The 54905-nt window shown below is 71.1% G+C and carries 56 protein-coding genes and 1 riboswitch (1 of these 57 running past the window's edge); of the genes, 27 read left to right on the forward strand and 29 right to left on the reverse strand.

Annotation, left to right across the window (positions count from 1 at the left end; translation table 11 throughout):
• Positions 1 to 99: 99 nt before the first annotated feature.
• A complete protein-coding gene (locus JKV81_RS30925) occupies positions 100 to 1350 on the reverse strand; it encodes an NAD(P)-dependent malic enzyme (protein WP_124274648.1) in 1251 nt (416 codons plus the stop codon).
• A gap of 522 nt (positions 1351 to 1872) precedes the next feature.
• Between JKV81_RS30925 and JKV81_RS30930 the strand changes: the two genes are divergently transcribed.
• From JKV81_RS30930 to JKV81_RS30940, 3 genes are read left to right on the forward strand one after another with little or no spacing between them, the layout of a single operon-like run.
• Entirely contained in the window at positions 1873 to 2832 is a 960-nt protein-coding gene (locus JKV81_RS30930) for an ABC transporter substrate-binding protein (protein WP_202078940.1), read from the forward strand.
• Positions 2833 to 2859: 27 nt separating this feature from the next.
• Positions 2860 to 3828 (forward strand): amino acid ABC transporter permease, encoded by a 969-nt coding sequence (locus JKV81_RS30935; protein ID WP_202078942.1) that lies wholly within the window; start codon positions 2860 to 2862, stop codon positions 3826 to 3828.
• Positions 3825 to 4586 (forward strand): amino acid ABC transporter ATP-binding protein, encoded by a 762-nt coding sequence (locus JKV81_RS30940; protein WP_099174524.1) that lies wholly within the window; start codon positions 3825 to 3827, stop codon positions 4584 to 4586. The genes JKV81_RS30935 and JKV81_RS30940 overlap by 4 nt, the downstream gene beginning before the upstream one ends.
• 101 nt (positions 4587 to 4687) lie before the next feature.
• On the opposite strand, the gene JKV81_RS30945 is transcribed toward JKV81_RS30940, so the two are convergent.
• Positions 4688 to 5449 (reverse strand): class I SAM-dependent methyltransferase, encoded by a 762-nt coding sequence (locus JKV81_RS30945; RefSeq protein ID WP_202078944.1) that lies wholly within the window; start codon positions 5447 to 5449, stop codon positions 4688 to 4690.
• An 88-nt stretch (positions 5450 to 5537) separates the two neighbouring features.
• Here JKV81_RS30945 and JKV81_RS30950 point away from each other — a divergent pair, with 88 nt between their 5' ends.
• Positions 5538 to 6167, forward strand: coding sequence for a CGNR zinc finger domain-containing protein (locus JKV81_RS30950; protein WP_129265402.1), 630 nt, complete (start codon positions 5538 to 5540; stop codon positions 6165 to 6167).
• On the opposite strand, the gene sodX is transcribed toward JKV81_RS30950, so the two are convergent.
• Complete coding sequence (sodX, locus tag JKV81_RS30955; protein ID WP_129265401.1) at positions 6071 to 6508, reverse strand: nickel-type superoxide dismutase maturation protease; 438 nt, start codon at positions 6506 to 6508, stop codon at positions 6071 to 6073. The two genes, JKV81_RS30950 and sodX, sit on opposite strands and share 97 nt — an antisense overlap.
• A 180-nt stretch (positions 6509 to 6688) precedes the next feature.
• Between sodX and sodN the strand changes: the two genes are divergently transcribed.
• Positions 6689 to 7084, forward strand: a complete 396-nt coding sequence (gene sodN, locus JKV81_RS30960; RefSeq protein WP_033298259.1) for a superoxide dismutase, Ni — start codon at positions 6689 to 6691, stop codon at positions 7082 to 7084.
• Between the two features lie 142 nt (positions 7085 to 7226).
• Here the strand turns inward: sodN and JKV81_RS30965 are convergent, their stop codons facing one another.
• From JKV81_RS30965 to JKV81_RS30980, 4 genes are all read right to left on the reverse strand, one after another.
• Positions 7227 to 8015: a maleylpyruvate isomerase family mycothiol-dependent enzyme gene (locus tag JKV81_RS30965; protein ID WP_129265400.1), complete on the reverse strand. Its 789-nt coding sequence runs from the start codon at positions 8013 to 8015 to the stop codon at positions 7227 to 7229.
• 97 nt (positions 8016 to 8112) lie between these two features.
• The gene (locus JKV81_RS30970; protein ID WP_129265399.1) at positions 8113 to 8997 is read right to left on the reverse strand and encodes an SDR family oxidoreductase; all 885 of its coding nucleotides are present in this window, start codon (positions 8995 to 8997) and stop codon (positions 8113 to 8115) included.
• The gene (locus tag JKV81_RS30975; RefSeq protein WP_124274630.1) at positions 8994 to 9377 is read right to left on the reverse strand and encodes a DUF952 domain-containing protein; all 384 of its coding nucleotides are present in this window, start codon (positions 9375 to 9377) and stop codon (positions 8994 to 8996) included. The genes JKV81_RS30970 and JKV81_RS30975 overlap by 4 nt, the downstream gene beginning before the upstream one ends.
• Before the next feature lie 131 nt (positions 9378 to 9508).
• A complete protein-coding gene (locus JKV81_RS30980; RefSeq protein WP_202078946.1) occupies positions 9509 to 10462 on the reverse strand; it encodes a LysR family transcriptional regulator in 954 nt (317 codons plus the stop codon).
• Between the two features lie 256 nt (positions 10463 to 10718).
• Here JKV81_RS30980 and snpA point away from each other — a divergent pair, with 256 nt between their 5' ends.
• A complete protein-coding gene (gene snpA / locus JKV81_RS30985; protein ID WP_202078948.1) occupies positions 10719 to 11387 on the forward strand; it encodes a snapalysin in 669 nt (222 codons plus the stop codon).
• Positions 11388 to 11477: 90 nt separating this feature from the next.
• On the opposite strand, the gene JKV81_RS30990 is transcribed toward snpA, so the two are convergent.
• The 4 genes from JKV81_RS30990 to JKV81_RS31005 all read right to left on the reverse strand — a co-directional run bounded on the left by JKV81_RS30990 (position 11478) and on the right by JKV81_RS31005 (position 15475).
• Positions 11478 to 12146: a DUF6304 family protein gene (locus tag JKV81_RS30990; RefSeq protein ID WP_129265397.1), complete on the reverse strand. Its 669-nt coding sequence runs from the start codon at positions 12144 to 12146 to the stop codon at positions 11478 to 11480.
• Between the two features lie 81 nt (positions 12147 to 12227).
• Positions 12228 to 12821, reverse strand: coding sequence for a GNAT family N-acetyltransferase (locus JKV81_RS30995; RefSeq protein ID WP_129265396.1), 594 nt, complete (start codon positions 12819 to 12821; stop codon positions 12228 to 12230).
• Positions 12822 to 12929: 108 nt separating this feature from the next.
• On the reverse strand, positions 12930 to 13973 hold the full coding sequence (locus JKV81_RS31000; RefSeq protein ID WP_099174829.1) for a family 2 encapsulin nanocompartment cargo protein polyprenyl transferase: 1044 nt from the start codon (positions 13971 to 13973) through the stop codon (positions 12930 to 12932).
• 98 nt (positions 13974 to 14071) lie between these two features.
• Positions 14072 to 15475, reverse strand: coding sequence for a family 2B encapsulin nanocompartment shell protein (locus JKV81_RS31005; protein ID WP_202078950.1), 1404 nt, complete (start codon positions 15473 to 15475; stop codon positions 14072 to 14074).
• A 322-nt stretch (positions 15476 to 15797) separates the two neighbouring features.
• Between JKV81_RS31005 and JKV81_RS31010 the strand changes: the two genes are divergently transcribed.
• Positions 15798 to 16808, forward strand: a complete 1011-nt coding sequence (locus JKV81_RS31010) for a questin oxidase family protein (protein WP_202078952.1) — start codon at positions 15798 to 15800, stop codon at positions 16806 to 16808.
• Between the two features lie 6 nt (positions 16809 to 16814).
• Here JKV81_RS31010 and JKV81_RS31015 read toward each other — a convergent pair whose 3' ends face one another.
• Positions 16815 to 18242 (reverse strand): FAD-binding oxidoreductase, encoded by a 1428-nt coding sequence (locus JKV81_RS31015; protein WP_202078954.1) that lies wholly within the window; start codon positions 18240 to 18242, stop codon positions 16815 to 16817.
• Positions 18243 to 18340: 98 nt separating this feature from the next.
• On the opposite strand from JKV81_RS31015, the gene JKV81_RS31020 reads away from it, so the two are divergent.
• The 4 genes from JKV81_RS31020 to JKV81_RS31035 all read left to right on the forward strand — a co-directional run bounded on the left by JKV81_RS31020 (position 18341) and on the right by JKV81_RS31035 (position 21821).
• Positions 18341 to 18793: an RrF2 family transcriptional regulator gene (locus JKV81_RS31020; RefSeq protein ID WP_202078956.1), complete on the forward strand. Its 453-nt coding sequence runs from the start codon at positions 18341 to 18343 to the stop codon at positions 18791 to 18793.
• Positions 18794 to 18922: 129 nt separating this feature from the next.
• On the forward strand, positions 18923 to 20128 hold the full coding sequence (locus JKV81_RS31025; RefSeq protein WP_202078958.1) for a globin domain-containing protein: 1206 nt from the start codon (positions 18923 to 18925) through the stop codon (positions 20126 to 20128).
• A gap of 142 nt (positions 20129 to 20270) precedes the next feature.
• Positions 20271 to 20861, forward strand: a complete 591-nt coding sequence (locus JKV81_RS31030) for an N-acetylmuramoyl-L-alanine amidase (RefSeq protein ID WP_161198844.1) — start codon at positions 20271 to 20273, stop codon at positions 20859 to 20861.
• Between the two features lie 51 nt (positions 20862 to 20912).
• Positions 20913 to 21821: a 1-aminocyclopropane-1-carboxylate deaminase/D-cysteine desulfhydrase gene (locus tag JKV81_RS31035; RefSeq protein ID WP_202078960.1), complete on the forward strand. Its 909-nt coding sequence runs from the start codon at positions 20913 to 20915 to the stop codon at positions 21819 to 21821.
• A 33-nt stretch (positions 21822 to 21854) separates the two neighbouring features.
• On the opposite strand, the gene JKV81_RS31040 is transcribed toward JKV81_RS31035, so the two are convergent.
• The gene (locus tag JKV81_RS31040) at positions 21855 to 23456 is read right to left on the reverse strand and encodes a Na+/H+ antiporter (RefSeq protein ID WP_202078962.1); all 1602 of its coding nucleotides are present in this window, start codon (positions 23454 to 23456) and stop codon (positions 21855 to 21857) included.
• 35 nt (positions 23457 to 23491) lie between these two features.
• On the opposite strand from JKV81_RS31040, the gene JKV81_RS31045 reads away from it, so the two are divergent.
• From JKV81_RS31045 to JKV81_RS31055, 3 genes are all read left to right on the forward strand, one after another.
• Positions 23492 to 23752 (forward strand): UBP-type zinc finger domain-containing protein, encoded by a 261-nt coding sequence (locus JKV81_RS31045; protein ID WP_124274619.1) that lies wholly within the window; start codon positions 23492 to 23494, stop codon positions 23750 to 23752.
• Between the two features lie 230 nt (positions 23753 to 23982).
• Complete coding sequence (locus JKV81_RS31050; RefSeq protein ID WP_014154139.1) at positions 23983 to 24396, forward strand: ATP-binding protein; 414 nt, start codon at positions 23983 to 23985, stop codon at positions 24394 to 24396.
• The gene (locus JKV81_RS31055; RefSeq protein WP_241748517.1) at positions 24393 to 25358 is read left to right on the forward strand and encodes an RNA polymerase sigma factor SigF; all 966 of its coding nucleotides are present in this window, start codon (positions 24393 to 24395) and stop codon (positions 25356 to 25358) included. The genes JKV81_RS31050 and JKV81_RS31055 overlap by 4 nt, the downstream gene beginning before the upstream one ends.
• Positions 25359 to 25386: 28 nt before the next feature.
• Here JKV81_RS31055 and JKV81_RS31060 read toward each other — a convergent pair whose 3' ends face one another.
• Positions 25387 to 25839, reverse strand: a complete 453-nt coding sequence (locus tag JKV81_RS31060) for a hypothetical protein (RefSeq protein WP_202078964.1) — start codon at positions 25837 to 25839, stop codon at positions 25387 to 25389.
• Between the two features lie 149 nt (positions 25840 to 25988).
• On the opposite strand from JKV81_RS31060, the gene JKV81_RS31065 reads away from it, so the two are divergent.
• Both JKV81_RS31065 and JKV81_RS31070 read left to right on the forward strand, forming a co-directional pair.
• Positions 25989 to 26957, forward strand: coding sequence for a diacylglycerol/lipid kinase family protein (locus tag JKV81_RS31065; protein WP_129265387.1), 969 nt, complete (start codon positions 25989 to 25991; stop codon positions 26955 to 26957).
• 320 nt (positions 26958 to 27277) lie between these two features.
• The gene (locus JKV81_RS31070; protein WP_003953983.1) at positions 27278 to 27535 is read left to right on the forward strand and encodes a WhiB family transcriptional regulator; all 258 of its coding nucleotides are present in this window, start codon (positions 27278 to 27280) and stop codon (positions 27533 to 27535) included.
• A gap of 193 nt (positions 27536 to 27728) precedes the next feature.
• On the opposite strand, the gene JKV81_RS31075 is transcribed toward JKV81_RS31070, so the two are convergent.
• Positions 27729 to 29195, reverse strand: a complete 1467-nt coding sequence (locus tag JKV81_RS31075) for a sensor histidine kinase (RefSeq protein ID WP_124276013.1) — start codon at positions 29193 to 29195, stop codon at positions 27729 to 27731.
• Between the two features lie 550 nt (positions 29196 to 29745).
• Between JKV81_RS31075 and nagB the strand changes: the two genes are divergently transcribed.
• Positions 29746 to 30531 carry a glucosamine-6-phosphate deaminase gene (gene nagB, locus JKV81_RS31080; RefSeq protein WP_129265386.1) on the forward strand — a complete coding sequence of 262 codons (786 nt, stop codon included), beginning with the start codon at positions 29746 to 29748 and terminating at the stop codon, positions 30529 to 30531.
• 82 nt (positions 30532 to 30613) lie between these two features.
• Here nagB and JKV81_RS31085 read toward each other — a convergent pair whose 3' ends face one another.
• The 4 genes from JKV81_RS31085 to JKV81_RS31100 all read right to left on the reverse strand — a co-directional run bounded on the left by JKV81_RS31085 (position 30614) and on the right by JKV81_RS31100 (position 35337).
• Entirely contained in the window at positions 30614 to 32134 is a 1521-nt protein-coding gene (locus tag JKV81_RS31085; protein WP_202078966.1) for a glycoside hydrolase family 3 protein, read from the reverse strand.
• A gap of 9 nt (positions 32135 to 32143) precedes the next feature.
• Positions 32144 to 32890 (reverse strand): carbohydrate ABC transporter permease, encoded by a 747-nt coding sequence (locus JKV81_RS31090; RefSeq protein ID WP_099174832.1) that lies wholly within the window; start codon positions 32888 to 32890, stop codon positions 32144 to 32146.
• A gap of 89 nt (positions 32891 to 32979) precedes the next feature.
• A complete protein-coding gene (locus JKV81_RS31095) occupies positions 32980 to 33960 on the reverse strand; it encodes a carbohydrate ABC transporter permease (RefSeq protein ID WP_124274617.1) in 981 nt (326 codons plus the stop codon).
• Positions 33961 to 34050: 90 nt separating this feature from the next.
• Positions 34051 to 35337, reverse strand: a complete 1287-nt coding sequence (locus JKV81_RS31100) for an extracellular solute-binding protein (protein WP_124274616.1) — start codon at positions 35335 to 35337, stop codon at positions 34051 to 34053.
• 283 nt (positions 35338 to 35620) lie between these two features.
• Here JKV81_RS31100 and JKV81_RS31105 point away from each other — a divergent pair, with 283 nt between their 5' ends.
• The 6 genes from JKV81_RS31105 to JKV81_RS31130 all read left to right on the forward strand — a co-directional run bounded on the left by JKV81_RS31105 (position 35621) and on the right by JKV81_RS31130 (position 42803).
• A complete protein-coding gene (locus tag JKV81_RS31105; RefSeq protein ID WP_099174551.1) occupies positions 35621 to 36385 on the forward strand; it encodes a GntR family transcriptional regulator in 765 nt (254 codons plus the stop codon).
• A 230-nt stretch (positions 36386 to 36615) separates the two neighbouring features.
• Positions 36616 to 36828 (forward strand): DUF3311 domain-containing protein, encoded by a 213-nt coding sequence (locus JKV81_RS31110; RefSeq protein WP_161198845.1) that lies wholly within the window; start codon positions 36616 to 36618, stop codon positions 36826 to 36828.
• Positions 36825 to 38459, forward strand: coding sequence for a monocarboxylate uptake permease MctP (gene mctP, locus JKV81_RS31115; protein WP_202078968.1), 1635 nt, complete (start codon positions 36825 to 36827; stop codon positions 38457 to 38459). The genes JKV81_RS31110 and mctP overlap by 4 nt, the downstream gene beginning before the upstream one ends.
• Positions 38460 to 38579: 120 nt before the next feature.
• Positions 38580 to 39080: a GNAT family N-acetyltransferase gene (locus JKV81_RS31120; protein WP_129265383.1), complete on the forward strand. Its 501-nt coding sequence runs from the start codon at positions 38580 to 38582 to the stop codon at positions 39078 to 39080.
• 52 nt (positions 39081 to 39132) lie between these two features.
• Positions 39133 to 39254: riboswitch (cobalamin riboswitch) on the forward strand.
• Positions 39255 to 39390: 136 nt separating this feature from the next.
• Positions 39391 to 41787 carry a ribonucleoside-diphosphate reductase subunit alpha gene (locus JKV81_RS31125; protein ID WP_202078970.1) on the forward strand — a complete coding sequence of 799 codons (2397 nt, stop codon included), beginning with the start codon at positions 39391 to 39393 and terminating at the stop codon, positions 41785 to 41787.
• Positions 41787 to 42803 carry a ribonucleotide-diphosphate reductase subunit beta gene (locus JKV81_RS31130; RefSeq protein ID WP_099174556.1) on the forward strand — a complete coding sequence of 339 codons (1017 nt, stop codon included), beginning with the start codon at positions 41787 to 41789 and terminating at the stop codon, positions 42801 to 42803. Before JKV81_RS31125 ends, JKV81_RS31130 begins: the two co-directional genes overlap by 1 nt.
• Here JKV81_RS31130 and JKV81_RS31135 read toward each other — a convergent pair.
• Entirely contained in the window at positions 42800 to 43024 is a 225-nt protein-coding gene (locus JKV81_RS31135) for a hypothetical protein (RefSeq protein ID WP_202078972.1), read from the reverse strand. The genes JKV81_RS31130 and JKV81_RS31135 overlap by 4 nt on opposite strands.
• Before the next feature lie 81 nt (positions 43025 to 43105).
• Between JKV81_RS31135 and JKV81_RS31140 the strand changes: the two genes are divergently transcribed.
• On the forward strand, positions 43106 to 44080 hold the full coding sequence (locus JKV81_RS31140; protein WP_129265380.1) for a GlxA family transcriptional regulator: 975 nt from the start codon (positions 43106 to 43108) through the stop codon (positions 44078 to 44080).
• A 50-nt stretch (positions 44081 to 44130) separates the two neighbouring features.
• Here the strand turns inward: JKV81_RS31140 and JKV81_RS31145 are convergent, their stop codons facing one another.
• The 9 genes from JKV81_RS31145 to JKV81_RS31185 all read right to left on the reverse strand — a co-directional run bounded on the left by JKV81_RS31145 (position 44131) and on the right by JKV81_RS31185 (position 52461).
• Positions 44131 to 44868 carry a D-Ala-D-Ala carboxypeptidase family metallohydrolase gene (locus JKV81_RS31145; RefSeq protein ID WP_099174559.1) on the reverse strand — a complete coding sequence of 246 codons (738 nt, stop codon included), beginning with the start codon at positions 44866 to 44868 and terminating at the stop codon, positions 44131 to 44133.
• A gap of 203 nt (positions 44869 to 45071) precedes the next feature.
• A complete protein-coding gene (def, locus tag JKV81_RS31150) occupies positions 45072 to 45710 on the reverse strand; it encodes a peptide deformylase (protein WP_124274610.1) in 639 nt (212 codons plus the stop codon).
• Positions 45711 to 45792: 82 nt separating this feature from the next.
• Complete coding sequence (locus JKV81_RS31155; RefSeq protein ID WP_129265378.1) at positions 45793 to 46785, reverse strand: tetratricopeptide repeat protein; 993 nt, start codon at positions 46783 to 46785, stop codon at positions 45793 to 45795.
• Between the two features lie 91 nt (positions 46786 to 46876).
• Positions 46877 to 48130, reverse strand: coding sequence for an HD-GYP domain-containing protein (locus JKV81_RS31160; protein WP_202078974.1), 1254 nt, complete (start codon positions 48128 to 48130; stop codon positions 46877 to 46879).
• On the reverse strand, positions 48127 to 49515 hold the full coding sequence (locus tag JKV81_RS31165; RefSeq protein ID WP_202078976.1) for an HD-GYP domain-containing protein: 1389 nt from the start codon (positions 49513 to 49515) through the stop codon (positions 48127 to 48129). Before JKV81_RS31165 ends, JKV81_RS31160 begins: the two co-directional genes overlap by 4 nt.
• A 161-nt stretch (positions 49516 to 49676) precedes the next feature.
• Positions 49677 to 49997: a mycothiol system anti-sigma-R factor gene (rsrA, locus tag JKV81_RS31170; RefSeq protein WP_099174563.1), complete on the reverse strand. Its 321-nt coding sequence runs from the start codon at positions 49995 to 49997 to the stop codon at positions 49677 to 49679.
• Positions 49994 to 50650 (reverse strand): sigma-70 family RNA polymerase sigma factor, encoded by a 657-nt coding sequence (locus JKV81_RS31175; RefSeq protein ID WP_187281824.1) that lies wholly within the window; start codon positions 50648 to 50650, stop codon positions 49994 to 49996. The genes rsrA and JKV81_RS31175 overlap by 4 nt, the downstream gene beginning before the upstream one ends.
• A 323-nt stretch (positions 50651 to 50973) precedes the next feature.
• Positions 50974 to 51627 carry an alpha/beta hydrolase family protein gene (locus JKV81_RS31180; protein WP_307820636.1) on the reverse strand — a complete coding sequence of 218 codons (654 nt, stop codon included), beginning with the start codon at positions 51625 to 51627 and terminating at the stop codon, positions 50974 to 50976.
• 18 nt (positions 51628 to 51645) lie between these two features.
• A complete protein-coding gene (locus JKV81_RS31185) occupies positions 51646 to 52461 on the reverse strand; it encodes an SOS response-associated peptidase (RefSeq protein WP_124274605.1) in 816 nt (271 codons plus the stop codon).
• Positions 52462 to 52536: 75 nt separating this feature from the next.
• Between JKV81_RS31185 and JKV81_RS31190 the strand changes: the two genes are divergently transcribed.
• The 3 genes from JKV81_RS31190 to rsgA all read left to right on the forward strand — a co-directional run.
• Positions 52537 to 53250 carry a M50 family metallopeptidase gene (locus JKV81_RS31190; RefSeq protein WP_202078978.1) on the forward strand — a complete coding sequence of 238 codons (714 nt, stop codon included), beginning with the start codon at positions 52537 to 52539 and terminating at the stop codon, positions 53248 to 53250.
• Positions 53251 to 53364: 114 nt separating this feature from the next.
• Entirely contained in the window at positions 53365 to 54744 is a 1380-nt protein-coding gene (gene aroA, locus JKV81_RS31195; RefSeq protein ID WP_202078980.1) for a 3-phosphoshikimate 1-carboxyvinyltransferase, read from the forward strand.
• 4 nt (positions 54745 to 54748) lie between these two features.
• Positions 54749 to 54905 carry the beginning of a ribosome small subunit-dependent GTPase A gene (gene rsgA, locus JKV81_RS31200; RefSeq protein WP_124274603.1) on the forward strand. It continues 860 nt past the right edge of the window, so the window shows 157 of its 1017 coding nt (coding positions 1-157); its start codon is at positions 54749 to 54751; the stop codon falls past the right edge of the window.

Consider the following 54905-nt stretch of genomic DNA (forward strand, 5'->3'; position numbering starts at 1 on the left):
CGGGGTCCGGGGCGGAGCCCCGGTTTCGGGAAGGGGCGGGGTGGGGGAACAGGCCCCGCGCAGCGGACCCCGCACCCCCACACCCGCCCCCGCCCGGCGTCAGCGCCGCGCGACACCCTCCGCACGAGCGGCCGCGGCCACCGCGGCCGTCACGGCCGGGGCGACCCGCTCGTCGAACGGCGAGGGGATCACGTAGTCCGCGGCCAGCTCGTCGCCGACGACATCGGCCAGCGCGTTCGCCGCCGCGATCTTCATGCCCTCGGTGATCCGGGAGGCACGCACCTGGAGCGCACCCGCGAAGATCCCGGGGAACGCCAGCACGTTGTTGATCTGGTTCGGGTAGTCCGAACGCCCGGTCGCCACGACGGCCGCGTACTTGTGCGCGATGTCGGGGTGGACCTCGGGGTTCGGGTTGGCCATGGCGAACACGAACGCGCCGGGCGCCATCGACGCCACGGCAGGCTCGGGGACCGTACCGCCGGAGACCCCGATGAAGACGTCGGCGCCGGCCAGCGCCGTCTCCAGGGAGCCGGTGATGCCGGCCCGGTTGGTGAGCTCCGCCAGCTCGCGCTTGACCTCGGTGAGGTCGTCGCGGTCGGCGCTCACGATGCCCTTGCGGTCGGCCACGGCGACATCGCCGATGCCCGCCTCCAGCAGGAACTTCGCGATGGCCACGCCCGCCGCGCCCGCGCCCGAGATCACGGCGCGCAGATCGCCGAGCGTCCGCCCGGAGAGCTTCGTCGCGTTGCGCAGGGCCGCGAGGGTGACCACGGCCGTGCCGTGCTGGTCGTCGTGGAAGACCGGGATGTCGAGACGCTCCTGGAGCTTGCGCTCGATCTCGAAGCACCGGGGTGCCGAGATGTCCTCCAGGTTCACGCCGCCGAAGGACGGCGCGAGGCGCACGACGGTGTCGACGATCTCGTCCGCGTCGGTCGTGGCGAGCGCGATCGGCACCGCGTCGACCCCGCCGAACTGCTTGAAGAGAATCGCTTTGCCCTCCATCACCGGGAGGGAGGCCTCGGGACCGATGTCCCCCAGGCCGAGGACGGCCGTACCGTCCGTCACGACGGCCACGACCTGCGACTTCCAGGTGTAGTCGTGGACGAGCTCCGGATGCTCGGCGATGGCGCTGCACACCTTCGCCACACCGGGCGTGTACGCGAGGGACAGGTCGTCCTTGTCGCGGATCGGAACGGTGGCCTGCACGGCCATCTTCCCGCCGCGGTGGAGGGCGAACGCCGGATCGAAGGGCTCGTCCGCACTGCTGAGCCCTGCCGCACCGGCCGCGCCGGGCGTCCGGCCGTCGCTCGTCTTGCTGTCGCTGCGAGGATTGACGATCTCCGCTGCCATTGTGTTGACCCCTTAAGTCTTCATCAGTTGAGGGTGGCCACTCCTGGTTGAGGAGGGGTGGGCGGGCACCGCGTACGTTCCCGGCACTGAGCGGTTGGACCGCTCCGGCAGGGGAGGCACATACGCGCGGGCGCGCCGCACACGCGCCCTGAGCCCCGGATGAGGGGTGTAAAGGTCTTTCTTACCGGACGGACCGGGCCTCTTACGAGTCGGTATCGACTCGGTGACATGACTCATAGCCGAATATCTGGACAAGTCCACTAAGGGCTACAAAGGCCGTCCGTAGGTCGAGACGCACCGGAGATTCTCCGGAAGGGCACGCACTTTCCAGCAGATGGTCCGGCCTTGCGGTACCGGCCCATTGAGGTTCGGGGGTCGCCCGTTACCCGATTTTGACATGACCGGCCCCCTGATTGGGTGAGTCCGAATGGCAAGATGCCCTAATCACACAAGGTGGCGTCACTCGAAGGTGCGTGCGTGCCCACCTGACCAGCATTCCCTCACCGCCGGAGGATTCCGATCATGACCGCAAGCACCCTCTGTCGTACGGCCGCGAAGTCCCGGATTGCCGCGGTCTGCGCAGTCGCGGTCGCCGGCACCCTGCTGCTGACCGCCTGTGGCGACCAGACCGACGGCGGTTCGACGAAGGCCGGCGGAGACACCGCGGGGAACACCGCCCCGCTCTTCGACAAGCTTCCGGAGAAGTACCAGAAGTCCGGTGTCATCAAGGTCGGCACGAATGCCGAGTACGCCCCGATGGAGTCCGTCGAGAACGGCAAGATCGTCGGTGTCGACCCGGACCTCGCGGAAGCCCTCGGCAAGCAGCTGGGTGTGAAGTTCGAGTTCACCTCCGGTTCCTTCGACGGCCTGATCACCGCGCTCAACACCGGCCGCCACGACATCGCCATGTCGTCGATCACGGACAACAAGCAGCGCCAGGAAGGCCTGGACGACAAGGGCAAGAAGCTCGGCAAGGGCGTCGACTTCGTCGACTACTTCCTGGCCGGCACCGCCGTCTACACCAAGAAGGGCAACCCCGAGGGCATCAAGTCCATCGAGGACCTGTGCGGCAAGGTGGCGGCGGTCCAGCGCGGCACCACGTACGAGGAGGCCCTGAAGAAGCAGTCGGCGGCCTGCACGGACGGTGGCAAGAAGGCCGTCAAGATCGAGTCCTTCGAGAACGACACCGAGGCCCAGACCCGTGTGAAGTCGGGCGGCGCCGTCGCCGGTGTCAACGACTACCCGGTCGCGGTCGACCTGGCCCGCAAGGCCGGCGGCGGCAACGACTTCGAGGTCGTCGGCGAGCAGGTCGACGCCGGCCCGTTCGGTATCGCCGTGAACAAGGACAACACCGAGCTGCGTGACGTGCTCAAGGAGGCCGTGGACGCGATCATCGCGGACGGCTCCTACAAGAAGGTGCTCGACAAGTGGGGTGCCGGCACCGGCGCGATCGACAAGGCCGCCGTCAACGGCGGCAAGTGACCGGCGCACCACCGAAGGGCAGTCACCATGACTGACAAGCTCGACAAGGTGCCCGGCGGCCCATCGGCCGCCGCCGCACCCGTCTCCAAGCCCACCACCGTCGCACCGGAGACCATCAAGGCCATCCCCGTACGGCACTACGGCCGCTGGATCAGCGGCGTGGTCGTCCTCGCGCTGCTCGTCGCCCTGGTGTACGCCTTCTCGCAGGGCAACATCCAGTGGCAGGCGGTCCAGGACAAGCTGTTCGACGACACCGTCCTGGCCGGGGCGGGCCGTACGCTGATGATCAGTGTGCTCGCCATGGTCCTCGGCGTGATCCTGGGTGTGGTGCTCGCCGTCATGCGGCTCTCCAGGAACCCGGTGACCAGCTGGGTCGCCTGGCTGTACATCTGGTTCTTCCGCGGCACCCCGGTCTACGTGCAGCTGCTGCTCTGGTTCAACCTGGCGCTCATCTTCCCGGTCCTCAACATCCCGTTCATCTACAAGGACGAGATGACCGATGTGATGACCCCGTTCATGTGCGCCCTGCTGGGGCTGGCCCTCAACGAGGCCGCGTACATGGCGGAGATCGTCCGGGCCGGCATCCAGTCGGTGGACGAGGGCCAGACCGAGGCCTCGCACGCCCTCGGCATGACCCAGGCCAAGACCATGCGCCGCGTGGTGCTCCCGCAGGCGCTGCGGGTGATCATCCCGCCGACCGGCAACGAGTTCATCAACATGCTGAAGACCTCGTCCCTGGTCTACGCGGTCACCTACAACGAGCTGCTGCGCTCCACCTCGCAGATCGGCTCGACCAGTTACGCGGTGATGGAGATGCTCTTCGTCGCGTCGATCTGGTACATCGTGATGACCAGCGTGTTCAGCGTCGGCCAGTACTACCTGGAGCGCCGTTACGCCCGGGGCAGCCTGCGGAGCCTGCCGCTCACACCGTTCCAGCGGATCAAGGTCAACCTCGCCTCCTTCAGCAACCGTCCCTCGGGAGGTGTCTCCGCATGACCGCCATGGTGAAGGCCGAGGGCGTACACAAGTCCTTCGGCCCCGCACACATCCTCAAGGGCATCGACCTGGAGGTCGCCCCGCGGGAGGTCTTCTGCCTGATCGGCCCGTCGGGCTCCGGCAAGTCGACGTTCCTGCGGTGCATCAACCACCTGGAGCAGATCAACGCCGGGCGGCTGTACGTCGACGGGGACCTGGTCGGATACCGGCAGAAGGGTGACAAGCTCTACGAGCTCAAGGACAGCGAAGTCGCCCTGCAGCGCCGTGACATCGGCATGGTCTTCCAGCGCTTCAACCTGTTCCCGCACATGACGGCCCTGGAGAACGTCATGGAGGCGCCGATCCAGGTCAAGGGCGAGGCCAAGGCCGTCGCCCGGGCCCGCGCGGAGCGGCTCCTGGACCGGGTGGGCCTGTCCGACAAGGCGAAGAACTACCCGTCGCAGCTCTCCGGCGGTCAGCAGCAGCGTGTGGCGATCGCCCGCGCCCTGGCCATGGAGCCGAAGCTGATGCTCTTCGACGAGCCGACGTCGGCCCTCGACCCCGAGCTGGTCGGTGACGTCCTGGACGTCATGCGCGGCCTCGCGGAGGACGGCATGACGATGATCGTCGTCACCCACGAGATGGGCTTCGCCCGCGAGGTCGGTGACGCGCTGGTCTTCATGGACGACGGTGTCGTGGTCGAGTCCGGCCACCCGCGCGACGTCCTGACCAACCCGCAGCAGGACCGGACGAAGTCCTTCCTGTCGAAGGTGCTGTAGCGCCGGCGCGACGCGAAGGAGGGCGGTACGGGACCGAGTCGTCCCGTACCGCCCTCTGCGCTTTCCCCGGCACGGCCCGATGCCCGGCCGTGCGCCGGGGCCTACTTCAGGGCGAGGACCATGGTGTCCGACGGGGAGGCCCAGACCGCGCGGGCCTCGCCGAAGCCGGCCTCGCGGAGGGTGCGGGCGTGCCAGTCGGCGGAGGGCATGTCGCCGTCCGCGTGCTCGCCGTAGATCGCGAACCGTTCGGCGGTGGGCTCCGCGAGCACCGGGTCCTTCGCCATCAGGTCCCACCACTCACGCCAGTCCACGGCCCCGGCGGCCTTGGCCCGGTCCATGGCCGCGTGCCGGCGGGCGCGTTCAGCGGCGTTGATGCGCGGGGTGGCGGTGTCGATCATGTGGTCCGCGTTCATGAAGACCCCGCCGTCCCTGACCACCCCGGCGACCTGCCCGTACAGGGTGGCGAGCGGCTCGCTGTGCAGCCAGTGCAGGGCGGTGGCGGTGAGCACAGCGTCGTACGACGTGTGCGGGAGCCGCTCGGTCCAGGCCGGGTCCTTCAGGTCGGCGGTCACGAAGGTGGCCTGGCCGTCCCCCTCGAAGGTGCCCCGCGCGATGGTGAGCAGCGCGGGGTCGAGGTCGACGCCCGTACTGGTGGCGCCGGGGAACCGTGCGAGGAGCCGGTCCGTGATACTGCCCGTACCGCACGCCAGGTCCAGGACCCTCGGCTCGGGCCCCACGACGGCCTCGACCATGTCCAGCATCACCCGGAACCGCTCCTCGCGGTCCGGCATGTACCACTCCTGCTGCCGGTCCCAGCTCTGCTGCCAGGACTGCCAGTCGGTGCCCGTAGCCGCCTCCGCCATCTCACCCTCCACGTAATGCCCAGTGTTCGTCACCGACCATTACACTGGTCGACACAGCGACCATAGACCGACGCCGTAAGGACTACAAGTGGAACTGGCCTATTACTCGGATTACGCCGTACGTCTGGTCAACACCGAGGAGCCGGCCCGCAACAAGGACTCCCTCACGACCGTGGAGTGCGTCCGTGAGCTGTTCGGCACCAGCACCCAGATGGCCCGGCGTGCCACGGACGCCGACGTGACGCGCTTCCGCTCCGTACGAGCCCGGCTGCGCGCGGTCTTCGAGGCGGCCGACGGCGGCGACGCGACGCTCGCGGTCGACCTGCTCAACTCGCTGCTGCTGGAGTTCCCGGTCAGCCCGCAGATCTCCGGGCACGACACCCGTGACGAGGACGGCACACCGGACTGGCACATGCATCTGGCCGACCATCCGTCGAACGCGACGGCCGGCTTCGCCGCCATCGCGGCGATGGGTCTCGCCTTCCACCTCACCACGCACGGGGTGGACCGGCTCGGCCTGTGCGAGGCGGCTCCGTGCCGCAACGCTTACCTCGACACCTCGACCAACCGCTCACGGCGCTACTGCTCGGACCGCTGCGCGACCCGGGCCAACGTGGCGGCCTACCGGGCCCGCAAGCGCCTGGAGGCCGACCGCTCCGCCGAGACGCGGCGCACCGCGGACACCGCCCAGCCCAGCAGCCCGAACACCGAGCGCTGATCCTTCCTCAGCGGCCGGTAGCGGGCCCGCACACGGGCCAGCACGAGCTCCTCGGGCACCGTCCCGTAGTCCGTGCTGTCCCCGCCGGCGTACGCGTTGTCACCCAGCACCCACCAGCCGCCGTCGCGTCGCTCTGCGGCCCGCTTCACCACCAGCAGATCCTGCTGGAAAGGGTGACGCAGGATCACCACGTCACCGGGGCGCACCGGCGCCCCTCGCTGCACGAGCAGCAGGTCCCCGTGGTAGAGGGTGGGCACCATCGAGGGCCCCGTCACCTCCACCACCTGGAACGGTTTACGTCCCGCCCGCCCGCTCCACGGCTCCTGTGCCGGTTCCGGCATCTGTGGCACCTCCCGGTCCGTCCTCCGGTACACGGCTGCGCGCACCGCTCCGTATTTTCCGCCACCGGTCTCATCCTCACCCCGGACTTTTGGCCTAAGCCCTAGGGGGCAGCAGCAAAAAGCGGCTTCCCACGGAGTAATGTCCCACCTGAGAAGACGATCACGAGGAAGGACAGCTCCATGCTTTCCCGCCTGTTTGCCCCCAAGGTGAAGGTCAGCGCCCACTGCGACCTGCCCTGCGGTGTGTACGACCCGGCCCAGGCCCGCATCGAGGCGGAGTCCGTCAAGGCCGTCCAGGAGAAGTACCAGGCCAATGAGGACGCGGACTTCCGCACGCGCGCCGTTCTGATCAAGGAACAGCGTGCCGAGCTCGCGAAGCACCACGTCTCGGTGCTCTGGAGCGACTACTTCAAGCCCCCGCACTTCGAGAAGTACCCGGAGCTGCACCAGCTGGTCAACGACACCCTGAAGGCGCTCTCCGCGGCCAAGGGCTCGAACGACCCGGCCACGGGCCAGAAGGCTCTGGACCTGATCGCCCAGATCGACAAGATCTTCTGGGAGACCAAGAAGGCCTGACCGAGCGGCCTGACCCGCGATTCCGCGAGTCGCATCGCTCACCCGACCGCACCCGGCCCGCAGGCCGCCGACAACGGCGTCCATGGCGGACCGGGTGCGGTCTTCTTTTCGCCCCGCGCACGAGGTGGCGCGTCGTCAGGTCCTACTGCTCCGGCTCCCAGGCGATGAGCTGGTCGAAGAGGCGTCGGTCGCCGTCGAGCTTCAGGGAGTCCACCGGGATTCGGCCGTAGAAGGCGAGGACCAGCTCACCGGCCGTGCCCTGCGCGGAGGCACCGGCAGTGGTGGCGGGCGTCGTGCCCGGCACGGGGATGCGGGTGGGGCGTGCGCCGTCGCCGTCGACCGTCAGGCGCCAGGAGCGGCCCTCGGTGGCGTGGTAGTCGAAGGCAGTGGGCTCGTGCGGCCAGGCGCCGGTCGTTGCGTTGCAGGTGAACAGGAACTCCTCGACGCCGTCGAGTGCCACCTCGACCGGCAGCGGCTGCGGGGCGCCCAGGACGAGCTGGGCGTCGTAGGTGTGCACCGCGGTTTCCTGGACCCGGTGCCGGGCGACGCCACCGGAGTTCTGCGGTGACTGCGACGTACCCCACCAGGTCCAGCAGCCGCGGTCCGGGCCCGCCTCCCGCAGCGCGCTCAGCAGTTGCTGCGTCGACTCCGCCAACCAGGCCAGCAGGGCCTCGCGCTCACGCGGGGCAGCCACGGTGGCGCGCAAGGCGGTGGCCTCGGCCGGGGGAGCTTCGGAGGGCCCGGCGCCGACGATGAGGGCCCAGAAGCGGTCCCCGCCACCCAGGTGCTGGACCAGATCGAACAGCGTCCACCCGGGGCAGGTCGGCACCTGCGCGTCGAGGCTGGGCGCGGCGGCGACCGCGGCACGGAAGGCCGCCGACCGCTCGTCGATCAACTGCAGCAGAACGGGGAACTCCAGAGTCTTCTCCACGCCGGATGTCTAGCACCGTGCCCCGGCAACAGGACAGCGCTTTTCCTGGGCAGGGCCCCGGCGGGCAAGGTGCGGTCGTTGTCGTTGCGGTTGGCGGTCAGGAGGAGCCCGGCAGGAGGTGGCTGTAGCTGTCCGGGTTCTCCTGGAGGAAGGTCGCCAGGTCCTGGGCCGGGCGGCCCGTGAGGGTGGGGACGGCGTCCGAGACGGTTGCCAGCTCCCCGGCCGCGATCGCCTCGTACGACGTGACCCAGCCCGCCACTTCCCAGTCCGGGGCGCCGTAGCCGGCGCGGGAGGCGTAGGCCTCCTCCACGGTCTCGGCCACGTACCGGATCGCCCGGCCGGTGCGCCGGCTCAGCTCGCCGGCCGCCTCCGCCAGGGTGAAGGCCACGGGCCCCGTGAGGTCGTACGTCGCGCCGTCGTGGGTGGTTCCCTCGTCCAGCAGGACGGCCGACGCCGAGTCCGCGATGTCGTCGTGCGAGACGGCGGAGACCCGTCCCTCGCCGCCGGGGCCGCGCAGGACGCCGTCGGCTCCGGTCATGGCGGGGATCCCCGCGAGGTACCAGCCATCCCGCAGGAAGGTGTGGCGTACGCCGGTCATCCGGATGTGCGCCTCGGTGTACCAGTGGTCCCGCGCGAAGGTGAATGTGGCGTCCGGTGCCGCGCCGAGGAACGACACGTACACGACGCGCTCGACGCCCGCCGCCAGGGCGGCGTCCACCGCGATGGTGTGCTCGGTGACCCGGTCCGGGCTCTCGTGCGCCGAGACGAGGAACAGGGTGTGCGCGCCGTCGAGCGCGCGGCGCATGGCCTCGGCGTCGCCGTACGTGGCCGGGGGCGCCGCGGCCGTGCCGGGAAGCCGGGGCAGCCGGGACGGGTCGCGGCCGAGAAGGCGTACGGGGACCCCGGTCCTGGCCAGCCGCGCGGCCACCCGGCCGCCGACCGCGCCGCTCGCACCGGTCACCGCGACGAGTGGACTGATCACCTGGGCTCCCCTCCCTCGTCCACCGAGCGTGCGGTGTGCTCGGACTGTCCGGCGTACTCCGCCCAGGGGCGTACCTCGACCACCGCGCTCGTCGGCAGCGGCCCGTAGATGTGGGGGAACTCCTCGCCGCCGGGCGCCATTGCCTCGTACCGGACGGGCGCGGGGAGCCGGCCGGTGTCGATGACCAGGACCACCAGGCCCTCGCCACCCCCGGGCCCGTACAACGCCCGGGCCACAGCGGGGAGCTGATGGGGCAGGGAGCAGTGGATGAACCCCTCCTCCCGCAGGGTGCGGCCCCTGGTGGACATCTCGTACGCCCCCGCTCGGCGGGCGGCCTCCCACAGAGGCTCCTCGGTGAGGTGCAGCAGTTGTTCGGTCATCGGGCCACGCTAAGGGCTTCCGGGTGCCGTACGGAGCTACGCCGCCCGCGCGTCGAGGCCGGGCGGCGTGCACAGCTGCCCGGGCCCGGTCGAGGCGCGGGCCCGTCACCGCGGCCCCGCCTCCCCGCCGTTCAGGAGGTGAGCGCCAGGGGGCTGTGGTGGCGCAGCAGCCACCGGTGGTACTCCTCGGCCCGCCTCGCCGCGTCGCGGTAGGCCCTCTCCAGCTCCTCGTACACGGGGTCCATGTCGGCGCCCGGCCGGGAGACCAGCAGCAGCCGCACCGCCAGCGGGTCGCCCCGCAGGGGGCGGATCGCCATGTCGTCGCGTGGGCCCGAGGTCGGCTGGCAGGGGGCGACCGCCTCGCCGAGGACGACGAGGGAGGCCGCCGTGAGGTAGTCGCCGTGCAGGACGGGCGGGTCGAGGCCGGCCGCGCCCAGGACCCGGCGTACGCCGTCCCACTCGCCGTCCACGGAGGGGTCGACCATCCACCGGTCGCCCGCCAGGTCGTCGAGGTCCACCACCGGCAGTCCGGCCGCCGGGTGGTCCCGGGCCAGGGAGATGAACTGCGGTTCGCGGTCCAGGAGTACGCGCTGCTCCAGCCCGTCCGGGACGGTGAGCGGGAAGCCCTCCACCTCGTGCACGAAGGCCACGTCGAGCCGGCCCTCCGCCACCGCTCCCAGCAGCGACCGCGCCGACACGTCGACCCGGAGCGAGATGTCCGTACCGGGCAGCCTCACCCGCAGTCCGCGCAGCCAGCCGCCGATGACGCGGCTCGCGGTGGAGCCGATCCGCAGGCCGGGACCGCCGGCCCGGGCGGCCGCGGCCTCCGCCGTCGCGGCGCCGATCAGGGCGGACATGCCGTCCACCAGGGGGCGGGCGCGGCTGAGGACGGACCGGCCGAGGAGGGTCGGCCGGCAGCCCGTCCGCTCGCGGCGGAACAGCTCCGCGCCCAAGGTCCGCTCGATCCGCTGGAGCTGGGTGGTCAGTGAGGGCTGGCTGACGCCCAGCCGCCGTGCGGCCTGGTGCAGGCTGCCCGTGTCGGCGATGGCGCAGAGCGCCCTGAGGTGCCTCACCTCGAGCTCCATGACGGCGAGCGTATGGCTGTTCGTACGCCGAGCACCAGATGCCCCAACCCCCACCAACCGGGCCGATTCAGGGGGTGTCGGGGCGACCGGCACGTGCTGATTCTGTGTGCTCCCCGTGCGGGCGATAAGGCGGTGCTATCGGCTGTTGACATCATCCGCTCCGGGCCCGGCTGCCCCGACACTCTGTCCGTACCCCCCACCCGTTCCCCGCCCGGCCTCCGGACGGGGTTCTTCGGACAGGTAGGAGACACCCCCCATGCGTCACCCCAGGACAGCTGTCATGTCAGCCGTGGCCGGCCTCGGCCTCGTCGCCGCGCTCGGCGCCACCCCCGCGGTCGCCGCCGCCCCGTCCCACGCGTCCACCTCCCCGGTGACCGCGTCGCAGTCCAGCTATGCCGCGTACGCCGGTTCGAGCGAGAACGCCGCGGCGAACAAGGCCTTCTTCGAGGCCGTCATGAAGTCGGTCGCCGAGAAGCGGGCCGCGAATCCGGGCGCCCAGGCCGTCACCGTGGTCTACAACGCGGCCAACGCCCCCACCTTCCGCAGCCAGATAGCGAGCAGCGCCAGCATCTGGAACAGCTCGGTCAGCAACGTCAAGCTGCAGGAGGGTTCGAACGCGGACTTCGACTACCGCGAGGGCAACGACTCCCGGGGCTCGTACGCGAGCACGGACGGCCACGGCAGCGGCTACGTCTTCCTCGACTACGCCCAGAACCAGCAGTACGACTCGACCCGGGTCACCGCCCATGAGACCGGGCATGTGCTGGGGCTCCCGGACCACTACACGGGGCCGTGCAGCGAGCTCATGTCGGGCGGCGGTCCCGGCACGTCCTGCACGAACGCCTACCCGGACGCCACGGAGCGCTCGAAGGTGAACTCCCTCTGGCAGAACGGTCTCGCGGCGGCACTCGCCCGCGTCTCCTGACACCGGGGCCGGGCCACCCACCGGCCCGGCACGCGGTACCGGGGCCGTTCCGCTGAAGCGGGGCGGCCCCACGCGCATGTCCCGGCCGGGTCAGGCGAGTTCGAGCGGGAAGGCTCCCCGGTGCCCCGTGCCGGCGCCGTGCGCGGGACGCGGCTCGAACTCCCGGCAGCTCCATATCTCCTGGACGAACCCGGTACGCCGGTCCCAGAGCCCGGCGACGTCGTCCCCGCCCGCCGCGTCGCGGTAGGCGTCCTTGGCGCCGCGGAAGCAGGCGAGACCCCCGGACAGGCCGCGGACCGGGGCGGGGAAGTAGTCGGAGAATGCGCAGGCTATGCAGGTCTGCAGATGGATGCCCGGCGGCAGGATCCGCTGGACGGTGGCCAGCGCCGCGGCGAAGTCACCCTCGGCGCGGTTCGACTCGTAGACCGCCCCGTCCAGGTGGAGGGCGAGATACAGGTCGGGGTCCGCCCTGCGCAGGGACAGCAGGCAGCTGAGCGTGGCCTGCCGGACCGTGCCGGAGACGAGGACCGGGAGCGGGAGGTCCCACTCCAGGACACAGTCGTCGAGCACGCCGTCCACCAGGCCGAACCGCCCCTCCGGAACCGGCACACCGGCCACGGGCGCCAGAGCGTCGAAGCTCTCGCCCTCGAAGTCCGTGCCCCGGACGCGGATACGGAGCTGCTGTCCGTCCGTGGTGAGAATGACCGCCTCGGAACCATGGCGGTCCCGGTACCAGCCTGCCCACGACTCATCTGTCATGAGCAGGGACTGTAGTCCGTGCCCCGGCGCCCGCCCGTGGCCCCCTCCCCTTCCGTGCCCCCGGCGGCCGGGGCCCGGCCGTCAGGCCCGGGGCTCACGCCACATGGGCCACATCGGCGGGCCCTGGGGAAGGTCGACGGTCCGTCCCATGAAGGCGAAACCGAGGCGTTCGTAGAGGCCGCGGCTGCGCTCGCTGCTCGCTTCCAGATAGGCGGGGGTGCCCTCCCGGTCGCACCGCTCCAGGACGCCCCTCATCAGCGCTTCACCGATGCCCTCCCCCTGGCGCTCCGGGGAGACACCGATCATCAGCAGGTACTCGTGGGCGCGGTCGTGGGGGTGGACGGCGCCGGTCAGCCGGCCCACCAGCTCGGCCCGTTCGTTGTCCGGGTCCGCGGTCTCCCGCATGAGCGCCGGGGTGTCGTCCTCCTCGTCCGGCACACCCGCCGGTACGGAGAGCCAGAGGGCTGCCGCCGTACCGTCCTCCAGCAGGTCGATACGGCCTTCTTCCAGCGTCACGTCGGCGAAGACACCGAGGAACTTCCCGTGCACCGCGCGCCGGTGATCCTCGTCGGGGAAGACCCAGCTGCTCACCGGATCGTGGTGGAACGCCTCCTCCAGGATCCGTACGACCTGGTCCCTGTCCCGCTGCTCCGCCCGCCGTATCCGTACGCCCATGACCGGCCCCGCCCTCTTCGTCCCGTGGTGTCGGATCCCCTGGTGTTGATCCAACCGACGGACGGAATCCTAGAGTTGGGTGTCGGTGCCGGTCACGGGCGGCCCGGCTCAGTGCGTTCTGCGGGTGACGAATTCGGCCAGGGCGAGCAGGTCCCCGGCGCCGTCCGACGCGGGCACCGCTCGGGACAGGTGGTGGACGGCCCGGGCCATCCGGTCCGCCGCCGCGGCCTGCGCCCAGTCGCGCCCGCCGGCCCGCTCGACCGCGTCGGCGGCGCTTCTCACCTCCCCCGGTGTGTCCATGGCGCCCCGGTAGAGCGCGGCGAGCTCGGCGGCGGCCGGAGTGTCGGAGGTGAGGGCCGCGACCACCGGCAGGGACTTCTTGTGGGCGGTCAGGTCCGCCCCGACCGGTTTGCCCGTGCGGGCCGTGTCCCCCCAGATGCCGATCAGGTCGTCGATGAGCTGGAAGGCGAGGCCCGCCTCCCGGCCGAAGCCGTCCATGGCGCGGACGGCCCGCTCCCCCGCACCGGCGTAGAGCGCGCCGAGGGCGCAGGCGCAGCCGAGCAGGGCGCCCGTCTTGGCCATGGCCATGGCCAGGCACTCGTCGAGCGTGACGTCGTCGGGGCCGCGGTCCTCCAGGGCGCAGTCGGCCTGCTGTCCCGCGCAGAGCTCGATGACGCAGGTGGAGAGCCGCACGGCGGCGTGTGCGGACGCCGGGTGCGGGTCGTCCGCCAGCAGTCTCAGGGCGAGGGAGAGCATGGCGTCACCCGCGATGACGGCGTCCGGCACTCCGAACACCGCCCAGGCCGTGGGCCGGTGGCGCCGGGTGGTGTCCTCGTCGATGACGTCGTCGTGGAGGAGGGTGAAGTTGTGCGCGAGTTCGACCGCGACGGCCGCCCGCATCGCCGCGTCCGGGTCCCCTCCCAGCGCACGGGCGGCGGCCAGGACGAGCGCCGGTCTGATGGCCTTGCCCGACTGCCCGGACGCGGGCGTACCGTCGGCGTCCTGCCAGCCGAAGTGGTACATGGCGACCCGGCGGATCGCCCCGGGCAGCGTCTCGACGGCCGCCCGGAGGTGCGGGTCCACGGCGTCACGGGTGTGTTCCAGGAGCGCGGCGGCCTTGTGCCCCTCCATCGCGGCATCCGTACTGATCATGGTCACGGTCACTCCTTCCTGGCGCCGCGGGGCGCCGTGGTCGCGGCCTCGGCCTGCCGGGGCCCGGGCGGTGTCGCCCGCCCGGGCCCCGGGGAGCGTCACCGCCAGCGGCTGACCTCCACGTTCTCCAGGACCCCGAGGGCGTCCGGCACCAGGACGGCCGCGGAGTAGTACGCCGTCACGAGGTACGAGATGATCGCCTGCTCGTCGATGCCCATGAAGCGGACCGAGAGGCTCGGCTCGATCTCGTCGGGGATGCCGCTCTGCTGGAGCCCCACGACCCCTTGGTCCGCCTCGCCGGTCCTCATGCAGATGATCGATGTGGTGCGGGCGTCGGTGACCGGGATCTTGTTGCACGGGAAGATGGGCACCCCGCGCCAGGCGGGCACATGGTGTCCGCCGACCTCGATGCTCTCCGGCACCAGGCCCCGCTTGTTGCACTCGCGGCCGAAGGCGGCGATGGCGCGCGGATGCGCGAGGAACAGCTTCGATCCGCGCCGCCGCGACAGGAGTTCGTCCATGTCGTCGGGGCCGGGCGCTCCGTCGTGCGGCTGGAGCCGCTGCCCGTAGTCGCAGTTGTTGAGCAGGCCGAACTCCCTGTTGTTGATGAGCTCGTGCTCCTGGCGCTCACGCAGCGCCTCGACCGTGAGCCGCAACTGCTGCTCGGTCTGGTTCATCGGCTGGTTGTAGAGGTCGGCCACCCGGCTGTGGACCTTCAGCACGGTCTGGGCGACGCTCAGTTCGTATTCACGCGGCGACGACTCGTAGTCGACGAACGTGTGCGGGACGACGCTCTCCCCCACATGGCCGGCGGACAGGTCGATCTCCGCCTCGCCGTAGCGGTTGGTCCGCTGGTGCGGGATGGCGAGCAGCCCGGCGAGGTGGTCGCGGAGCGAGTCCGCGCGGGCCGCCAGGTTGAGCACGTCCGACCTGCGCAGCGTGAGCAGCGTGCAGGCGGTCACCGCACGGGCCGTGTACTCCCAGGTGGCGTCGCCGTCGAGCAGGACGTGGTCCCCGAAGTAGGCGCCGTCGGCGAGGACTCCGAGCACCGTCTCGTCGCCGTACGGACCGGCCCCGATCTTCTCGATCTTGCCGTGGGCCAGCAGATGGACACGGTCCGCCGCCTCGCCGGACGCGGCGAGCACCTCTCCTGCCGCGACGTCGCGCTGCTCGCACCGGCGCGCCAGCTCCGCCAGGACCTCCTCGTCACCGAAGTCGCGGAGGGCGGGAAGTTCGCCGAGTTCCGCGGGGATGACCGTGACCCGGTCGCCTGTCTGGACGAAGGTGACCCTGCCGTCCCCGACCGAGTAGCTCAGCCGCCGGTTCACCCGGTATGTGCCGCCCTGCACCTGCACCCACGGCAGCATGCGGAGCAGCCACCGCGAGGTGATCTCCTGCATCTGCGGGGCGGACTTGGTCGTCGTCGCGAGGTTCCGCGCAGCCGCTGTGCCGAGACTCTGCTGCGGCGGCTGCGTGTCGCGAACCTCTTCACCAACGGACATCCGACATCCTCTCGATCATGGGCTGACCTGCGAGAAGAACACTTGCAGCCGGAGGACACGGCGCGCTATTACACAAAAGAGTGTGACTATTCGGGCTTGGGACGGGAACGTTGCCCGCACCAGGGCGCCCGCACACCGCGTGGACCGGCCGGAGTCAGAACACCGCGTGAACCGGCCGGAGCCAGGACACCCGGTGGGCCGGTCGGAGCCAGGCGCCGAGGACGCAGGGCGACCGGGACCCCGGACCTAGGACTTCAGCCCGCTCCACGCACGGGACTTCCGCCCGTTACGGCGCCGGGCACCGGCCCCTAGCGTTCTCGCCATGGATACGACAGGCACTCTCGACGAGGCCCTCCAGCGGCTGCACATCTCCGGCCCCGAGCGGCTCGGCAGGCTCACCAACCACGCGCCGATGGCCGTCGAGGCCCTCGCCGCCAACGGCCAGGCGGCGGCCGTGCACCGCTGGCTCGACCTGTACGCCGTCAAGCTGGAGGAGTTCCCGGCCGGCGTCGAGCCGGTCACGGACACCAACTGGCGCTCCGCGCTGGGCGATCCGCGCCGCGCCGCCGACTGGATCGGCTACTTCGGCCGGGAGCTCGCGGAGCATCCGTGGCGCGAGGTGCTCACCCTGTGGTGGCCCCGCCTCCTGCCCGGCATGTACGGCGGATCGACTCACCCGGTCATCCGCGTGGGCCACGCCGTACGCACACTGCTGGCGGGTGAGGAGACCGGGCCGCGCCTGACCGAACTCGCCCACGGCCTCGGGTACTGGGCGGCCCGCCACCACCCGATGACGGAGCTGGTGCCCGTGCCCGGTGCCGACAGCGCCGCGGCGGCCCTCGACGCGGTGGCGCCCGTCGGCGAACGGGAGGGCGGCTTCCCCGCCAGGCTCGGCCGGGTCAGGAGCCTGCCGGTGTGGGCCGCCGCGGTCACCGACCCGGCCGAGGCGCGCAGCCGGCTCACCGAGCTGGTCCGGGCGGCCACCCACCGCTACGCCACCCACGGCCACGGCGAGGAGACGATGCTGGTCCACGCGGCCACCGCCCCCAACGCGGTCCTGCGGACCCTCCCCGCGCTCCCGGCGGCCCTGTGGGTGCCGAGCCTCCACGCCGCCTGGACGGCGTCGGCCGCGGTGACCGCCATGTACGCGCCGGACGCCCCGGTGGCCTACGTACCGCCGGGCCGGATCACGCCCGAGGAGGTCGTGGAACGGGCCTTGGCGCACGGCGACGAGCACGTCATCAAGCTGACCGACACGGCCATGGACTTCGGCGACGAGCGGGCCCTCGCGGCGGCCCTGCGGGCCATCGAGCTCAGCGAACCGCTGCGGTAGGGCCCGTCAGAGCGCCAGCGGCGCTCCCGATACGACGACCTTGCCAGGGTTGAGGATGCCGTGGGGGTCCAGGGCCGCCTTGACCGCACGCTGCATGGCGAGGTTGACGGGGCCCACCTCGCGGTCCATGCCGCCCATCTTCAGCAGCCCCACGCCGTGTTCACCGGTGACCGTGCCGCCGAAGGAGATCGCCGCGTCGAGGATGTCCTCGAAGGCGAGCTGGGCGCGCGCCCTGGCCGCCTCGTCGCCCGGCTCGGTGATGATCAGGGGGTGGAGGTTGCCGTCGCCGGCGTGGGCGATGTTGGCGATGAGGACGTCGTGCGCACCCGCGATCTCCTCGACGCGCGCCAGCATCTGCGGCACCCGGGACCGCGGCACGACCACGTCCTCGGTGAGCACCGGCCCCAGCCGCTCCAGCGCCGGGTAGGCGAGCCGGCGGGCCTGGAACAGGGCGTCCGCCTCCGCCTGGTCGGTGGAGACCTCCGCCCAGGCGGCACCGGCCTCCGCGAAGCAGGCCCGTATCGCCTCGGCCTCTGCGTCGCCCGCCGCTCCCGGGGTGTCCACCCGGCCGAGCAGGATGGCGTCCGCGTCCGACGACAGCCCCATGTTCTTCCACTCGTCGACGGCCTTCAGGCAGTGCCGGTCGAGGAGTTCGAGTGCCGAGGGCACGATGCCGGCCGCCGTCACCCGGCTCACCGCGTCGCCGGCCGCGACGACGGAGTCGAAGAAGCCCGCCACCGTGCGCTCGGCGGGCCGGGCGCCGCGCAGCTTCACGGTGATCTCGGTGATCACCCCGAGGGTGCCCTCGGAGCCGACGAACAGGCCGCACAGGTCGTATCCGGCGACGCCCTTCGCGGTCTGCCGGCCCACCCGCACGGTCTCGCCGAGGCCGTTGACGACCTCCAGCCCGAGCACGTAGTCGCGGGTCACGCCGTACTTGACGCAGCACATGCCTCCCGCGTTGGTGGCCGTGTTCCCGCCGATCGTGGACCAGGGCGAGCTCGCGGGGTCCGGCGGGTACCAGAGCCCCTGTTCGGCGCAGGCGGCGCGCAGATCGTCGTTGACGACGCCGGGCTGCACGACCGCCAGACGCTCCACGGGGTCGATGCGCAGGATCCGGTTCATGTCCTCGAAGGAGAGGACGACGGCCCCGTCCACCGCGTTGGCACCGCCCGACAGACCCGTACCGGCGCCGCGCGGGATCACCGGGATCCGGTGTTCGACGCAGTACGCGACGACGGCCCGCACCTCGTCGGTGTCCTGGGGGCGCACGACGGCCAGGGGCACCCCCGCGGGGGCCCACTCCGCCTCGTCGTGCGCGTAACGGCCCAGACTGTCCGGGTCGGTGATGACCTTGACCGCCGGTATCCCGTCGGCTGCGTTCGGCTTCGGCACGGCCGCTGACCACCTCTCTCGCCCACGCGCACCCCGCATCCGTCACGGGGCCGCGCCCTCCATCATGACGCGGCGCCTCACGCGCGGAACGGGCACCCTAAGTTGCACCGGAGATGCAACTTATCTACGCTGCCGCCATGCGGCTGACGCGATTCACCGATGTGGCGCTCCGGGTGCTCATGCGCCTGACCGTCACGACGGACGACGAGGACCCGCCGACCACCCGCGAGGTGGCGGCCACCATGCAGGTGCCGTACACCCACGCGGCGAAGGTCGTCGCCCGCCTCCAGCACCTCGGCCTGGTCGACGCACGGCGCGGCCGGGGCGGGGGCCTCTCCCTCACCACCGCCGGACGGGCGGCCTCGGTCGGCGCCCTGGTCAGGCAGCTGGAAGGGCCGGGCGAGGTCGTCGAGTGCGAGGGCGCCACCCCGTGCCCCCTGCGCTCCGCCTGCCTGCTCCGCTCCGCCCTGCGCCGGGCCGAGGAGGCGTTCTACGCCTCGCTCGACCCGCTCACCGTCGGCGATCTCGTCTCCTCCCCCACCGGCCCGCTGCTGCTCGGCATCAGCAGCGGCCGCCCCGCATCCGGCTGACCCCCGCGCCCGTCCGCCGCGCCTCCACCGCGCGCTCCGGGCGGGTCACGCCGGCCTGAAAATACGTCTCACATACCACTTAAGCGGCGGTCCGTCACAGCGGCCGCTCACCACCCGAGGAGTCACCCGATGCTCTCCGAGCCGTCGACCGCCACCGTCCGCGCCACGCTGCCCGCCGTGGGGGCGGCCATCGGTGACATCGCGGACCTCTTCTACCGGAAGCTGTTCGCCGCGCACCCGGAGCTCCTCCGCGACCTGTTCAACCGGGGCAACCAGGCTTCGGGCACCCAGCGCCAGGCGCTCGCCGGGTCGATCGCCGCCTTCGCCACCCAGCTCGTCGAACACCCGGACACCCGGCCCGACGTGATGCTGGGCCGCATCGCCAACAAACACGCCTCTCTGGGCATCACCGCACCGCAGTACGAGATCGTGCACACCCACCTCTTCGCCGCGATCGCCGAGGTGCTCGGCGACGCCGTCACCCCCGAGGTCGCCGCGGCCTGGGACGAGGTCTACTGGCTGATGGCCAACGCCCTGATCGCGATCGAGGAGCGGCTCTACGCGCAGCAGGGTGTGGCGGCGGGCGACGTGTGGCGCGAGTGGACGGTGGTCTCCCGCGTCGAGGACACCCCCGAGGTGGCCACCTTCCGCATCGCCCCCTCCGACGGCACGCCCGCCCCCGCCTTCCGGGCGGGCCAGTACGTCTCCGTCCAGGTGGAACTGCCCGACGGCGCCCGTCAGATACGCCAGTACAGCCTCACGGGCGCGCCCGGCTCCGCCCTGCGCTCCTTCTCGGTCAAGCGGGTACGGGGCGAGGCGGGCCCGGAGGGCGAGGTCTCCGGGCACCTGCACGCACGGCTGCGCACGGGCGACCGGCTGCGGGTCTCGGCGCCGTACGGCGATCTGGTGCTCGACGGCTCCGACGCCCCGCTGCTCCTCGCCTCGGCGGGCATCGGCTGCACCCCCATCCTGTCGATGCTGGAGCACCTGGCGCAGGAGGGGCACCGCTCCCCCGTCACCGTGGTGCACGGCGACCGGTCGCCGGCCGACCACGCCCTGCGCGCGGACCACGCGGCGCTGGCCGGGAAGCTCTCCGACGCCTCCGCCCACTTCTGGTACGAGAGGCCGGAGCCCGGCCGGGCCGGCGCGGGCACGGTGCACAGCGGTACGGTCGACCTGAGCGGCGTCCCGGTCGCCCCGGGCACCCGCGCGTACCTCTGCGGACCGCTGCCCTTCATGCGCGCCGTACGCACCCAGCTCCTGGCGAAGGGTGTGCCGTCCGCAGACATCCACTACGAGGTGTTCGGCCCCGATCTGTGGCTCGCCCAGGACTGAGCACGACCGCCCCGGGGCACGCGCGGACTGTCCGGATCGAATCGCACACGACGCGAACAGTGGCCGAACAGGTTTGCCGGAGCCCCGTGTTCCGGTACAAGCGCTGTACGGACACGCTCCCCCGCTAACGAAGGAGTCGGCCATGTCCTCACCCATGTCCGCCAGCAACTTCCTCAAGGCCCTGAAGAACGAGGGACTCACCGTCGTCCAGGTCGGCGACTGGCGCACGCACAACCGCAACCACAAGGGCCCCTGGGGGCCGGTGCACGGCGTGATGCTCCACCACACCGTCACGAAGGGCACCGCCAGGACCGTCGAGATCTGCCGTGACGGCTACGCGGGGCTGCCGGGTCCGCTCTGCCACGGGGTGATCGCCAAGGACGGCCGGGTCCACCTGGTCGGCTACGGCCGCGCCAACCACGCCGGGCTCGGCGACGACGACGTCCTGCGCGCCGTCATCGCCGAGAAGCGCCTGCCGGCGGACAACGAGTCCAACACCGACGGGAACCGCCACTTCTACGGCTTCGAGTGCGAGAACCTCGGCGACGGGAAGGACCCCTGGCCGGCCGTCCAGCTGGAGGCCATCGAGAAGGCGGCGGCCGCGGTCTGCCGCTTCCACGGCTGGGACGGTCCGTCGGTCATCGGGCACCTGGAGTGGCAGCCCGGGAAGGTCGACCCGCGCGGCTTCTCGATGAACGGCATGCGCAACCGGGTCCACGACCGGCTGAAGTAGCGGGGCACCCGGCCGGGCACCCCCGGCGGGCGGGCGGCACACAATGTGGGCATGACCGACGAAGCACTCGACCTCTCCCGGCTGCAGCCGGCGCTCCCCTCGCCCCTGCAGCCGGCCGAGGACGAGCGCTTCGCCCGGCACGGTGTGACGCTGCTGCTCAAGCGCGACGACCTGATCCACCCGGACCTGCCGGGCAACAAGTGGCGCAAACTCGCGCCCAATCTCAGGGCCGCCGCCGGCCGGACCGTCCTGACCTTCGGCGGCGCCTACTCGAACCACCTCCGGGCCACCGCCGCCGCTGGACGCCTCCTGGGCTTCCCCACGGTCGGCGTCGTACGGGGCGACGAGCTGGCGGGCCGCCCGCTCAACCCCTCCCTCGCGCGCTGCGCGGCGGACGGCATGCGTCTGCACTTCGTGGACCGGCCGACCTACCGCGCGAAGGCCTCTCCCGACGTCCTGGACGGCCTGCTGAGCCTCTTCGGGGAGTGCGTGGTCATCCCGGAGGGGGGCAGCAACGCGCTCGCCGCACAGGGCTGCACAGAGCTCGGCCGCGAGCTGCGCGGCCGGACCGGCACGGTGGCGGTCGCCTGCGGCACCGGTGGCACCCTCGCCGGCCTGGCCGCCGGGCTCGGCGCCGGGCAGCGCGCCCTGGGCGTCCCCGTCCTGCGCGGCGGCTTCCTGGGAGCCACCGTGGAGGACCTGCAGCGTGAGGCCTTCGGCGCACCCGCCGGACGGTGGTCCCTGGACGAGCGCTTCCACTTCGGGGGGTATGCCCGTACGACCCCGGAGCTGCACGCCTTCGCCGACGACTTCGAGGACCGCCACGGCCTGGCGGTCGAACGGCTCTACGTGGCCAAGCTCCTGTACGGGCTGACCGTGCTCGCCGGGGAGGGCGCCTTCGCCCCGGGCTCCACGGTCACCGCCGTCGTCACCGGACGGCCCGAGCCGGAGCCCTCTTGACGCGGTACGGCCGCGGCCCGCCCCGGAGCGTACTCACGCGTCGTCCGACTCCCGGTACGCGGCGGCCTCCTCCAGGTCGAGACGCCGCAGCAGCGCACGCAGCATCTCGTCGTCGATCCGCCGCTCGTCCCTGAGGCGTACGAAGACCTCCCGCTCGGTGGCGATCATGTCCCTCGCCAGCCGCCGGTAGGTGTCGTCCGCCGACTCCCCGGTGACCGGATTGGTGGCGCCGAGCCGCTCCCACACCGCGTTGCGCCGCCGCTCCATCACGGCGCGCAGCCGCTCCACGAGAGGGTCGGGCAGCGCGTTGCGCGGATCGGCCAGCAGCTCGTCCAGCGCGGCGTCGGCGGCCGTGGACGCCTCGTTCTGCGCCTGCGCCTCGGCCAGCGTCTCGGCGCGCGCGGTGCGCCTGGGCAGCTTCAGGACACGCACCAGGAGCGGCAGGCTCAGCCCCTGGACGACCAGCGTCCCGATGACGGTCGTGAAGGTCAGGAACAGCACCAGGTTCCGCGCGGGGAAGCCCTCCCCGTCATGCGTGACCATGGGGATGGAGAACGCGATGGCGAGCGAGACGACACCCCGCATCCCGGCCCAGCCGACGATCAGCGCCGAGCGCCAGGAGGGCGGCCCCTCGCGCTCCCTGATGCGGCTGGAGAGCCAGGGCGGCAGATAGCTCGCCGGGTACACCCAGACGAAGCGCACCACGACGACGGCCACGAACACGAGGACCGCGTAGCCGAAGGCCTCGGCCAGGCTGTACGAGCCCAGCCCCCGCAGCACGAAGGGCAGCTGGAGCCCGATGAGCGCGAAGACCGCCGACTCCAGGACGAACGCGACCATCTTCCAGACCGCCGCCTCCTGGAGCCGCGTCGCGAAGTCGACCTGCCAGGAGCGGTGCCCCAGGTAGAGCGCGACGACGACCACGGCGAGCACCCCGGAGGCGTGCACACGCTCCGCCGCCGCGTAGGCGACGAAGGGGATCAGCAGCGAGAGGGTGTTCTGGAGCAGCGCCTCCTTGAGGTGGGTGCGCAGCCAGTGCAGGGGCACCATCAGCAGCAGGCCGACGACGATGCCGCCGACCGACGCCAGCGCGAACTCGGCGATCCCCGCGCCCCAGCTCATGCCCTCGCCGACGGCCGCGGCGACGGCCACCTTGAAGGCGGTGATCGCGGTGGCGTCGTTCACCAGGGACTCACCCTGGAGGATCGTCGTGACCCGGGCCGGCAGTCCCACCCGGCGGGCGATCGCCGCGGCGGTGACGGCGTCCGGCGGCGCGACCACCGCGCCGAGCACCAGCGCGGCGGTGAGCGGCAGGTCCGGCACGAGGAGATAGGCCAGCCACCCCACGGCGACCGTCGCGAACAGGACGTACCCCACGGACAGCAGGGCGACCGGGCGCAGGTTGGCCCGCAGGTCGAGGTACGAGCTGTCGACCGCCGCCGTGTACAGCAGCGGCGGCAGCAGCAGGGGCAGCACGATGTGCGCGTCCAGGGTGTAGCCGGGCACCCCCGGCAGGTACGAGGCCAGCAGACCCGCGGCGACCAGCAGCAGCGGCGGGGGCACCGGTGTCCGGCGGGCGGCCCCCGCGACCGCCGCGCTTGCCGCGACGAGCGCCACCAGCGGCAATGCGTCCATCTCGCTGTCCTCACATCCGACGTAACGTGGCCATCATGAGTGAGTGCCTCCACGTATCCGAACTGCCGCGCCCCGAACCCGCCCCGCTCAGCGACACCTGCCGGGAGTGTGTGGCGGCCGGCACCCATCCGGTGCAGCTGCGGCTCTGCCTCGCCTGCGGTCACGTCGGGTGCTGCGACTCCTCGCAGCTGAAGCACGCCACGGCGCACTTCGAGGAGACCGGCCATCCGGTGATGCGCAGCTTCGAATGCGCCGAGAGCTGGCGCTGGTGCTTCGTGGACGGTTCGATCGTCTGACGTCTGGGTACGTCAAACCGGCGCCGGTTCTTCGCAATTGACCGCCGCAGACCTCTAGCCACTGTGTGTACTCATATGCCTACCATGAGTAATCAGCGGGTTGCGGTCTCGGCGACACGGCATCATGGGTCGCGACAGCGTCGCCGAACCACAGAACCGACGACGGACCGCACGGCCCCGGGCACTCGTCCCGGAGCCTCGAACGAGTTTGTGCCACCTTGGAGGTGAGGGTGTCCCAGATCGCAGGCGAGCCCGGGAACCAGGACTTCGTAGAGGTCCGGCTGCCCGCTGCGGGTGCCTACCTGTCGGTGCTGCGTACGGCCACGGCCGGCCTCGCAGCGCGCTTGGACTTCACTCTCGACGAGATCGAGGATCTTCGCATCGCGGTCGACGAGGCCTGCGCGATCCTGCTCCAGCAGGCCGTGCCCGGCTCCGTCCTCAGCTGCGTGTTCCGTCTCGTCGGCGATTCCCTCGAGGTGACCGTCTCGGCCCCCACGACGGACGGACGCGCCCCTGAGCGCGACACCTTCGCCTGGACGGTGCTCTCCGCGCTGGCCGGCAAGGTCGACTCCACGGTCGCCGACGACCGTACGGTCAGCATCAGCCTCTACAAACAGCGCGGCGCGGGACCCGGGCCGGCGTGAGCGACGGGAACGGGGACGGTCCTGTGCGGGACGAGACGATCCGGTCGGGGCCGGTGCGACCGGCAGCCCTCCCGGAGCAGCAGGCCCGGCCGCATCCGGAAGGCGGCACGGAGGGCGCACAGAGCGGCGCTCCGGCCGCGGCCGGGCAGGCGCAGCAGCCGCAGGCGGAGCGGACGGGCCGGATGAGCGAGCACGGGCACCACGATCCACACGACCGCAGTGGGGCACGGGCGCTCTTCATCGAGCTCCGGGAGCTCCCCGACGGCTCGGTGGAGAAGGCCGAGCTGCGCAACCGGCTGGTGCGGATGCATCTGCCGCTCGTGGAGCACCTGGCCCGCAGGTTCCGCAACCGCGGCGAGCCGCTGGACGACCTGACGCAGGTCGCCACGATCGGGCTGATCAAGTCGGTCGACCGGTTCGACCCGGACCGCGGCGTCGAGTTCTCGACGTACGCCACCCCCACGGTCGTCGGCGAGATCAAGCGCCACTTCCGGGACAAGGGCTGGGCGGTGCGGGTCCCCCGGCGCCTCCAGGAGCTGCGGCTGTCGCTGACCACGGCCACCGCGGAGCTCTCCCAGCAGCACGGCCGCTCCCCCACCGTGCACGAGCTGGCGGAGCGCCTGGGCATCTCCGAGGAGGAGGTCCTGGAGGGGCTGGAATCGGCCAACGCCTACAGCACCCTCTCGCTCGACGTGCCGGACACGGACGACGAGTCGCCCGCGGTCGCGGACACCCTCGGCTCCGAGGACGAGGCGCTGGAGGGCGTCGAGTACCGCGAGTCGCTCAAGCCGCTGCTGGAGGACCTCCCGCCGCGCGAGAAGCGGATCCTGCTGCTGCGCTTCTTCGGCAACATGACCCAGTCGCAGATCGCGCAGGAGGTCGGCATCTCCCAGATGCACGTCTCCCGCCTCCTGGCCCGCACGCTCGCGCAGCTGCGTGAGCGGCTGCTCGTCGAGGAGTAGCGGACCGCCCGGGGGTGGGCGCGACGGGTCAGGCGTCGGGGGTCGTGCGCGGCCCCCGGCGGATGCCCAGCGCATCCGTCGTGGCGGGGTTCAGCAGCAGGACGAGCGCCGTCACGGCGACCGCCGCGAGGACGATGCCCGCCGGGATCAGGGCGCCCTGCGCCCGCAGCAGCGTCCAGGCCACCGGCAGCGCCATGAGCTGGGTGATGAGCGCGGGGCCACGGCTCCAGCTGCGCCGCCGCAGCAGTCCACGGGCGGCGAACAGCGGGATCAGGCCGAGCGCCACCAGCGTGAGCCCGCCCATCTCCGCCTGCTGCATGCTGTCGGGCCGGCCGAACAGTCCGACGGCCAGCATGTAGATCCCGCCGACGGCGAGCGCCGCGCCTTCGAGCGCGTTGAGTGCGGCCAGTGCGGCGATCCGGCCCGGCTTCTCCTCGCCAGCCGCGGGCGAAGGAGAGGGCGCGTTCTGCTGAGTGCTCACGCCTTTCAGATTCGCATCCCGGCGACCGGAACGTGAAGCCGGGGCCGCGGCGGACCCGCCGCGGCAGCCCGGTGACGCTCCGTGACCAGGCGTGGACCGGGTGGATCAGGACTTCAGGGCGGTACCGCGCGGTAGGTACTCTGGCGGACATGCGCGCACTTCTCGTGGTCAACCCAGCTGCCACCACTACCAGCGCGCGTACGCGTGACGTGCTGATCCACGCCCTGGCGAGCGAGATGAAGATCGAGGTCGTGACCACGGAGCACCGCGGTCACGCGCGTGACCTGGGGCGCAGGGCCGCCGACTCCGACGACATCGACCTGGTGGTGGCGCTCGGCGGCGACGGCACGGTCAACGAGGTGGTCAACGGGCTGCTGCACGAGGGCCCCGATCCCGAGGGCCTGCCGAGCCTCGCCGTGGTCCCCGGGGGCTCCACCAATGTCTTCGCCCGCGCGCTGGGCATCCCCAACGACGCCGTGGAGGCGACGGGCGCCATCCTGGACGCCCTCGCGTCCCGCAGCGAGCGCACGGTGGGCCTCGGCCTGGCGGCCGGCACCCCGGGTACGGCGGACGAGGCCGTCCCGGGACGGTGGTTCACCTTCTGCGCCGGGCTCGGTTTCGACGCGGGCGTCATCGGCCGGGTCGAACAGAAACGCGAGCGGGGCAAGCGGTCGACCCATGCGCTGTACGTGCGCCAGGTGCTGCGGCAGTTCATGGACGACCCGCACCGGCGCAACGGGATGATCACCCTGGAGGTCCCCGGCCAGGACCCGGTCACCGACCTCGCGCTGTCGATAATCTGCAACACCGCACCCTGGACCTACCTGGGGAACCGTCCGATATACGCCTCCCCGAAGGCGTCCTTCGACACCGCCCTGGACGTGCTCGGACTCAAGCGTCTCTCCACCCCCGCCGTGACCCGGTACGCCACCCAGCTGCTCACTTCGAGCCCGGAGAAGGGCCCGCACGGCAAGCACGCCGTGTCCCGGCACGACCTCACGGACTTCACCTTGCATTCAAAGGCTCCACTGCCCTTCCAGATGGACGGCGACCACCTGGGACTGCGTACGAGCGTGACGTTCACAGGCGTACGCCGTGCACTGCGTGTGATTGTGTGAGTGGAAGGGGCCAAAGTCCTTTAACTCGAACGTTTGGGCTGGCCCCCACCCCTTAGAAGTACGGCTGTGACCTAGTCGACACCGAGGAATCAAAAAAAACTTTCCAGAAGGGGTTGTATCCGCCGCCGAGGTTTGCGAATCTCTACATGGCGATCGGGACGGCCCGCAACATCGGCCTCCACTGAGAGCCAGAACCCCTCCTCACCACAACAGGACCACATCCAGTTCATCTGGGCGTCGGACCTTCGTCCGCGGGGGGATTCGTGAAAGCGTTCACATTCACAAGCACCAGCATGTAATACCAAGGAGAGGTAGCAGCCATGGACTGGCGTCACAACGCCGTTTGTCGTGAGGAAGACCCCGAGCTGTTCTTCCCCATCGGCAACACCGGTCCTGCGCTGCTGCAGATCGAGGAAGCCAAGGCCGTCTGCCGTCGCTGCCCCGTCATGGAGCAGTGCCTGCAGTGGGCGCTCGAGTCCGGCCAGGACTCCGGCGTCTGGGGTGGCCTCAGCGAGGACGAGCGCCGCGCAATGAAGCGCCGCGCCGCTCGCAACCGGGCGCGTAACGCCAGCGCCTGACCGACGCCCCCCGCACGACGAGCCTCAGCCCGGCGGCGCGTACAGAGCGTACGCACAGCCCCGCCTTCGAGTCGCAGCGCGCAGTACCCCCGAAGCGCATCGCACCGTGAGCACCACGCAGTGGGCCCGGACCGTCACCACGGTCCGGGCCCACTGCTGTGCGGTGACCGGGCGAATCGCCGCCCGCCGTTCGCTACTTGTCGCTCTGTACGGGGATGTCGAGCACCACCTGTGTACCGCGCACCGGGGCCGGGACCATGCCGAAGGTGCCGCCCAGCTCGCCCTCGACCAGGGTCCGCACGATCTGCAGTCCGAGATTGCCGGCCCGCTGGGGGTCGAACCCCTCGGGCAGTCCGCGCCCGTCGTCCGTCACGGTGATGCGCAGCCGGCCCTCGGCCGGTGAGCCGCCGCGCACCGCGGACACCTCCACCGTGCCGCGCTCGGCGACGGTGAACGCGTGCTCCAGGGCGTTCTGCAGCACCTCGGTGAGCACCATCGAGAGCGGAGTGGCCACTTCCGCGTCGAGGATCCCGAAGCGGCCCGTGCGGCGGCAGGTGACCTTCCCGGGCGAGATCTCGGCGACCATCGCGATCACCCGGTCGGCGATCTCGTCGAACTCGACCCGCTCGTCCAGATTCTGGGACAGCGTCTCATGGACGATGGCGATCGAACCGACGCGCCGGACCGCCTCGTTGAGCGCCTCACGTCCGCGCTCGGAGTCCATCCGCCGCGCCTGGAGGCGCAACAGGGCCGCCACGGTCTGGAGGTTGTTCTTCACCCGGTGGTGGATCTCCCGGATGGTGGCGTCCTTGGTGATCAGTTCCCGCTCGCGGCGCCGCAGTTCCGTGACGTCACGGAGCAGGACCAGCGAACCGATGCGTACGCCCTTGGGCTTGAGCGGAATGGCGCGCAGCTGGATGACCCCGCCGGCGCCCTCGACCTCGAACTCCCGGGGCGCGTACCCGCTCGCGACCTTGACCAGCGCCTCGTCCACCGGACCGCGCGACGGGGCGAGTTCGGCGGTCGTCGCTCCGAGGTGGTGGCCGACGAGGTCCGAGGCCAGGCCGAGCCGGTGGTAGGCGGAGAGGCCGTTGGGGCTGGCGTACTGCACGACACCGTCGGCGTCGAGCCTGATCAGCCCGTCGCCGACGCGGGGCGAGGCGTCCATGTCGACCTGCTGGCCGGGGAACGGGAAGGACCCGGCGGCGATCATCTGGGCGAGGTCCGAGGCGGACTGGAGGTAGGTGAGCTCCAGCCTGGACGGCGTGCGCACGGTGAGCAGGTTGGTGTTACGGGCGATGACCCCGAGGATCCGCCCCTCCCGCCGTACGGGGATCGACTCGACCCGGACGGGCACCTCCTCCCGCCACTCCGGGTCCCCCTCGCGCACGATGCGGCCCTCGTCCAGGGCCGCGTCCAGCAGCGGCCGGCGGCCGCGCGGCACGAGGTGGCCGACCATGTCGTCCTGGTAGGAGGTGGGGCCGGTGTTGGGCCGCATCTGCGCGACGGACACATAGCGGGTCCCGTCGCGGGTGGGCACCCACAGCACGAGGTCGGCGAAGGAGAGGTCGGAGAGCAGCTGCCACTCCGAGACCAGCAGGTGGAGCCACTCGAGGTCGGTGTCACTCAGGGCTGTGTGCTGGCGGACGAGGTCGTTCATGGAGGGCACAGGTGCGAGCGTACCTGTGGAGACGAAGTGGATCCGAACCGAACGGGCCGTGGATACGTGACACTGTGGGAGGGCGGGCTCCCGGCGGGAGATTGTCCGCGCACATGGATGGACAGGGCCTATTGGTCTAGTCCACAATGCACCACGTAGGGGCGGTAGCGGAACACACCCCCTGCGCGACAGATCTCCGCTCTCCCCGCACAGGAGAGCGGACCGAGGTACCCGGCGCTCTCTGCCCTGACTGCGCCGGTGCCTCCAGTGGCCGGAGGCACCGCACACCGCCGGCCAGGCCGGCCTGTTCCGAAAAGGCAGGCCCGCAGCTCCGGGCTGCGGTGCCGGACGGGCTGAGGGTCCCGTCCCGGCGCCGCGGCCCGCGGGTGTTTCAGGGGCCTTCCCCCCGCGGACGTGACCGTCCGCCGACAGGGCGACAACCAGTGACGCAGACGTGGACGGTTCACCTCCGGGCCGCCTCGTTCTGCTAGATTGGCCCCTATATTGGTCTATACCACATGACGCCACTCTCCAGATCGGCAGGCACAGCGTGGAAGTTGTCATCGTCCCGGACGCCACGGCAGGCGGCGAACTGATCGCGGAGGCCATCGCGGCCCTGCTGAGCCGCAAGCCCGACGCCCTGCTCGGCGTGGCCACCGGCTCGACCCCGCTGCCCATCTACCAGGCACTCACCGCGAAGGTCCGCTCCGGCGCCGTGGACGCCTCGCGCGCCCGCATCTGCCAGCTCGACGAGTACGTCGGGCTGCCCGCCGGCCACCCCGAGTCCTACCGCTCGGTCGTCCTGCGCGAGGTCATCGAGCCGCTCGGTCTGTCCGAGAAGTCCTTCATGGGTCCGGACGGCTCCGCCGAGGACGTCCAGGCGGCCTGCGAGGCGTACGACAAGGCGCTCACCGAGGCGGGCGGCGTGGACCTCCAGCTGCTCGGCATCGGCACGGACGGGCACATCGGCTTCAACGAGCCGTGCTCGTCGCTGGCCTCCCGCACCCGCATCAAGACGCTGACCGAGCAGACGCGGATCGACAACGCGCGCTTCTTCGACGACGACATCGCCCAGGTGCCGCGCCACGTCATCACCCAGGGCATCGGCACCATCCTGGAGTCCCGCCACCCGGTCCTGCTGGCCACCGGCGAGGGCAAGGCCGACGCGGTCGCGCGGACCGTGGAGGGCCCGGTCGCCTCGGTCGTGCCGGCCTCGGCGCTGCAGCTGCACCCGCACGCCACCGTGGTGGTCGACGAGGCGGCGGCCTCGAAGCTGAAGCTGGCGGACTACTTCCGCGCCACGTACGCGGCGAAGCCGCAGTGGCAGGGTCTGTAGGACCCAGCACCCCGTACGCGGGAGGGCCGGGCACCTGTGACGGTGCCCGGCCCTCCCGCGTTCCCCCCGGATCCGGCGGCGTTCAGCGCGTTCCCGTGAGGGCCTCCGCGGCCGCTACCCCGCACACCCGCGCCGCGCCGTGGGTGGCGACGTGCAGGGCGCCCCGGGGCGGCGCGTAGGGCAGGCCCATCTCGACCACCACGGTGTCGGGGCGCGCCGCCAGCACGGTGTCCAGCGCCTCGCTCATCCACGCGTGCCGGTGGGCGTCGCGGACGACGGCGACGATGCGCCGCTCCCCTGCCGCCCTGAGCACCTCGGCCGCCGGTGAGGCGCCCCCGGTGCCGTAGGTGCCGGTCTCCGTGCCGGGCAGGATGCGGGCCAGCTCGGCCGCGACGCCCCACGGGGTCTCGTCGCCGACCGCGATGTTGGCGACCGGGGTGAACGCGGCGACGTACGCCGGCTGCCGCAGCGGCTCGCCGCTGCCCGTGACCGTCACGGCCCTGCGGGCCGCGGTCAGTCCGATGTCGGCTCCGGGGCCGGGCGCGGTCCCCTCCTGCATGTCCGCGCCCGGCTCCGAGGCAGCCCCCCTGGCCCCCTGCGTCCAGGACGCGAGGGCCCGTACACGTGCGGCCGCGTCGGCCAGCCGCTCCTCGGGCAGTTCTCCGGTCCGTACCGCCGCCACCAGCGCGTCGCGCAGCCGCAGCACGGTGTCCTCGTCGGCCAGCCCGCCGCCGACACAGATGGCGTCGGCGCCCGCGGCGATCGCGAGGACGGATCCGCGCTCGATGCCGTACGTGCCGGCGATGGCGTCCATCTCCATGCCGTCGGTGACGATCAGCCCGTCGTAGCCCAGCTCCTGGCGCAGCAGACCGGTGAGGATCTGGGGGCTCAGGGTCGCGGGCCGGGTCGGGTCGAGTGCGGGAAGCAGGATATGTGCACTCATCACTGATTTGGAACCCGCGGCGATGGCCGCCCGGAAAGGCACCAGCTCACGGGCGTGCAGGGTGTCCAGATCCACATCGATGCGGGGCAGCGAGTGGTGCGAGTCGACCGCGGTGTCGCCGTGCCCCGGGAAGTGCTTGGTGCAGGCGGCGACGCCGGCGGCCTGGAGCCCCTCGACGTAGGCGGCGGTGTGACGGGCGACGAGCGCGGTGTCGGCGCCGAAGGAGCGTACGCCGATGACCGGATTGCCCGGATCGGAGTTGACGTCGGCGGACGGCGCCCAGTTGAGGTTGACCCCGCACTCGGCCAGCCGGCGGCCGAGCTCCCGGGCGACGGCTCTGGTCAGGCCGGTGTCGTCGACTGAGCCCAGAGCGAGGTTGCCCGGGAAGGACGATCCGCTGCGGACCTCCAGCCGGGTGACGTCGCCGCCCTCCTCGTCGATCGCGACGAGTACGTCGTCGCGCTCGGCGCGCAGCCGGGCGGTGAGCGCGGCGAGCTGCTCGGGCGAGTGGATGTTCCGGCCGAACAGTCCGACGGAGGCCAGGCCTTCGCCGACCCTGCGCAGGAGCCAGTCCGGGGCGGTCGTGCCGGTGAAGCCCGGCTGGAGGACCGCGAGCGCGTCGCGGGTGACGGTGTCCGTGGTGGATACAAGGGTGGTCATGACAGCCTGTTATCCCTTCACTGCGCCATCGGTCAGACCGCTGACGGCCTTGCGCTGCAGGAAGACGAAGAGGACGAGGATCGGGATGGCGAAGACGGAGGACGCCGCCATGGTGGCGCCCCAGTCGTCGCCGAACTGGGTCTGGAACTGCGACAGCCACAGCGGCAGGGTCTGGGACTCCGCGTTCTTGTTCAGGACCAGCACCAGCGGGAACTCGTTCCACGCGGTGATGAAGCCGAACATCGAGGTGGACATCAGACCGGGTGCGAGCAGCGGCAGGATCACCTTGACGAACGCCTGGGGGCGGGTGCAGCCGTCCACCATGGCGGACTCCTCCAGCTCCTTGGGCACGGCGGCGACGAAGCCGCGGAGCGTCAGGAGGGTGAAGGGCAGCACCATCACCATGTAGAAGAGCGTCAGCGGGATCAGGCTGTTGAGCATGTCCGAGTCGCGCACGATGAAGTAGATCGCGATGACCATGACTTCCCAGGGCGCCATCTGGGCGACCATGAAGCCCACGATGAAGCCCTTGCGCCCCTTGAACCGCATCCGGGCCAGGGCGAACGAGCCCGCCAGCGCCAGGATGAGGGAGAGGGTCACCGCGAGGACGGTGACCGTGAGCGAGTTCCGGACCATCGTCCAGAAGTTCTCGGCCGCGAAGGCGGTCCTGAAGTGCTCGAACGTGAAGTTCGTGGGGAACCAGACCGGGTCCTCCGCGATGATGTCCGGCGTCGGCTTGAAGGCCGTGGCGAACATCCAGTACACGGGGAAGACGAGACCGATGATCAGCAGGACCGCGGTGCCGTTCCGCCAGACGCCGCTGATTCGTGACGAAGCCGAGCGCTTCACAGCTCGTCCTCCTCTTGCTTGAGAACGATCCGGAGGTAGTAGGAGGTCAGCAGGAGCAGGATCACGATGGTGAGCATCGCGATCGCCGAACCCATGCCGTAGTGCTGGTTCCCGACACCTTCGACGTAGGCGTACACCGGAAGGATCTCGGTGAGCCGGTCGGGGCCGCCCTGGTTGATCGCGAAGACCTGGACGAAGGCCTTGAAGATCCAGATGATCTCCAGGAAGGTCGTCGCGAAGAGGAAGGGCCGCAGGAACGGCATGGTGACCGAGGTGAAGCTCTTCCACGGGCCGGCGCCGTCGAGCGCTGCGGCCTCGTAGAGCTCCTTGGGGATGGTCGTCGTGGCCGCGTACAGGTTGATCGCGACGAACGGGATCGACATCCAGACGATGAGCACCGTGACGACGAAGAAGGTGGAGAACTGGCCGCCGGTCCAGTTGTACTCCGCCATCGAGTGGAAGCCGATCTTGTCCAGCACCCAGTTGACGACACCGAACCGGGAGGCGAAGAGCCACTGGTAGACGGTGGTCGCGGCGACGACGGGCATGGCCCAGGCCAGGACCAGGGCGGTGAGGAGCGCGACGCGCATCCGCTTGCCGAGACGGGCCACCAGCAGTCCGACCAGGGTGCCGAGAAGCATGGTCAGGAAGACGTTGACGGCGGTGAAGGCGATCGACCGGACGGTGACGTTCCAGAAGTCCTCGCTGCCGAGGATCTGCTGGTAGTTCTCGATGCCGTTCCACTCGGTGAGGTGCTGGATCAGCTGCCTCATGTTGAGGTCCTGGAACGACAGCAGGGTGTTCTTGACCAGGGGCCAGCCGAGGAACACCAGGGTCACGGCCACCGGGGGGACCAGCAGCAGATACGGCGCCGCGGCACGGGATCTGCGGCGGGCCGCGGGGTCGCCCGGGGTCGCGCCGGTCTCCTTCACCACGTCCGCCGGACCTGAAGGCGGCCGTTCGGTCTGCACGGTCATGCTCGCCATCTCTTTCTTGGCACCATGGGACACAAATCGACTGCCGGGGGCCGGGCTCCGTGTCGGAACCCGTCCCCCGGCAGTTCGGCCTTACTGCTTCTGTGCGAGACGCTTGTTGAACTCCGCCTCGACCTGCTTGGCGGCTTCGTCGTTCGACTTGCCGTTCAGGACCGCCGTCATGAAGGTCTTGATCGGGTTGGGCGCGTTCTCGACCGCGGCCCACTCCGGGATCAGCGGGGTGGTGCCACCGACCTTGGCGCCCGGGGCGGCCGCCTCGGCGACGACGTTGCCGGCCAGGTTGGAGTTGAGGGACTCCTTGTTCGGGATGACGCCGTTGAGCTTGGCGAGCTGGCCCTCGAACTTGTCGGAGAGCGCGAGCTTCAGGAACTCCTTGGCGAGGTCCTGCTTGGCGCTGCCCTCGGCGACGGCGAGGTTGGAGCCACCGAGGAAGACGCCCTCGGCCTTGTCGGCGGTCTCACCCGGGATGGTGAAGTAGCCGATCTCCTTCTCGATGGCCGGGTTGGCCTTGATGGCCGTGCCGGCCTCCCAGCCCATGCCGATGAAGGCGCCGGTCTTGCCCTTGGCGAAGACGTCCGCCTGCTGCGGGGTGGCCTCGTCCTTGTCCTTGGGGGCCTTGGAGTAGGACTGGTACTTCTTGTACAGGTCCATCGCCGCGCCGATCTTCGGGTCGGCGAGGTTGGAGACCCACTTGTCCCCGTCCTTCTTCACGAGGTCCGCACCCTGACCGATGGTCAGACCGTCGAAGAAGTACCAGTTCTGGCCCGGCAGGTAGATCGGCTCGGCCTTGCCCTTGGCCTTGATCTTGTCCAGCGCGGCGAAGAACTCGTCACGGGTCTTGGGGGTCTCGGTGACACCGGCCTCCTTGAAGACCGACTTGTTGTAGATCACCACGCGGTTGGTGAAGTACCACGGGGCGCCGTACTGCTTGCCGTCCACGACGGCGGCCTCGTTGAGGTTGGCGGTCCAGTCCCCGCCGATCTCCGACTTGAGGTCGCCGAGGTCCGCGAGGCCGCCGGTCTTGGCGTAGGCCGCGGTCTGGGTGTTGCCGATCTCGAAGACGTCCGGCGGGTTCTCCTCGGAGAGGGCGGTCGTCAGCTTCTGCTGAATCCCGTTCCACTGCTGGACCTCGAACTTGACCTTCGCGCCGGTCTTCTTCTCGAATTCGGCGGTAAGGTCCTTCTGCCACTGATCCGGCGTCGAACCGTCCATGGCCCAGACGGTGAGGGTCTGTCCCTTGTAGCTGTCGGGACCGGACTTCTTGCCGCTGCTGTCGCTGCCGCCGTCGTCGGAGCCACACGCTGCCATGCTGACCATCATGCCCGCGACGCCGATCGCCGCGATGAGCTTGCGCTTCACGCCAAACCCTCCTCAGGGTGCTGCAACCCCCCGCCCACCGCGAAGACACCGACGAGTAGTACTGCTGGGGCTGGGACCTGGTCTTTAATGGTTTAGACCAGTACCGGGAGCTTGGCCTAGACCTTTAGGGGTGTCAAGGGTGTATAAGAAGTGCACTCGCGTCCGTTATAGGACCGACACCTGAGGGAGGGCGACGACCCGTGACCGGACCGTGCCACCATGTGAGCCGCGACAGACGGAGGAGCCGGTGACGGCAGCAACGCAGCAGTCGGGAAGGCGGGCCATGGGTGCCGACGGGGGCAGCAGTACGAGCGAGACCGGTGCGGGCGCGCGTACGGCGCGCGTCCCGAAGTACTACCGGCTCAAGCGCCATCTCCTCGACATGACGGACACCATGCCGCCGGGCACCCCGGTTCCGCCCGAACGGACCCTGGCCGCCGAGTTCGACACCTCGCGCACCACGGTGCGTCAGGCCCTCCAGGAACTGGTGGTCGAGGGCCGGCTGGAGCGGATCCAGGGCAAGGGCACCTTCGTGGCCAAGCCGAAGGTCTCGCAGGCCCTGCAACTCACCTCGTACACCGAGGACATGCGTGCCCAGGGTCTCGAACCCACCTCCCAGCTGCTGGACATCGGCTACGTCACGGCGGACGACACGCTCGCCGGACTGCTGGACATCACGGCGGGCGGCCGGGTGCTGCGCATCGAGCGTCTCCGGCTCGCCAGCGGCGAACCGATGGCCATCGAGACCACCCATCTCTCGGCCAAGCGCTTTCCCGCGCTGCGCCGTTCACTGGTGAAGTACACCTCTCTCTACACCGCGCTGGCCGAGGTGTACGACGTCCGGCTCGCCGAGGCCGAGGAGACCATCGAGACCTCGCTCGCCACCCCGCGCGAGGCGGGGCTGCTCGGCACGGACGTCGGCCTGCCGATGCTCATGCTCTCCCGTCACTCGATCGACGGGGAGGGCGAACCGGTGGAGTGGGTGCGCTCGGTGTACCGCGGCGACCGGTACAAGTTCGTGGCGCGGCTGAAGCGTCCCACCGACTGAGACGCTCCCGCTTACCACCGACGGGTGATCCCCCTGCACGCGCAGGGGGATCACTCATTTCGGGCGACACCGGACCGTTGCAGGACCGCAATGCGGACGGGGGGTGACGATGGCCGGAACTACCGCTTAGATTTCCTGCGCGTTGCACCAGGTGATCAGCGAGGGGACGGAGTCGCCACATGCCGGAAGAAACCGAAGCGAACCCACCGACAGGACCCACAGTGACACCCATGAGGGTGGTCATCGGGCTCTGTCTGATCGCCCCGTTCGTGGCGATGCTCTGGGTCGGCTCGTACGCGAAGGTCGACCCGACCTTCATCGGCATCCCGTTCTTCTACTGGTACCAGATGCTCTGGGTGCTCATCTCGACCGCCCTCACCATGATCGCGTACAAGCTGTGGCAGCGTGACCAGCGCGCCCGCAAGGGGGGTGCGTCAGCATGAAGGACGGCGTGAACGGCGTCGCACTCGCCGTATTCATCTTCTTCTTCGTGGCCGTCACGGTCATCGGCTTCATGGCCGCGCGCTGGCGCAAGGCCGAGAACGAGGCCAGCCTCGACGAATGGGGCCTGGGCGGACGTTCGTTCGGCACCTGGGTCACCTGGTTCCTGCTCGGCGGCGACCTCTACACGGCGTACACCTTCGTGGCGGTGCCCGCGGCGATCTACGCGGCGGGCGCGGCCGGCTTCTTCGCCGTCCCGTACACGATCCTCGTCTACCCGCTGATCTTCACCTTCCTGCCGCGCCTGTGGTCGGTGTCGCACAAGCACGGCTACGTCACCACCTCGGACTTCGTCCGCGGCCGGTTCGGCTCGAAGGGGCTCTCGCTGGCGGTCGCCGTCACCGGCATCCTCGCCACGATGCCGTACATCGCGCTCCAGCTGGTCGGCATCCAGGCCGTGCTGGACGTCATGGGCGTCGGCGGCGGCGAGAACACGCACTGGTTCATCAAGGACCTGCCGCTGCTCATCGCGTTCGCCGTCCTCGCCGCGTACACCTACTCCTCGGGGCTGCGCGCGCCCGCGCTCATCGCGTTCGTCAAGGACGGCCTGATCTACCTGGTCATCGCCGTGGCGATCATCTACATCCCGATCAAGCTCGGCGGGTTCGACGACATCTTCGCGAAGGCGGGCGACGCCTTCGCCCAGAAGAACGAGGCGGCCGGCAAGCCGGTGGCGGGGCTCGCACCCGGTGTCTCCGGCCAGTGGGGTTACGCCACCCTCGCGCTGGGCTCGGCGCTGGCCCTGTTCATGTATCCCCACTCGATCACGGCGACGCTCTCCAGCCGCAGCCGTGACGTGATCCGGCGCAACACCACGATCCTGCCGCTGTACTCGCTGATGCTGGGTCTGCTGGCGCTGCTCGGCTTCATGGCGATCGCCGCCGGGATCAAGGTGGACAACGGCCAGCTCGCCATCCCGCAGCTGTTCGAGAACATGTTCCCGGACTGGTTCGCCGGTGTGGCCTTCGCCGCGATCGGGATCGGCGCCCTGGTGCCGGCCGCGATCATGTCGATCGCCGCGGCGAACCTCTTCACCCGCAACATCTACAAGGACTTCCTGAAGCCGGACGCGACCCCCGCCCAGGAGACCAAGGTCTCCAAGCTGGTCTCGCTGCTGGTGAAGGTCGGCGCGCTCGCCTTCGTCCTGACCATGGACAAGACGGTCGCGATCAACTTCCAGCTGCTGGGCGGTATCTGGATCCTCCAGACGATGCCGGCCCTGGTGGGCGGCCTGTTCACCCGCTGGTTCCACCGCTGGGCCCTCATCGCGGGCTGGGCGGTCGGCATGATCTACGGCACGGTGGCCGCCTACGGCGTCGCCAGCCCCACCCAGAAGCACTTCGGCGGCTCCTCGAAGGAGATCCCGGGCATCGGCGAGATCGGCTACATCGGCCTCACCGCGTTCGTGCTCAACGTCGTCGTCGTGGTCGTGCTGACGTTCGTCCTCAACGCGGTCAAGGCACCGGCCGGCGTGGACGAGACCTCGCCGTCCGACTACACGGCGGACGCGGGCGACCCCGGCGTCCAGGTCGAGCTCCCGCCGGCCACGGCGGGCGCCCCGGGCGGCCACTGACCGCCCCGGAAGTGACATGTGACGCCGTCCCGGCAGGGTCCGCCCCTGCCGGGACGGCGTCGTCACGGCCACCGGAAACGGGGGCGCGCCGGGGCGGCCCCCTGCGGCACACTGCCCTCCATGGACATATCGATCAGGCCGGCCCGGCCCGCCCAGTTCGAGGACCTGGGTGAGATCACCGCCCAGGCGTACCTCGGTGACGGGCTCCTGGACTTCGGTGCCGAGGACCCCTATCTGGAACAGCTCCGCGCCGTCGGGCGGCGGGCCGCCGAGGCCGAGGTGCTGGTCGCGCTGGACGCCGACGGCCGGCTGCTGGGCGGCGTCACGTACGTCGCGCCCGGCAGCCCGTGGGCGGACATCGCCGGGGACGACGAGGCCGAGTTCCGCATGCTGGCCGTCTCGGCGGAGGCCCGGGGCCGAGGCGTGGGCGAGGCGCTCGTACGGACCTGTATCGAGCGGGCACGGGCCGCCGAGGGGGTCTCGGGGATCGTCCTGTCGACGGCCCCGGCCATGCTGGGCGCCCACCGGATCTACCGCCGGCTCGGCTTCGTACGGACTCCCGAGCGGGACTGGTGCCCTCTGCCGGGCCTCTCACTCCTGACATTCCGCCTGGAGCTCTGACCCATCACGACACAACATGTGGGGGCTTCTTCATTCAGCAGCCCCCACATGTATGCTCGACCTCGCTGTCGTCGCAGGGGAATCCGGTGAGAATCCGGAACTGTCCCGCAACGGTGTGATCGGTGTGCTTTTCGCACCCGAAGTCCGAAGACCTGTCGACAGTGCGCCCGGCTCGACCGATCCGGGCGCCGAGACGTCCGGGCCCCGCGGAGGGCCGGTGGACGCCGTGCGCCGTGCTGCCCTTCCAGGGCGCCGCCGTGTCCGGCTGCCCCGCTCCCGCAGGCCCCGAGCCGAGCGAGGGATAGCCCCAGTGACCATCGCGCCAGCCGACCCGGTTTCAGTCACGGATTCCGAAGGCCGCACGACCGACGCGCCCGGGACCGCACTGCTGCGGACCCTGACCGGCCTCACCGCCGATCTGCCCGACACCGATCCCGGACGGGTGGCCGCCGCCGCACTGCGCGGCCGCAACGCCCGGTCGGACGAGGCCGAGCTGCGCTCGCTGGCCACCGAGGCCGCCGCCGGCCTGATCTCCGAGGACCCCGCCTACTCCCGGCTCGCCGCCCGGCTCCTCACCCGGGCCATCGCGGACGAGGCCGCGGGCCAGGGCGCCGTCTCCTTCTCGGCTTCGGTCGCCGTCGGACACCGTGAGGGCCTGATCGCGGACCGCACCGCCGAGTTCGTCACGCTGCACGCCGCCGCGCTCGACGCGCTGGTCGACCAGGCGCTCGCCGACGGCGCCGACGACCGCTTCGGCTACTTCGGGCTGCGGACGCTGCACAGCCGGTACCTGCTGCGCCACCCGCTCACCCGCGATGTCGTGGAGACCCCGCAGCACTTCATGCTGCGCGTCGCCGCCGGGCTCGCCGAGGACACCTCCGAGCGCGCGCTGGAGGAAGTGGCCGCGCTGTACGGCCTGATGAACCGGCTGGACTACCTGCCCTCCTCCCCCACCCTCTTCAACTCCGGCACCCGGCACCCGCAGATGTCCTCCTGCTACCTGCTGGACTCCCCCAAGGACGAGCTGGACTCGATCTACGACCGCTACCACCAGGTGGCGCGGCTCTCCAAGCACGCGGGCGGCATCGGGCTCTCGTACTCCCGTATCCGCGCCCGGGGTTCGCTCATCCGCGGCACCAACGGGCACTCCAACGGCATCGTGCCATTCCTCAAGACGCTGGACGCCTCGGTCGCCGCGGTGAACCAGGGAGGCCGCCGCAAGGGTGCCGCCGCCGTGTACCTGGAGACCTGGCACGCGGACATCGAGGAGTTCCTGGAGCTCCGTGACAACACGGGTGAGGACCAGCGGCGTACGCACAACCTCAACCTGGCGCACTGGATCCCCGACGAGTTCATGCGCCGCGTCGACGCGGACACCGACTGGTCGCTGTTCTCCCCCGCCGAGGTCCCCGAGCTGGTCGACCTGTGGGGCGACGAGTTCGACGCCGCCTACCGCGCGGCCGAGGCCAAGGGCCTGGCCCGCAGGACGATCCCGGCGCGTGAGCTGTACGGCCGGATGATGCGGACGCTCGCGCAGACCGGCCAGGGGTGGATGACGTTCAAGGACGCCTCCAACCGGACCGCGAACCAGACCGCCGAGCCGGGCCGCGTCGTTCACTCCTCGAACCTGTGCACGGAGATCCTCGAAGTCACCGACGACGGCGAGACGGCCGTCTGCAACCTCGGGTCGGTCAACCTGGGCGCGTTCGTCGCCGACGGCACCATCGACTGGGCGCGCCTGGACGCCACCGTCCGTACGGCCGTGACCTTCCTCGACCGCGTGGTGGACATCAACTTCTACCCGACCGAGCAGGCCGGCCGCTCCAACGCCCGCTGGCGTCCGGTGGGCCTGGGCGCGATGGGCCTCCAGGACGTCTTCTTCCAGCTGCGCCTGCCCTTCGACTCCCCCGAGGCCCGCGCGCTCTCCACGAAGATCTCCGAGCGGATCATGCTCGCCGCGTACGAGGCCTCCTGCGACCTCGCCGAGCGCTCGGGTCCGCTGCCCGCCTGGGCCGAGACCCGCGCCGCCCGCGGTGTGCTGCACCCCGACCACTACGACACCGAGCTGAACTGGCCGGAGCGCTGGGACGCCCTGCGCGCCCGCGTCGCGAAGACCGGCATGCGCAACTCCCTGCTCCTGGCCATCGCGCCGACGGCGACGATCGCATCCATCGCGGGCGTGTACGAGTGCATCGAGCCGCAGGTCTCCAACCTCTTCAAGCGCGAGACGCTCAGCGGGGAGTTCCTCCAGGTCAACGCCTATCTGGTCGACGAGCTGAAGCGGCTCGGCGTCTGGGACGCGCGCACCCGTGAGGCGCTGCGCGAGGCGAGCGGCTCCGTCCAGGGCTTCGCCTGGATCCCCGAGGACGTGCGGGCCCTGTACCGCACGGCGTGGGAGATCCCGCAGCGCGGTCTGATCGACATGGCGGCGGCCCGTACGCCGTTCCTCGACCAGAGCCAGTCGCTCAACCTGTTCCTGGAGACGCCGACGATCGGCAAGCTCTCCTCGATGTACGCGTACGCCTGGAAGCAGGGGCTGAAGACGACGTACTACCTGCGCTCCCGCCCGGCGACCCGCATCGCGCGTGCCGCGTCCGGCCGGACGGCGGAGGCCGCCCCCATTCCCGTACAGCAGGCCACGGCTCCCGACGCGGACGCCATCGCCTGCTCCCTCGAAAACCCCGAGTCCTGCGAGGCATGCCAGTAATGAGCTCCAACGAAGACAAGAACCTGCTCGACCCGGGATTCGAGCTGACCCTGCGTCCCATGCGCTACCCGGACTTCTACGAACGCTACCGGGACGCGATCAAGAACACCTGGACCGTCGAGGAGGTCGACCTCCACTCGGACGTCGCCGACCTCGCCAAGCTCTCGCCGGGTGAGCAGCACATGATCGGCCGGCTGGTCGCGTTCTTCGCGACGGGTGACTCGATCGTCTCCAACAACCTGGTGCTGACGCTCTACAAGCACATCAACTCGCCCGAGGCGCGGCTGTACCTGTCGCGTCAGCTGTTCGAGGAGGCCGTGCACGTCCAGTTCTATCTGACGCTGCTCGACACCTATCTGCCCGACCCGGAGGACCGTGCGGCGGCCTTCGACGCGGTCGAGGAGATCCCCTCGATCCGCGAGAAGGCGCAGTTCTGCTTCCGCTGGATGGACTCGGTCGAGAAGATCGAGCGGCTGGAGACGAAGGCCGACCGCCGGCGCTTCCTGCTCAACCTGATCTGCTTCGCCGCGTGCATCGAGGGCCTGTTCTTCTACGGCGCCTTCGCGTACGTGTACTGGTTCCGCTCGCGCGGTCTGCTGCACGGTCTGGCCACGGGCACCAACTGGGTCTTCCGTGACGAGACGATGCACATGAACTTCGCCTTCGAGGTCGTGGACACCGTCCGCAAGGAGGAGCCGGACCTCTTCGACGACGCGCTCCAGCAGCAGGTCACCGACATGCTGAAGGAGGCCGTCGAGGCGGAGCTCCAGTTCGGCCGCGACCTGTGCGGCGAGGGCCTGCCGGGCATGAACACCGAGTCCATGCGCCAGTACCTGGAGTGCGTCGCCGACCAGCGGCTCACCCGGCTCGGCTTCCCGGCGCTCTACGGCTCCGAGAACCCGTTCTCGTTCATGGAGCTCCAGGGGGTGCAGGAGCTGACGAACTTCTTCGAGCGCCGCCCCTCCGCCTACCAGGTGGCGGTGGAGGGGTCGGTCGGCTTCGACGACGACTTCTAGACCGTCTTCTGGGCCCTCGCCCAGGACCTGGCGTACAGGCGCCGCGTGGCCGTGACCGGCTGCGCGGCGCCGGCCGTTTCCGGGGGCTCGGCACCTCCGCGCCGTTCCGCCTCCCGCAGCGCGCGGTCGATCCGGCGCTCCCGGGCGAACCCGACGAGGGCGGGCAGCAGGACGAGGGCGAAGAGGGCGAGGACGGCCAGGAAGCTCAGGAATGTGTTCATGGCTTCACTGTCGTCCGTACGCCGGACATCCGGCAGTGGCAGGACTGTCACACACCATCGAATTGCTGCCACACTGGCGCCATGCTGAAAAACGTCGCCGTCCTGCTGCTCGACGAGGTCCACCCCTTCGAACTCGGGGTGCTGTGCGAGGTGTTCGGGCTCGACCGGTCCGACGAGGGGCTGCCGGTCACCGACTTCGCGGTCGTGTCCGCGGAGGGGCCGGTCCTCCGGACGCACGCCGGGTTCACCATCAGCACCCCCCACGGCCTCGACCGCCTGGAGGAGGCCGACCTCGTCGCCGTACCCGCGGGGAGCCACTTCATGGAGCGGACCTATCCCGAGGAGGTCCTGGACGCCCTGCGCCGGACCGTGGAGCGCGGGGCGCGGGTGCTGAGCGTCTGTTCCGGCGCCTACGTCCTCGGCGCGGCCGGGCTGCTGGACGGCCGCCGCTGCACCACCCACTGGCGGCACGCCGAGGAGCTGGCCCGCCGCTTCCCCGAGGCCCGGGTGGAGCCTGACGTGCTCTACGTGGACGACGGCGCGGTCATCACGTCGGCGGGCACGGCCGCGGGCATCGACGCCGCCCTGCACCTGGTCCGCCAGGCGCACGGGCCCGCCGTGGCGAACGCCGTCGCCCGCCGCATGGTGGTCCCCCCGCACCGGGACGGGGGCCAGGCGCAGTACATCAAGCGCCCGCTGCCCCGCACGCGGTGCGACACCGTCGGGGACACGCTCGCCTGGATGGAGCGCCACCTCGACCAGGAGATGAGCGTCGAACAGCTGGCCGCCCAGGCCCATATGTCGCCCCGGACCTTCGCCCGCCGCTTCCAGCAGGAGACCGGCACCACGCCGTACCGCTGGCTGCTCAGGCAGCGGGTGCTGCTGGCGCAGCACCTCCTGGAGACCTCGGAGGAGACCATGGACACCATCGCGGGCCGGACCGGCTTCGGGAACGCGGCGGCGCTGCGCCATCAGTTCGTACGTTCGCTGGGGACGACCCCGAACGCCTACCGGCGCACCTTCCGGGGGCCGGCGGACATCACCGAGGCGGCCTGACAAGGGGGTCCGCCGACCGTCGGCGGACCCCCTTCGTCACGGGCGCGCGGTCAGATGCCGCACTGCGAGGCGGACCAGAAGTGGCTCGGCCCCTGGTTCACATGGATGTGGTCGCTGTGGCCCGCGTAGCCCGGGCCGAGGATCCCGTTGAACCCGTGGTTGCGGGCCTGCTTGGCGATGGTGCACAGGGAGTGCGGTCCGGCGCCGAGGTCGACGGCGTCCCCGTAGAGGTGGCGGCTGTTGGTGGCGCCGCCCACCGCCGAGTTGCAGGAGGTGGACCGGAAGCCGCTGGTGACGCGGATCGACTGGTCGCCCAGGGCGTGCCGCAGGGCCTGGAGCTTCCACATGCTGCTCAGGGCGTTGGCCTTGGCCGTGCCCGCGGCGACCGCGCCGCCCGCCCAGGTGCTGTTGCACTTGTTGAGCTCGGGATAGGTGAAGTTCACCGGGGTGCAGTCGTCGTCCTGGAGCGCGTAGAGCTTGGCCTGGGTGGCCGGTCCGGCGACCCCGTCCGCCGCGAGGCCGTAGGCGGACTGGAAGCGCTTGACCGCGGCCGTGGTGGCCGGGCCGTACGATCCGTCGATGGCCAGCACGGAGTTGTAGCCCGGGTAGCCGGCCACCCGGATCTGGAGCTGGGTGACGTCGTTGCCGGTGGCACCGGAGGACAGGGTGCGGGTCCAGGTGAAACAGCCGTCGGCCTGCGCGGTGCCGGCGGTGACGACGGCCCCGCCGATCGCGAAGGCCATGGTCATGACAATGCCGAGCAGCAGATGTGCGGTCCGTCTGAGCATGGGGGTCTCCCTGCATATGAGGCGTGGACGCATGGCGTGGGGACGAGCCTGGCGGACGGGTCGACGCGCGTCAACTACGCGCGTGACAACGCCGGTTGACGAACCCACCTCGCTCACGCGCACCAGCGGCCACGGGAAAGGGCCCCACCGCCGGTGGGGCCCTTCTCCGTACAGGTGCGACGTCGGTCGTTCCAGGCGCGACGTCAGTCGTTCGGGACGACCTCGTAGCGCGCGGTGCCCTCCGCCATCTGCTTCAGCGCGTCCTTGCGGTCCCGCTTGGACAGCCGGTCGATGTAGAGGTAGCCGTACAGGTGGTCGGTCTCGTGCTGGAGGCAGCGCGCGAAGTAGCCGCTGCCCCGCACCTTCACCGCGTTGCCCCGGGCGTCCTGACCACGCACGACCGCGTAGTCGGGGCGTGCGAGCGCCGCGTACGCCGTGGGCACGGAGAGGCAGCCCTCGTTGGAGTCGTCGAGGTTGCGCCGCTCCGGCGCGAGCTCCTCCAGCACCGGGTTGCAGATCGCGCCGACGTGCCGCACGCCGTCGTCGTCCGGGCAGTCGTAGACGAAGACCTTGCGGTCCACGCCGATCTGGTTGGCGGCCAGGCCCACGCCCTGTGCCGTCCGCTGGCTCGCGAACATGTCGTCGATCAGCTGCGCGAGCTCGTCGTCGAACTCCGTGACGTCCTGGCACTCCTTGTGCAGGACCGGGTTGCCGACCACCGTGATGGGGCGGGACGTGCCGCGCTCTCGGTGCGCCGCCTCGCGCGCCTCGCAGTCCTCGGTGTCCACGAGGAATCCCTCGTCGTCCACACCGGTCTGCTCGTCCGTCTCCTGCTGCGACATGTCCGCCGTTCGCCTTCCTGCAACCCTGAACCCGTGAGTGTCCCGCACCGGAATCGGTGCGCGTACAGCCTACGGGCACCGGTCAGCAGACTTCTTCCAGATCCCGCCACTCACGGCTGTCCGGGCTGTCCGCCACCCAGCCGTCCAGCAGACCGCGCACCAGCCCGGCCGGGGCCGCTATCCCGCACTCACGCTCCGGCACCCACAGGTCACCGGCCGTGCGGTGCCCCAGGGGCCCGGGGTGGCCGGGCTCACTGTGGTCGTGCGGGTCCAGGTGCTCCCCGTCGCCCTCGTCGCTCTCCATCGGGCTCTCCGAACACGCACGGCAGAGCAGCCGCACCGAGGACGACCAGTCCTCGGCGGCGAATCCGGCGTCGGAGGCGAGCTGCTCCAGCGCGTCCCGGTCGTCCTCGGTGGCGGCCTCCAGGAGGACCACCCAGGTGGGGACGGGAGACGGCGCCCACAGCTCGATCTCGTCGAAGACCGGGTACGACGGCCCGGCCGCAGTGATCCGCTCACCGTTCGGGACGCCGTCGTGCAGCACGACCTCGCCCCAGCGCCGCCCCGAGGACGGCAGCGGGATCGACAGCACTTCGAGCCGGGCCGGATCGAGCCTGCGGCCCCACACGACCTCGGCCTCGCCCTCGGGTGAGAGCCGCACCGCCGCGCTGCCCAGCTCCATGCCCGTGGGCTCGCTGTTGGCCGCCGCGTTGTGCTGGCCGCTGCCCGGCACCCGCAGCCCGTAGGCCTGCCAGGCCCGGCGCGCCAGCGGCCAGTCCTGGAGCGCGGTCGCCGCGATCCCGACGTTCCACCAGTCCGGCGCCCCCGACTCGCGGTCGAGCAGGGCGACGGCGCGCAGGCCGGCGGCCCTCGCCTGTTCCCAGTCGTGCCGGAACTTGTGCAGCAGCGCGAGATTGAACCAGGACTCGGAGAGCCAGGGTTCCAGGTCCGCCGCACGCGTCAGCAGCGCCCCCGCGTCCTCGTACCGGCCGTCGCCGATCAGCGTGAACGCGCGGTCCGTGGCCTGCCGCCAAGAGGCGGACGGCCGATGCCGTACCTTCCCGAAGATCCTCACGATTCCCGCCTGTCCCGACTGGACACCCTCGTTCTTACGCTCTCTTCGCATCCAACCATGCCCGGCCGGACGCTCGCTCATTACCCATGGGTTACCCAGCCCCGGCCGGGGTCAGACCGCCCCGCGCCAGGACTCTGGCCAGTGCTTCGACCACCTGTGGCTGGTAGTCACGGCCCGTGCCGAGCCTGAGCTGCTCCAGGGCCCCCAGGGACCCCTTGACGCCTTCCCCGCACAGGTCGTCGTACGCGTTGACCGTACGGACGATCCTGGCGGCGGTCTGCTGTTCCCTGTACGGATCCGCCTGCTGCTCGACCACCACGGCGACCGCCGGGTCCACACCGGTCTGACGGACCACGGCCCCGCCGAGCAGCGCGATCCTCCGCTGCTCGGCGGCCGGCAGGACGGCGGTCGCCCCGTCGGCCACCGGGTCGACGAGGGAGAGCTGGCCGATGTCGTGCATCAGCGCCGCGTACTCCAGGACGGTCAGCTCCGGGCCGGTGAGCCCCAGCTCGCGCCCGACGGCCGTGGACAGCCCGGCGACCCTGCGGGCGTGCCCGTGCGGGGTGTAGCCGGCGATCTCGGTCGACCGGGCCAGCGACGCGATGGTCTGCCGGTACGTCGTACGGACGGCGGCGTACCGGCGGAAGGACACCTGGGTGAGCAGCAGCGGTACGCACAGGACGGGCAAGGCCCACAGTCCCGCGACGGCGACCCCGAGCGCCATCACGGCACCGGTCGCGCAGACCGCCGAGCCGATACCGCTGAGGGCGCGGAGCTCGTCGCGCAGCTGCGGCCCGTACGGGCGGGAGGTCCCGGCGGTGAGGGCCGCGAGAACGGCGTCGCAGAGGGCGGTGAGCACAAGCAGCACGAGCAGGAAGAGCGCGAAGTACGGTCCCTCGCCGAACCAGCGTTCCGTCCGGCCCGTGTGGTGGAGCGGCTGGAAGCACACGGCGGCGAACGCCACGGCCAGCACTCGGCGGGCCGCCTGGTCGGGCCCGGGGCCGCTGCCCCGCGCCATGTGGGGCACGGAGGCGAGCAGCTGCGCCGCGACGACGACGGTGATCACCTGGAGCACCCCGTGCGCCGTCTCCTGCCCGCCGCTGCGCCCGAGCAGTGCGTACGCGAGTGCGCCGGCCGCCCCCAGCGGCGCGGGCTCGCGCTCGCCGGGCAGGGCTCCCCAGCGGGCGAGCTCACCGACGGTGATCAGGACGCCGAAGGCGAGGGCGTGGCCGGGCTCGACGACGCCGTTCCACAGGGTGTGCCCGAGCGCGACGGCCGCCAGGACCAGCGCGGCGCCCCGGACCGCGAGGACAGCCGGCGACGGGTGGGAGGAGACCGGGGTCACCGGGGCTGTCCCGGGCGGTCCGGTGAGCCGGCGGCCGGCGGCCGTGCCCCCGCCCGCTGCCGCGGCAGCCCGGCCGGCTCCTCGTCCGAGGTGACCGTGTTGGCCGCGGCGGACCAGCCGTGCCGGTCCAGGGCGCGCGCCAGCGCGCGGACCATGCGCGGGTCGAACTGGCTCCCGGCGCAGCGCTTCAGCTCCTCCACGGCCGCGGGCACGGGCCGTCCGCGCCGGTAGGAGCGTGTCGAGGTCATCGCGTCGAACGCGTCGGCGACGGCGACGACCCGGGCGAACTCGGGGATCCGGTCCCCGGCCAGGCCGTACGGATAACCGCTGCCGTCGAGCCGCTCGTGGTGGTGCAGGATCGCTGCGCGCGCCTCGTCGAGGAAGCCGATGCCCCGGACGATCTCGTGGCCGTACTCCGGGTGCAGCTCGATGACGCGGCGCTCCTCCGGGGTGAGCGGGCCGTCCTTGCGCAGGACCCGGGTCGGGACGCCCAGCTTGCCGACGTCGTGCAGGATGCCGGCGAAGCGCAGGGCCTCCATCCGGTCCTCCTCCATGCCCAGTTCACGGGCGATCAGCTCGGAGGCGCGGCCCACCCGCTCGCTGTGCCCCCGGGTGTAGCCGTCCTTGATGTCGACGGCCTGGACGAGCGCCCTGATCGTGGCGCGGTGGGCGGCGTGCTGGCGGTGGTACTGCGCGAAGACCCAGCAGGAGATGTACATGGGCAGCAGGACGACCAGCGCGGACAGCGGCCCGTAGGAGCTGTGCCAGAGGACGGCCATCATCAGCCCCGCGAGCGCGTGCACGAGGTGCGGCCCCACCGAGCGGGCCGGCAGTCCGCGCCAGGCGTGCCGGACGGCCACGCGTTCCGCGGTGACGAGGATCCCGCCGTCCAGCGCGGCCAGCACCAGGCTGAAGACGAGCGCGGTCGCGCAGGCCGGGAGCAGGGCGTACGGAAGATCGGGCACGGCACCCCCCGAGGCACCGCCGAGCGTGGCGGGCCCGCCCAGGAAGGCGTACGTCCATGAGGCGGCCCCCACGGTCAGCGCGAGCTGCGAGGCACGCCAGACACGGCGCGCGGCGGCCGGCGGCCGGTCCACCCGGCCCACGAGCGCGCCGGGAACGGCGACGAGGACGGCGGCGGACGGCGGCAGCAGGAAGGCCGCGGCGAGCAGCAGGGGGAAGAACGATCCGGCGGCGATCGGCACGGAGCTGCCGAGAGCGCGCCAGCGGCCGGGGAGTTCACAGGCCGTGTGGAGCGCGGCCAGCAGACCGAGCGTGCCCCAGGGCGTCGCTGCCCCGGAGGACAGTGCGGGGAGGGCGCAGAGTGCGGCGCAGACCGCCGCGCACAGGATGTGGACGCGCGCTGCCCCCGGTGTGCCCCTCACCCGTACCGCCCGCCCCCAGCCTGGTCAATGGAGGCGCCAGGCTAGCGAGTTGGGGATTCGGCAGGGCCCGAACGGGCCGGATTAGCACATTCGGGTGACATGACCGGGGTTCGGTGCGCGGCGGCGGGCCGTTCAGTGCCCGCCGCGCGGCCGGGGTGCCGTCACTCGGCGGCGGCGGCCGGACGGTCGGCGCCGCCCAGGGCCACGTCCTGCTCGGGCACGGCATGCCCGGAACGGATCAGATCGATCCGCCCCATCACCTTCGAGCGCAGATCGGCCGGGACGTCGTCCTGCCCGCAGCAGCGCTTGACCAGCTTCTTCACGGCCTGCTCCAGGCCGTACTTCTCCAGGCACGGGGAGCACTCCTCGAAGTGCACCTCGAATTTGGTGCAGTCGCCCTCGGGCATCTCATGGTCGAGAAACTCGTAGAGATGATCGAGAACCTCTGAGCAATCCGTCTCGTGCGGCTCTCCGCAGCTCATGAGGCCGAGCCTTTCGTGTCGTCCGACTCACCGGCTCCGGCCGGGACGAGCCCGCGCTCACGCGCGTAGTCCTCCAGCATGCCGCGCAGCTGACGGCGTCCCCGGTGCAGCCGGGACATCACCGTACCGATGGGTGTCCCCATGATGTCCGCGATCTCCTTGTAGGCAAAGCCCTCTACGTCGGCGAGATACACGGCGATGCGGAACTCTTCGGGGATCGACTGCAGTGCGGACTTCACATCGGAGTCCGGCAGGTGGTCGAGTGCCTGGGACTCCGCCGAGCGCAGACCGGTCGACATGTGCGACTCCGCACGCGCCAGCTGCCAGTCCTCGATCTCCTCGGCGGCGCTCCGCTGGGGTTCGCGCTGCTTCTTGCGGTACGAGTTGATGAAGGTGTTGGTGAGAATGCGGTACATCCACGCCTTGAGGTTCGTGCCCTCACGGAACTGGTGGAAGGACCCGTACGCCTTGGCGTAGGTCTCCTGCACCAGGTCCTCGGCGTCCGCGGGGTTGCGCGTCATGCGCAGCGCGGCCGAGTACATCTGGTCGAGATATCCCAGGGCGTCCCGCTCGAAGCGCGCGTTGCGCTCGGCAGTCGTCTCCTGCGCACGGCCGTCGTCGGTCCCTGTGTCGGTCCCAGTGACCGGACCCACCTCCTCCAACGATGTGGCGGAGCCGAAACCGGACCCGCTCGCATCGGAGAATAGTCGACCTTGCTTCCCGGCGGGCTGTCGATCGGCGCCGCCCGGGGCGCGCGCCGGAGTGCTCTTGGCCGCGTGAAGCACCGTCCACTCCAGTTCAGCGGCGTTCGAGCGGCTGGGGCAGATGGTCGAACCCATGCGACGGACTCCCTCTCCACGTACCACGGCGTTGTACCTGCGTCGGTGGTGTACCGACACCAGCCACAACAGCCGCCCCGCACGGCGCATTCCCAGGCGTCGCCGGGTGCCCCGGGGGTGTGAGCGGGACTACACGCTCAGGCGAGCCCGTCCAGCCATTCGGCCACCGCGCCGGTGAGGAGGTCCATCGCCTGATCCACGGTCAGCGGCGCCTTCTTCGGCACGGCGAAGCCATGGTCCGCGTACGGCACCTCGACGAGCCCGTGCTCCCCCGGGGGGAACTCCTCCGGCCGCCCGAAGGGGTCACGGCCGCCCTGCACCACGAGGGTGGGGACGCCCGTGCCGAGCAGCTCGTCCCCGCGGGACTTCTCCGGCTTGCCCGGAGGGTGCAGCGGGAAGCTCAGGGCGAGCACCGCGCGGGCGCCGAGTTCCGCGGCCGTACGGCAGGCGACGCGGGCCCCCGCGCTGCGTCCCCCGGCGACGACGGGAAGCCCCGGGGCCGTCAGCGCCGGCCACAGCCCCCGCCAGCCGGTGTCCAGGGTCCTGGGCGCGGGCGCCAGCTTCTTGCCGGCCACCCGCCAGGGCTGTTCCACCAGGGCCACGGTCACCCGGCGGTCCGGGAGCGCGGCGCCCAGGGCCTGGAGGTCACGGGCCTCGATGCCGCCGCCGGCGCCATGGCTGACGGCGAGCACCAGACGGGCCCGTTTCGCGGGCAGCCAGGTGATCCTGGCCGCTCCCGCGTCCGTCTCCACGCTCTCGGTCCTCGGCGCTGTCGCTGCGTTAGGGCTCACACCGCCCATCCTGCCGGGTCAGAAGAGCGTGCTCTCCTCCGGCGCGGCCAGCTCCTCCAGGAGTTCCGGGCCGTTGTTGCGGACGTTGCTGACGGCGGTGGTCACCGGGTAGGCCCGCATCAGCCCGCCGGGCGGCGGCTCCAGCAGCGCCTTCAGCTCCTCGATGCCCGTGTGCGACGGGTCGAGCCAGTCGTCCCAGCGGTCCGGGGTCAGCATCAGGGGCATCCGGGGGTGGATGTCGGAGAGCGAGGCGGGCCCCTCGGCGGGGGCGACGGCGAGCGGGGACGTCTCGGCCTCGGTGGTGATCACCGAGCAGGTCACCCACCAGGCCGCAGGGTGGTCGTCCGGCAGCGTCCGGTCGCGCCAGAACTCGTACAGGCCGGCCATGGCGAAGACGGAGCCGTCGGCGGGCGTCACGAAGTACGGCTGCTTGCGGGGCCGCTTCTTCCTGCCCTTCTCCTCCAGCTGCCGCTCCTCGGCCCCGGTGACCCACTCGTAGTAGCCGTCGGCGGGCAGGATGCAGCGCCTCGACACGAAGGGGCGGCGGAAGGACGGCTTCTCGTGGACGGTCTCCGCGCGGGCGTTGATCATGCGCGCGGCGCCCTCCGGCGACTTCGACCAGGACGGCACGAGTCCCCATTTCAGGGTGCGCAGCTGGCGAACCGGCCGCTGATCGTCCGCGTCCTTCACAGGACGGTCGAGGATCGCGTAGACCTCCTTGGTCGGCGCGACGTTCCAGTCGGGCTCCAGGGTCTCGGTGGGTTCCCATTTCTCCACGCCGAAGAGCCCGGTCAGATCCTCCGGCCGCCGGCTCGCTGCATACCGTCCGCACATAAGTGCCAGACTGCCACGACCCGCCAGTCGAGTGGATGCCGATTCCCTCGAGCACCTCAAGGAGCCGCCCGCACCATGGACAGCACCGACCTCGGCGATCTGTGGGATCGCGTCTTCGGAACCCAGCCGGCGCCCGAGCAGTGGCTGGTGGTCGTCACGGCCACGGCGGCGCTCGTCGCGGTGGTCCCGAACCTCATATGGCGGCTCTCACGCAACGCGATCACCATCGCGCACGAGGGAGGGCACGGCCTGATCGCCCTGCTCACCGGGCGCCAGCTGTCGGGCATCCGGCTGCACTCGGACACCAGCGGCCTCACCGTCAGCCGCGGCAAGCCCACCGGCATCGGGATGATCCTCACCGCGGCGGCCGGCTACACGGCGCCGCCGCTGCTCGGGCTCGGCGGCGCCTGGCTGCTGACCAACGGCCGGATCACCCTGCTCCTGTGGCTGGCGACCGCGCTCCTGGCGGTGATGCTGGTGATGATCCGCAATCTGTACGGGGCACTGACGGTCATCCTCACGGGTACGACCTTCCTGCTGGTGTCCTGGCTGACCTCCGCCGACGTCCAGTCGGCGTTCGCGTACACCGTGGTCTGGTTCCTGCTGCTCGGCGGCGTGCGGCCGGCGTTCGAGCTGCAGTCCAAGCGCAGGTACGGCGGTGCTCCCGACTCCGACGCCGACCAGCTCGCCCGGCTGACGCACGCACCGGCCGCGATATGGCTCTTCCTCTTCCACGCGGTCTCGCTGTGCTCGCTGATCGGCGGCGGACGCTGGCTCCTCGGGCTCTGAGGACACCTGACCGGGTGCGGGCGGGAGACCGCCCCTACCACCCTTGTATTACGTCCCGGTTTCGGCCCTTTTGTTCAGGATCTGGGATTGCGCTGAGCCACTAAAGTGAGGGGCATGACCGAAAGTTCCGTGCACCCCGCCCTCTGGCCCGCCCCCCGAGCGACCGGGGCCGTCGACGCGACCGTCACCGTGCCCGGATCGAAGTCGGTCACCAACCGCGCGCTCGTCCTGGCCTCGCTGTCCTCCGAGCCGGGCTGGCTGCGCCGCCCGCTGCGCTCGCGCGACACCCTGCTGATGGCCCAGGCGCTCCGCGCCATGGGCGTGGGCATCGAGGAGGGCGTGGGCCCGGACGGCTCGGGCGAGGCCTGGCGGGTCATCCCCGCGGGTCTGCACGGACCGGCCCAGGTGGACGTCGGCAACGCGGGCACGGTGATGCGCTTCCTGCCGCCCGTGGCCTGCCTCGCGGACGGCCCGGTCCACTTCGACGGCGACCCGCGGTCCTACGAGCGGCCCCTGCACGGAGTGATCGACGCGCTGAAGTCGCTGGGCGCCCGGATCGACGACGACGGCCGGGGGACGCTGCCCCTGACCGTGCACGGCGCGGGCGCGCTGGACGGCGGCCCGGTCTCCATCGACGCCTCCTCGTCCTCCCAGTTCGTCTCCGCGCTGCTGCTGTCCGCGCCCCGGTTCAACCAGGGCGTGGAGGTGCGGCACACCGGCTCGGCGCTGCCCTCGATGCCGCACATCCGGATGACCGTCGACATGCTGCGCTCGGTCGGCGCCCAGGTCGACGAGCCGGAGTCGGGCGGCGAGCCCGATGTCTGGCGGGTCTCCCCCTCCGCCCTGCTGGGCCGCGACCTGACCGTCGAACCCGACCTCTCCAACGCCCAGCCGTTCCTGGCCGCCGCACTGGTGACCGGCGGCCGGGTCACCGTCCCCGACTGGCCGCTGCGGACCACCCAGCCGGGTGACGCGCTGCGCGAGATCTTCACCGCAATGGGTGGCGCGTGCGAGCTGACCGAGCGCGGACTCACCTTCACGGGAACGGGCTCGGTCCACGGCATCGACGTCGACCTGAGCGAGGTCGGCGAGCTGACCCCGGGCATCGCGGCCCTCGCCGCCCTCGCGGACTCCCCGTCCACCCTGCGCGGCGTCGCCCATCTGCGGCTGCACGAGACGGACCGGCTGGCGGCCCTCACCAAGGAGATCAACGGCCTCGGCGGCGACGTCACGGAGACCGCCGACGGCCTCCGGATCAACCCCCGCCCGCTGCACGGCGGCACCTTCCACACGTACGACGACCACCGCATGGCGACGGCGGGCGCGATCATCGGCCTCGCCGTGGCGGGGGTGGAGATCGAGAACGTCGCCACGACCGCCAAGACGCTGCCGGACTTCCCGGACATGTGGACCGGCATGCTCGGGGAGCCCTCCGGCGCCGTCGGCGTCTCGTCCGGGGCGCTCGGTGCCCCCGCCGCACGGCGCGGGGTCTGAGGACATGCGCCGTTACGGGAAGAACCCCGACGAGGACGACATCCGCGTCCGCCCCAACCCCAAGGGCAACCGCCCCCGCACCCACACCCGCCCCAAGCACGAGGACGCCCAGGACGGCATGGTCCTGACCGTCGACCGGGGCAGGCTGACCTGCCTGGTCG

Origin of the sequence: Streptomyces silvae (assembly GCF_016745505.1) — a bacterium.
GTDB lineage: Bacteria > Actinomycetota > Actinomycetes > Streptomycetales > Streptomycetaceae > Streptomyces > Streptomyces silvae.

Excerpts from the sequence above, each read along its gene's own strand:
- JKV81_RS30925 (WP_124274648.1), bottom strand. The coding sequence starts at position 1,350 with ATGGCAGCGGAGATCGTCAATCCTCGCAGCGACAGCAAGACGAGCGAC.
- JKV81_RS30930 (WP_202078940.1), top strand. The coding sequence starts at position 1,873 with ATGACCGCAAGCACCCTCTGTCGTACGGCCGCGAAGTCCCGGATTGCC.
- JKV81_RS30935 (WP_202078942.1), top strand. The coding sequence starts at position 2,860 with ATGACTGACAAGCTCGACAAGGTGCCCGGCGGCCCATCGGCCGCCGCC.
- JKV81_RS30940 (WP_099174524.1), top strand. The coding sequence starts at position 3,825 with ATGACCGCCATGGTGAAGGCCGAGGGCGTACACAAGTCCTTCGGCCCC.
- JKV81_RS30945 (WP_202078944.1), bottom strand. The coding sequence starts at position 5,449 with ATGGCGGAGGCGGCTACGGGCACCGACTGGCAGTCCTGGCAGCAGAGC.
- sodX (WP_129265401.1), bottom strand. The coding sequence starts at position 6,508 with ATGCCGGAACCGGCACAGGAGCCGTGGAGCGGGCGGGCGGGACGTAAA.
- sodN (WP_033298259.1), top strand. The coding sequence starts at position 6,689 with ATGCTTTCCCGCCTGTTTGCCCCCAAGGTGAAGGTCAGCGCCCACTGC.
- JKV81_RS30975 (WP_124274630.1), bottom strand. The coding sequence starts at position 9,377 with ATGACCGAACAACTGCTGCACCTCACCGAGGAGCCTCTGTGGGAGGCC.
- JKV81_RS30980 (WP_202078946.1), bottom strand. The coding sequence starts at position 10,462 with ATGGAGCTCGAGGTGAGGCACCTCAGGGCGCTCTGCGCCATCGCCGAC.
- snpA (WP_202078948.1), top strand. The coding sequence starts at position 10,719 with ATGCGTCACCCCAGGACAGCTGTCATGTCAGCCGTGGCCGGCCTCGGC.
- JKV81_RS30990 (WP_129265397.1), bottom strand. The coding sequence starts at position 12,146 with ATGACAGATGAGTCGTGGGCAGGCTGGTACCGGGACCGCCATGGTTCC.
- JKV81_RS30995 (WP_129265396.1), bottom strand. The coding sequence starts at position 12,821 with ATGGGCGTACGGATACGGCGGGCGGAGCAGCGGGACAGGGACCAGGTC.
- JKV81_RS31000 (WP_099174829.1), bottom strand. The coding sequence starts at position 13,973 with ATGATCAGTACGGATGCCGCGATGGAGGGGCACAAGGCCGCCGCGCTC.
- JKV81_RS31005 (WP_202078950.1), bottom strand. The coding sequence starts at position 15,475 with ATGTCCGTTGGTGAAGAGGTTCGCGACACGCAGCCGCCGCAGCAGAGT.
- JKV81_RS31010 (WP_202078952.1), top strand. The coding sequence starts at position 15,798 with ATGGATACGACAGGCACTCTCGACGAGGCCCTCCAGCGGCTGCACATC.
- JKV81_RS31015 (WP_202078954.1), bottom strand. The coding sequence starts at position 18,242 with ATGCGGGGTGCGCGTGGGCGAGAGAGGTGGTCAGCGGCCGTGCCGAAG.
- JKV81_RS31020 (WP_202078956.1), top strand. The coding sequence starts at position 18,341 with ATGCGGCTGACGCGATTCACCGATGTGGCGCTCCGGGTGCTCATGCGC.
- JKV81_RS31025 (WP_202078958.1), top strand. The coding sequence starts at position 18,923 with ATGCTCTCCGAGCCGTCGACCGCCACCGTCCGCGCCACGCTGCCCGCC.
- JKV81_RS31030 (WP_161198844.1), top strand. The coding sequence starts at position 20,271 with ATGTCCTCACCCATGTCCGCCAGCAACTTCCTCAAGGCCCTGAAGAAC.
- JKV81_RS31035 (WP_202078960.1), top strand. The coding sequence starts at position 20,913 with ATGACCGACGAAGCACTCGACCTCTCCCGGCTGCAGCCGGCGCTCCCC.
- JKV81_RS31040 (WP_202078962.1), bottom strand. The coding sequence starts at position 23,456 with ATGGACGCATTGCCGCTGGTGGCGCTCGTCGCGGCAAGCGCGGCGGTC.
- JKV81_RS31045 (WP_124274619.1), top strand. The coding sequence starts at position 23,492 with ATGAGTGAGTGCCTCCACGTATCCGAACTGCCGCGCCCCGAACCCGCC.
- JKV81_RS31065 (WP_129265387.1), top strand. The coding sequence starts at position 25,989 with ATGCGCGCACTTCTCGTGGTCAACCCAGCTGCCACCACTACCAGCGCG.
- JKV81_RS31070 (WP_003953983.1), top strand. The coding sequence starts at position 27,278 with ATGGACTGGCGTCACAACGCCGTTTGTCGTGAGGAAGACCCCGAGCTG.
- JKV81_RS31075 (WP_124276013.1), bottom strand. The coding sequence starts at position 29,195 with ATGAACGACCTCGTCCGCCAGCACACAGCCCTGAGTGACACCGACCTC.
- JKV81_RS31085 (WP_202078966.1), bottom strand. The coding sequence starts at position 32,134 with ATGACCACCCTTGTATCCACCACGGACACCGTCACCCGCGACGCGCTC.
- JKV81_RS31090 (WP_099174832.1), bottom strand. The coding sequence starts at position 32,890 with ATGTTCGCCACGGCCTTCAAGCCGACGCCGGACATCATCGCGGAGGAC.
- JKV81_RS31095 (WP_124274617.1), bottom strand. The coding sequence starts at position 33,960 with ATGACCGTGCAGACCGAACGGCCGCCTTCAGGTCCGGCGGACGTGGTG.
- JKV81_RS31105 (WP_099174551.1), top strand. The coding sequence starts at position 35,621 with ATGGGTGCCGACGGGGGCAGCAGTACGAGCGAGACCGGTGCGGGCGCG.
- JKV81_RS31110 (WP_161198845.1), top strand. The coding sequence starts at position 36,616 with ATGAGGGTGGTCATCGGGCTCTGTCTGATCGCCCCGTTCGTGGCGATG.
- mctP (WP_202078968.1), top strand. The coding sequence starts at position 36,825 with ATGAAGGACGGCGTGAACGGCGTCGCACTCGCCGTATTCATCTTCTTC.
- JKV81_RS31120 (WP_129265383.1), top strand. The coding sequence starts at position 38,580 with ATGGACATATCGATCAGGCCGGCCCGGCCCGCCCAGTTCGAGGACCTG.
- JKV81_RS31130 (WP_099174556.1), top strand. The coding sequence starts at position 41,787 with ATGAGCTCCAACGAAGACAAGAACCTGCTCGACCCGGGATTCGAGCTG.
- JKV81_RS31135 (WP_202078972.1), bottom strand. The coding sequence starts at position 43,024 with ATGAACACATTCCTGAGCTTCCTGGCCGTCCTCGCCCTCTTCGCCCTC.
- JKV81_RS31140 (WP_129265380.1), top strand. The coding sequence starts at position 43,106 with ATGCTGAAAAACGTCGCCGTCCTGCTGCTCGACGAGGTCCACCCCTTC.
- JKV81_RS31145 (WP_099174559.1), bottom strand. The coding sequence starts at position 44,868 with ATGCTCAGACGGACCGCACATCTGCTGCTCGGCATTGTCATGACCATG.
- def (WP_124274610.1), bottom strand. The coding sequence starts at position 45,710 with ATGTCGCAGCAGGAGACGGACGAGCAGACCGGTGTGGACGACGAGGGA.
- rsrA (WP_099174563.1), bottom strand. The coding sequence starts at position 49,997 with ATGAGCTGCGGAGAGCCGCACGAGACGGATTGCTCAGAGGTTCTCGAT.
- JKV81_RS31185 (WP_124274605.1), bottom strand. The coding sequence starts at position 52,461 with ATGTGCGGACGGTATGCAGCGAGCCGGCGGCCGGAGGATCTGACCGGG.
- JKV81_RS31190 (WP_202078978.1), top strand. The coding sequence starts at position 52,537 with ATGGACAGCACCGACCTCGGCGATCTGTGGGATCGCGTCTTCGGAACC.
- aroA (WP_202078980.1), top strand. The coding sequence starts at position 53,365 with ATGACCGAAAGTTCCGTGCACCCCGCCCTCTGGCCCGCCCCCCGAGCG.